This window comes from Rhodococcus sp. B50, from assembly GCF_013602415.1.
GTDB lineage: Bacteria > Actinomycetota > Actinomycetes > Mycobacteriales > Mycobacteriaceae > Rhodococcus.
The window spans coordinates 2,186,181-2,243,851 of sequence record NZ_WPAG02000002.1; the positions used below are offsets into that span (position 1 = coordinate 2,186,181).

Sequence of the window (57,671 nt, forward strand, 5' to 3'; positions counted from 1 at the left end):
GTGGCCACCATCCACTGGTGACGTCTCGCATAGGCGTGGGAGCGGTTGCGTCCCTTTAACTCTCGCGCGCTGAACCGAGGCTCGCCCCGCGTGTAGCGCGAGCGAACCTCGGTTCAGCGCGTCGAGTTGCGCCTGTTACAGTCTCCGCGCCGGTCCCGAGGGGGTCGAGATCAAGTCGAAGGGGGCACGTGAAATCTTTTCTGCTGCGCAGGGTGCTGCCGATAATTGGTGGGATAACGGCGCTGCTGCTACTTCCTCGGGTGTCCGCGCTTCTGGGTCCTGAGAATCCATCGGTACCGACCTTGGTACCGACGACATCCGCTCCATCCACACACACGGGCCCACGAACCTCTCCCCCGCCCTTGCCGGAGGGGTTCCCCTCGATGCTGCGTCCGCCGTCTCAGATGACCGTCGCTCCGGGCGAACCGCAACCGATCAGCACCAGGTACGGTCTCACGTACGACATTCCGCCGGACTGGACCAACGACTACCGCTCTATCGCCGGGTGGTCGAACAAGAACGACCGGGCGATCTTCGGGGCAATCGGGCATTTCGGCGAAGATTTCTGCTCGGCGATCGAAAGCGCTCAGCTGGCGATGTCGGGTGCTGCAGGTTCACGAGATCTCGACCTTCTTGCGGTCGCGTCGAAGGAGATTCGAGCTGTTGAGTGGATCTTCGACGACGACGCGGGCACACTACCGACGGTCGAGTACGCCGAACCTGTGTGGTTCGAGGTGGCCGGTCGTCCGGCCGTCCGACTCTCCGCCCACGTCACGGACATCCCGCAGGTCAGCGAGTGCGACCCCGAAGCCGCCTTATTCGACATTGTTGCGACACCTGGATACGCCACTGCGGAAACCATGGTGCTGATGGTCGAGATACACGAAGGCATCGACGGCGCATACGATGTCGGTGTCGCAGACGAGATCATTGGGACACTCCGGCCGACGTAAGCAACTTACCAAGGCCAGCACCACCTCGACCGACCTGCGAAATCCACGATCGGCAGCGTGCGGCCACGCACCACGCTCGACGAGTCCAATGGGGCCACCTGTTACAGTCTCCGCGCTGGTCTCGAGGGGGTCGAGATCGAGTCGAAGGGGGGCACGTGAAGTCGTTTCTGCTGCGTAAGGTGTTGCCGATAATCGGCGGGATAACAGCACTGCTGCTACTTCCTCGGGTGTCCTCGGTTCTCGGTCCCGAAGTCCCGTCAGTACCCACCTTGGTGCCGACCACCGCCGCGGCACCGGACCCCTCCACACCGCAGACCACGCGACCTCCCCTTCCGGAGGGTTTTCCCTCCATGTTGTTTCCCCCACCGAAGATCGACGTCGAGCCAGGGCAACCGCAACCGATCGACACCAGATACGGCCTCACCTATGAGATTCCGGCGGACTGGAAGAACGACCACGGCGCTAGCTCCGGATGGTCCGGTGAGGAAGGCCATGCCGTCTACGGCAGCATTGGTTCGTTCGGCTACGGGTCCTGTCCCGAAAAAGACGGAGGCTGGCTGGCGATGTCCGGCGTGGCGGGCTCGCGAGATATCGACCTCGAAACCGTTGCTACCGAGAGGATCCGAGACGTCGAGTGGATCTTCGACGACAACGCCGGCACGCGGCCGACAATCGAGTACGCCGCACCCGTATGGTTCGAGATCGCTGACCGCCCCGCCATTCGAATTTTCGCCCGTATCACTGATATTCCGGAGGTCAGTGGTTGCGAACCCGACGCCGCCCGGTTCGACATCGTTGCCACCCCGGGCTATGCGACGGCGCAAACCGTGGTGTTGATGGTGCAGGTCAACGAAGGCGCGTACGACGTCGATGTCGCCGACGACATCATCGCCACGCTCCGACCCACCTGATTCGATTCCAGAGGATGAAGTAGTGGTTTACGAGGAATTCAGAGCAGTTCCCAAGCAGGTAGCAGGTGTTGCGGTGCTTTTCGAAGGCATTGCAGACGACGCACTGGCTTCGGCGGACTATCTCCGTTCCGAATGCAGTGTTCAACAGGGATTGGGGGCAGGGGTACTTGCACTGCTGAGCGACCCGCTGGCAGCTACCGCGGATTTCATGTCGACGCGTTACGCAAATCCTTGCGCACAACGAGTGGTTCAACGCCCCGATCTGCTACGACTCTCTGACCGCATTCGTCCAACCCAACACATCGGCTGTGCAGTCGGTCCTCAGCGATGCAGCCGAACTGCTGCGCACGAATACCGGCAGTTCGTCACTGGAGGGATATCAGAACGGTCCGGAACGGGCCGCGCTCATCGCCACTGCCATTTACGAATCGCTGCGGTCCCGAGGGATCCGATACATCGATCCTCCTGCGTCATTCGAAGAAACCGGGCAGAAGGTTCGCACCACGGCTCAGGTTCTCGACCAGAGTTTCGGCACCTGCATCGATCTGGCGGTTACCTACGCCGCATGCCTCGAAGCAGCCGGACTCCGCCCTTTGCTCTGGCTCGTCACCGGTCATGCCTTCACCGGATTCTTGATCGACGATGCGTTGCTTCCGCTCCCGACGATCCTGGAGCCGAACGCTCTCGTCAATCTGGTCGAGTCCGGCAAAGCCGTCGCTGTGGATGCCGTCTACTACAACCAGACCGATGCCGGAGACTTCAAGGCGGCGATGAAGCGTGCTCGGGAGCACTTCGCGTCTCCCGACACCCTTTGTGGTGTTGTCGATGTCGTCGCTGCCAGAAAGAGCGGTATCCGTCCACTGCTTTCCGGCAACGACGTTGTGCCCACGACTCAACCCCGGCAAGCCGACCTTCACGACGTCGTCCTCTCGCTACCCGACGAACTGAAAGCCCGCGGCAATACCGACGATGGCGTCCTCGACACCACGGACCACGCGCCCGCGAGAGTTCGGAAGTGGAAGCGCGCTCTGCTCGATCTGAGCACTCGAAATCGCCTCTTGAACTTGAAGCCGTCCGAGCAGGTCATCGACCTCCATGTACCTCAGGACGGACTCCCGCTTCTCGACGACATCATTCACTCCGGCGACTCGATCACTCTCACTCCCAACGATGATCTGGCGTCGATCCACGAATTGCAGGGCGCGCGGCGAGCCTCGGAGATCGCATCCGATGTACTCCTGTCCTATCTCGCGGACGACCGTCGGCTGTACGGCGCGGTTTCGCGTGATCTGTACGCCAAGCGGTTCAAGGAACTCGCTCGCACGGCACGCACCATGCTCGAAGAGACGGGTAGCTCCAATCTCTATCTGACGCTCGGCGCACTCATTCACCGCACGTCGACCGGCGCGGAGGCTCGCGCTCCCCTCTTCTTGTTGCCCATCCGTATCGTCGGCGGCACCGGACGGAAGCCGTTCCAGATCACCGTCGACACGACCGAGGTCGCGACTCCCAACTATTGCCTCGTCGAGTGGCTTCGTCTCAAGCACAATGTGTCGATCGAAGCTCTCGAGTCCCCGAAGTTGGACGACAGCGGCCTCGACATCGTTCACGCTCTTCGCGGTATTCGAGCAGCTCTCGTAGAGAACAACATCGACCTGCGGGTCGACGAGGTTGCCACAGTTGCAATTTGTCAGTTCGGCACCTTCGGAATGTGGAAGGACCTCAACGAGCACTGGGATGTCCTCGAGCAGAGTCCGATCGTCCGGCACCTCACGCACCATGCCGGCGAGTCGTTCCGTGACCCTCAGGGTAATGAAAGCCTCGACAGGGTGGAGGTGGACGAGGCGTCCGTCCCGGTCCCCATCCCCGCGGACGGCTCGCAACTACGAGCAGTTGCGTTGGCTGCATCCGGACGCACGTTCGTCATCGAAGGCCCTCCCGGGACCGGCAAGTCCCAGACCATTACCAATCTCATCGCGCACGCGCTCGAACGCGGTAGGACCGTCCTGTTCGTGGCAGAGAAGCAGGCCGCACTCGACGTGGTCAAGAAGCGCCTATCGAAGGTCGGTCTGAGCAACTTTGCACTCGACTTGCACGGCAAGAGTCAGAGCCCGAGTGCAATTCGCGAACAGCTCAAAGCCGCGATCGACAACAACATCTACTACAACTCCCACAACTGGGACGCGAAGGTTGCCGAATTCAGGTCGAGGCTGGCGCCCCTCGCCGACTATCCCCACAAGATCCACAGCCGCAACGGCATCGACCATTCGTTGTGGCGTGCCTTCGAAGCGACGCTGGAGGTCGGCGACGGACCCGTCGCTCCGATCCCAACTTGGTACGTCGCGCGACCGACTCAGCCTTGGGCCACCATCCGAGACAACCTCGAGCTCTTCTCTCGTGCCGCCCATTCGTTGGAGATCCGCCCGGGCTCACCCTGGTCGCTTGCCGGGTCCGTGCCTCAGGGGGTCGAAGACCAGCACGTCTCCCTCGCTGTGATTCGCTTCGCGGATACAATCGATGCGGCTTTGGCGAATCCACGGACCCGCACAATGCTCGAACGAGTGCAAACGCCCGAGGACGTCATTGCGCTGCTCCCCCAGGCTCGTCGTCAGCTCGGCCGTCCGGTTCCCGACGCAGCGACGCTCGCTTGGATGCGTGGTCCGCAGTTCGCTGCTGCACGCGAAGCACTGTTCGTCGACATCAACCGCGCACATCAGAATTGCGCACCGGTGTTGCGGACCTTCATTCCGATGTTCCTGGAATCGGGCGACGTCGACTTCTTCATTGCCGAGGCGGAGGAGTGTGACAAGGGCCTTTTCGGCAAGAAGAAGAAGGCCGAGCAGTTCCAGCGAAGTCTCGCACCGTTTGCCAACCCGGACGCCGACCTCGCACCCCAGGCCGTGCTTCCGTTGCTGCGGATGATCCCCATGACCCGCGAACAGATCGCGCACCTCCGTACAACCGTCCGCGATCTCCTCGGGCCGTTCGCTCCGCCCGCCTGGAATCCGCTCGCTCCCACATGCACCGACGAGTTACGGCCGATCTTCCAATACATCGACGACACAATCCGTTTCGTCGACGAAATGCCAGGATTGTGGAAAGAGCTCGAAGCCGCCGGATTCCTGACGGATCATGAGATCCGCGTGCTCGATGAAGCGGGCGGCGCGTGGGTGAGCCTGCGTCCGCGCCTCGGAACCACCGATGCCGACGTAGCACGTTGGACGAATGGCGACCACTGGATCACTGCATGGCAGCGCGACAGCCGCGTCGTGCGAGAAGAGGCGCAGTACGGCGGTTCTCAGCGATTCTTCGCGTGGTCACGCATGTCCGCATATCTCGAACCGTTGCGTCGCGCCGAGCTGCACGACTTCGTCGAAGCCCTTCTCACCGGCCAGATTTCTGCGGCCGATGCGCCGGTCGCTTTCATTTGTGGCGCGGCACGTGCTTCGCTCGAGGAGCGGCGTCGGGCCACCGGGGTCATCAACTTCACCCCCGCCTTACGCGACGGCGAGATCTCGGACTTCACGCGTAGTGCAGACGCACTACGCGGCGAGCAGGTCAAAGCATTGCCGGCCTTGTTGCTGTCACGTCGTCCGTTCCAGGCCGGTGCGCTCCAGGGTGAGGTTGGCGAACTCCGTCGCGCGCTCGAACGCAAACGCGGCGGCGCATCCTTCCGTAACCTCATGGCACGGTATGCACACCACATCCTGGCGGCGACGCCCTGTGTCTTCGTCAGCCCGACGTCATTGGCTCAGTTCATCCCGCCGGGTTCGGCGACATTCGACCTGGTCGTGTTCGACGAGGCTTCTCAGGTGACTGTCGCCCAGGCCATCGGTGCTCTCGGCCGGGGCCGCGCAGCCGTCATCGTCGGCGACTCGCAGCAGATGCCTCCGTCGACGTTCGGCCAGGTCAGTGCGGTCGACGATGACGAAGCGGACGAGGACGGGACGATCGCACCGGAGGATCTCGAGAGCATTCTCACCGAGTGCGTCGAGTCCGGAGTTCCACGCCTGTGGTTGTCGTGGCATTACCGCAGCCAGGACGAGACGCTCTCAACTTCTCGAACCAGAAGTACTACGAAGGCCGCCTCGCCAGCCTTCCGTTGCCCGGAGGGGACGACACGGCGGGTGTCGAGTGGCGCCGCGTCGACGGTCACTTCAACCGTGAGAACCGCAAGGACGGGTACCGCACGAACCGCGTCGAGGCAGAAGCCATCGTCGAGGAGATCCGCACCCGGCTCGCCACCCCGCGCCTCGCCGGCCAGAGCATCGGCGTTGTCACCTTCAACCTCCAGCAGCGCGTCCTCGTTCAGGACCTCTTGGAGGCGTGCGACGACCCCCTCGTCCGCGAGCAGCTTCGTCCTGACAAGGAAGAGGGCATCTTCGTCAAGAACCTCGAGAACGTCCAGGGCGACGAGCGCGACGTCATCCTCTTCACAACGGCCTTCTCGAAGAAGCCGGGTGAGTCCCAGCTGCCCCTCCAATTCGGTCCTTTGAGCCGGGCGGGTGGCGAAAAGCGCTTCAATGTCGCCATCACGCGTGCACGCCGGAAGGTCGTGATCTTCACGTCCTTCGAACCGTCCGATATCGATCTGTCGCGCACGAAATCTGTGGGACTCGCGCATCTGCGTGGGTATCTGGAGATGGCAGCGCAGAGGGTGGCTCCCAACCCGTCGGTGACGACGAACGACAACGTCGATGCCGTCCAGCGAAGCATCCGCACGGCCCTCGCTGACCGCGGGTACGAAGTGACCACGAACTACGGCCTGTCCGAGTTCGTTCTCGACATCGTTGTGCGAGAGCCCGGTTCCGATCATTGGCAGGTCGCGGTGGTGCTGGACGGTCCGCGTTGGGCGGGCCGCCCGACCGTGTCCGACCGCGACCTCACCCCTCGATTGCCCGAAACTCTGATGCACTGGGGTTCGTCGGTTCGCGTGTGGCTTCCCGAGTGGATCGAGAATCCCGAAGCGGTGCTCGACCGTATCGATGCGGCTGTCGGCACAGCACGTGAGCGCCGGCGTCAGTACGAAGAACAGCTAGTGCCGCACCCGTGAACCTTTGCCCGTTCTGGCCGACACGCCGACCGGTTGCGGCGTGTCGGCCACGGGATCGGTCAGCCTGGTCGAGTGGCAGAACGAGTACGCGTGCGAGAGATCGATGACGACGAAGGCAGACGGCTGGTACGGATCATCCGCCGCGGCACCGGATCGGTGGTGACCTGGCGGCGCGCCCAGATGGTCCTGCTCTCGGCCCAGGGCATGCCGGTACCGAAGATCACCGAGGTCAGCTTCACCAGCGCCGACCGGGTCCGTGATGTCATCCACAACTTCAACGCCGACGGATTCGACTCGCTGTACCCGAAGTACGCCGGCGGCCGGCCGAAAAAGTTCACCCTGCCGGAGCGCCGGGAGATCAAGAAGATCGCCAAGTCCGCCCCCGCCGAGCACGATCTGCCGTTCTCGACCTGGAGTCTGACCAAACTCGCCGAGTTCCTGGTCGCCGAGGGGGTGGTCGACGACATCAGCCACGAGGGTCTGCGCGTGCTGCTCCGCGAGGAGGGTGTCTCCTTTCAAAAAGTGAAGACCTGGAAGAGATCTCGGGACCCCGATTACGCGGTGAAGAAGGCTCGGGTCGAACACCTGTATGCCATCGCCGATGGCGATGTCGTGTCCGATCCCGATGAGCCACAGGCGATCTTCTGTCTCGACGAGTTCGGTCCCTTGAATCTGCAGCCGCATCCGGGCCGGCAGTGGGCGCAGCGTGGCGGCAGGCACAAGGACCCGGACCGGGAGCCGCGGCGCCGGCGGCGGGCGACCTACACCCGTCCGAACGGGGTGCGGCATCTGTTCGCCGCGTACGACCTGGGCAAGGACAAGCTGTACGGGCACGTCAAGACGACGAAGAACCGCTCCACGTTCCTCGAGTTCTGCCGTTACCTGCGCACTCTTTACCCGGCGGAGGTTCGTATCGCGATCGTGTGCGACAACTTCTCGCCGCACCTGACCACGAGGAAGTGCCAACAGGTCGGTCTGTGGGCAGAGGCGAACAACGTCGAGATCGCGTACACCCCGACGAACAGTTCGTGGCTCAACCGGATCGAGGCGCAGTTCACCGCGCTGCGGTACTTCGCGCTCGATGGCACCGACCACGGCAGTCATCGGGAGCAAGCGTCGATGATCCGTCGCTACATCATCTGGCGCAACAAGCACGCCGAGGATCAACAGCTACGGGAGATCGTCGACAGGGCAAACGTTGCGTGATGCGGCACTAGCCAAGGAAGCGGAGGCACGCGCAATCGCGATCGCGGAGGCGGAAGCACGCACCCCGGAGGAGCTCGTCGTTGAGAACCTGGAGGTGTTGGCCGACCTCTCCTTCGCGAAGGATGAGTCCGAGCAGGTGCGCGTGCCCGACACGGCCCCGGAGGACCGGCACGAATTCGTCACCGGAGTCGCGACGACTACCACCCCCACGATCCACTTCGACGATGCTCCGGCGCCGTCTCCCGCCGAACGGGACTGGCATGGTCGCGGCATTGCCTACACCTGTGCGCCGACTACTCCGCTCGGGGAGCGCGACGACCTCGACCGTGTCCACTCCACGTCGGTACGGCAAATTATCACCGACGCCGTACGCGAGACGGTGGAAATCGAAGGACCCATCCTGCTGGAGCGGTTGGCCCGGGACGTCGCGAGACGATTCGGGTTCGACAGGGTGTCTGCAGTGCGGAGAGATTTCGTAATCGATTGTGTGCCTAATGATCTGATTGCAACGACTTCTCTCGGATCTTTCGTGTGGCCTCGCCAGATCGACAGGACCAATTGGCGCGGGTTCCGTACTACACCCGACGGGGTGACCCGCCCGGTCAGCGAAATCGCGCCCGAGGAAATCCTCAACGCGATGCACGCCACCTGCGAGGGCCGGGAACTGGACGTCGAAGCACTGATCCGGGAAACGCTGGCCATCTTCAACCAGCGGCGCCTTACGGGTCCCACCCGTGAGCGCCTGGAGGAGTGCCTCGATCTCGGTCTCAGGAGCGGGCGCTTGATTCAACTGGGGTCGGTGATCCGGTCCGGAATCTGACTGCGTCCGACATCACGCGTACTCGACATCGATCGTCCGGAACTGCGGCGTCCTCGTCGTGCGTCAAACACATTGGCTAACAGCGATGTCGAGGATTCTCCTTGCGCTGGTCATCGTTCGATGCCAAGATTCCAAGATCGTCACCGACCCGCGTGACGTCACAAGTGAAGAAGGCCCGCCAGGAGCGGCAACTCCCGACGGGCCGGATGTCCGACTATGCAGGAGTCGAACGTGGGCCAGAATACCCTGGCTGGCGGCGTGCGTCGTGGACCGCGCCTCGCCAGCAACTTCACCATCCTCAGCAATGCCGTCATCAACGACGAACGCTTGTCCTTCCGCGCCCGTGGCGTGCTCATCTGGTTGCTATCGAAGCCGGACGACTGGCGCACTCGATCCGACGCGATCGCCGGCCAGTCACCGAAGGAGGGTCGCGACGCCATCCGCTCCGCCCTCCGAGAGCTGGCTGAGCTGGGCTACTTGATCCGAGAGAAGATCCAGAACGAGCGCGGGCAGTGGATCACTATTCAAACGATTTACGAGGAACCACGTACCGACCCGGGGCCTGAAGAACCAACGTGCGGTAGCGCGGCCAACGGAGAACCAGGCGGTCTTTCAAGTATCGATACACTAAGAATGAAAACCAACCGCCCTCGTCAACTCCCGAACTCTATGCAGAGTCCCGAAGTTGCTCGTTTGGCGGCGGCATGCAAGCAATCTGGATTGTCGGCGACATTTGCCTACCTCCGGCCAGAGGCCGTGGCGACTATTGAAGCGCTCATAGCGGCGCACGACGTGCCAACGCTGGTCGCTGCAGCCAAGGCAGCGCATCGGCCGAGCGATCCAATGCGGTACGCGCACGCCTGGGTACCGATGTGGCAGGCGCTGCCTGTTCCTCGAGTACAACCCGCGAAATGCGGCGAATGTGACGAGTACGGATGGTTACCCGACGACGAGCGCGGGCGGGCGGTGCGGTGCCCATGCCACTCACGACAGGTCGCTTGATCGGCCATGGGCAGACCATTGACGAGATAGTGGGTCTCTTCGAGCAGCCCGCTAGTCAATGCTGACTGCAGCTCCAGCTTAGTCCGAGGCGACCAAAGGGGTCGATCGGCGTCATGTCTCCGATGGTGGCGACCCCCGCCAGTAGATACTGCCCTCCACATACCGCCGGAAGCACATGGTCGGCACTTGAGCATGTCTCATTTGGCGAGCTTCTTGAAGCAGGTCAACGCCGCAGCGAGTTGGAGAAAAGCAGCGAAGTACTCGCCCTGGCGTTCGTAGCGGATGGTCAGCCGGCGGTAGCCGCTCAGCCACGCCAGGGTGCGTTCGATCTTCCAGCGGTACCGGCCGAGGCGTTCGCTGCTGTCGACACCGCGGCGGGCGATGCGCGGGACGATCCCGCGGGCCCTCAACCACCGGCGGTGGACCGAATAGTCGTAACCCTTGTCCGTCCGCAACCGGCCGGGCCGGCGGCGACGCGGACCCCGACGCGATCGCACCGCCGGGATCGCGCTGACCATCGGCTGCAGCATCACACTGTCGTGGGTGTTCGCCGAGGTCACCGCGGTGACCAGCGGGATACCGTCGGCGTCGGAGAGAATGTGGATCTTCGAGCCGTTCTTGCCGCGATCGACCGGGCTGGGACCGGTCAAAGATCCCCTTTTTTCGCCCGCACGTGAGCGGCATCGAGGATTGCGGCAGACCAGTCCAGATCCCCGCCGGCGCCGAGCCGATCGAGGACCTGGCGGTGCAGCTCGTCGAATACTCCGGCTTTGACCCACGTGGTGAAGCGGCGGTGCGCAGTCGGGACGCTGACTCCGAACGACGGCGGCAGGTGCCGCCACGCACACCCGCTGGTGAGCACATAGACGATGGCAGTGAACACTGCACGATCATCGAGTGCTGCGCGGCCGCCGCCCTGCGGCCGCGCCCGGAACCCGGGTAACAGCGGTTCGACGATCTCCCACAACGTATCCGGTACCAACCGGGAAGACAACGCATCGACCACGACGGTGCATTATGCCGCACACAAGATTCAGGCCATACAAGACACGCTCTTACACGGTTCAACCCGGTCAAACCTGGTCAAATCCGGTCCTGTTGTCGTAGCATCGAGAAAGTCGGCCAACCGGGCCGAGGACCCGGAGGTGCCCTGTGTCTGAACCGTGGTTGTCCGCTGATGACATCGCCGTCCATCTGGGCGTCACCAAAGACACCGTGTACGCCTGGATTGCCGATAAGGCCATGCCCGCACACAAGATCGGCCGCCTGTGGAAGTTCCAGGCCAGCGAAGTCGATTCCTGGGTGCGAGGCGGCGGGGCGGCAACGAGCCCCGATTCGGCGGAGGGCTGACATGCGGATCATCGACAATGTCAACGAGTTGCTGGGAGATGACCTCAAAGCCGCGATCACCCCGGGATCGAAGGTGCGCATCGCGGCATCGACCTTTTCGATCTTCGCGTTCGAGGCGCTACGTAAGGAGCTCGAGCAGGTCTCCGAGCTGGAGTTCATCTTCACCTCCCCGTCCTTCGTAACGGAGAAGGTGACGGACAGGCTCCGCAAGGAGCGCCGCGAGTTCTTCATCCCGGGGGGACGCGCGGAGTCGAGCCTGTACGGCTCGGAGTTCGAGATCCGGTTGCGCAACAAGCTGACCCAGCGTGCCATCGCAAAGGAGTGCGCCGACTGGGTGCGTCGGAAGGTGACGTTCCGATCGAACTCCACCGGGAACCCCATGCAGCAGTTCGCGGTGGTCGACGACAGCGCCGCGTACATGCCACTGCAGGGTTTCACGACCGCGGATCTCGGCTACGAGCGAGGCAACGCGGTGTCGAACATGGTGCACCGAGTCGACGATGCCCCGATGACGACGCAGTACATCCATCTGTTCGACCAGATCTGGAACAACCCGGATCAGCTCGATGATGTCACCGATGCGGTCTACGACCACATCGCCAGCGTGTACGCCGAGAACTCCCCGGCCCGCATCTACTTTCTGATCCTCTACAACCTGTTCGCCGAATTCCTCGACGATATCAATGAGGACGTGCTGCCGAACGATCGCACCGGCTACCAGGACACGACGGTCTGGCAGAGTCTCTACAACTTCCAACGCGACGCCGCGACAGGAATCATCAACAAGCTGGAAACCTACAACGGCTGCATCCTCGCCGACAGCGTCGGTCTCGGCAAGACATTCACCGCCCTGGCGGTCATCAAGTACTACGAACTGCGCAACAAGTCCGTCCTCGTACTATGCCCGAAGAAGCTCGCCGAGAACTGGACGAACTACAACGCGAACCTGACCACCAACATCTTCGCTGCCGACCGGTTCAGCTACGACGTACTCGCCCACACCGACCTGTCCCGCACCCGAGGAGAGTCGCTGGGACTACGGTTGGATCGAATCAACTGGGGCAACTACGACCTGGTCGTCATCGACGAGTCGCACAACTTCCGCAACGCGGACTACGCGCAGGAGAAGGAGTCCCGCTACCAGCGACTCATGCGTCAGGTCATCCGCGAGGGCGTGAAAACCAAAGTACTGATGCTCTCGGCCACCCCGGTCAACAACCGGTTCAACGATCTGAAGAATCAACTTCAACTCGCGTACGAGGGCGAGTCGGACAACCTCGCCCAGCACCTGAACCTCTCGACCACAGTCGAGAAAGTCTTCAAAGACGCCCAGACGGTGTTCAACGAGTGGTCCAAGCTCGACCCTGCCGACCGCACCACCGACCGCATCCTCCAGATGCTCGACTTCGACTTCTTCGAACTGCTCGACGCCGTCACCATCGCCCGCTCCCGCAAGCACATCCAGGCGTTCTACGACACCACCGAGATCGGCGCATTCCCTGACCGGCTTCCCCCTAAGTCGATCCGCGAACCGCTCACCGACCTGCCCGACGTTCCCGGCTTCAACGACATCTTCGGGCAGCTCCAGGCTCTGACCCTCGCCGTCTACACCCCGCTGGCGTACGTGTTTCCCAGCCGGATCGGTAAGTACGAAGATCTCTACAATGTCGGCACTGCCGGCGGCACAGCCAATCTGGGCCAACGCGGACGTGAGCAGGGCCTCAAGCAGCTCATGACCGTCAACCTGCTCAAGCGGTTGGAGAGCTCGGTCGACGCCTTCCGACTTACCCTGGCAAAGATCGAAGGTGCCGTCGACCGGACCCTGAACCGTCTCGACACGCACACCAACTCCGCTCCCGCTCTCGGCGCAGGTCTGTCGGACTTCGATCTCGATGTGGATGACGAAGACGACGCGAACCTCGAAGCACTCACCTTCGGGGAAAAGATCAAGATCGACCTCGAGGACATCGACGTCGAGTCGTGGCGGAGGGACCTGTGGAACGACCGAGAAACCCTCCGCGCATTAGTGAACGAGATGCGCAAGGTCACTCCGGATCGTGACCTCAAACTTCAAGCGCTCAAGCGGCTCATCGAGGAGAAGGCCGCCCATCCGATCAACCCGGACAACCGCAAGGTCCTAGTGTTCTCCGCCTTCGCCGACACCGCGAACTACCTCTACCGCGAACTCGCACCCGCTCTGGCCGCTGTCGGGCTGGACACGGCCTTGATCACCGGGGGCGGCCACGCCGCGAAGACGACATTGGGCACCGGCTTCGACTTTCAACAGGTCATGTCGATGTTCTCCCCTCGTTCGAAGCAGCGCCACCTCACGATGCCGACCGAAACACGCGAGGTCGACGTGCTCATCGGCACCGACGTCATTAGTGAGGGCCAGAACCTGCAGGACTGCGACTACCTGATCAACTACGACATCCACTGGAATCCGGTGCGGATCGTGCAACGGTTCGGCCGCATCGACCGCATCGGTTCGATCAACACCCGGATCCAGCTGGTCAACTTCTGGCCCGACATCTCCCTCGACGAGTACATCAACCTCAAAGAGCGCGTCGAAAACCGGATGGTCATCGCCGACCTCGCCGGCACCGCCGACGACAACGTCCTCACCCTCGAAGACTCCGACGCTGCGTTCCGTAAGCAGCAACTGCGCAAACTCCAGGACGAGGTCATCGAACTCGAAGACGTCCGCACCGGCGTGTCCATCACCGATCTCGGACTCAACGACTTCCGCATGGACCTACTCGGATACCTCACCGAATACGGCGATCTTGCCGCTGCACCGAAAGGCCTGCACGCCGTCGTGCCGGCAGACCCGGACAAGGGACTCAAACCCGGTGTGATCTTCGCACTGCACAATATCAACGCCGACGAGTCGCAACTCACCGGACACAGCGGCAATCGCGGCAACCGACTGCACCCGCACTACCTGGTCTATCTCGACGAGCACGGCGATGTCATCGCAGACCACACCGAAGCCAAGCCCTTGCTCGACCTCATCCGCGCAGGCTGCCGACCCTACGATCAGCCCGTCACCGACGTGGTTCGTATCTTCAACGCCGCCACCGCCGAGGGCACGGACATGAGCCGGTACTCACAACTTCTCACCCAGGCCATCCACTCGATGATCGACGTCACCGAGGAACGCGACATCGACAGCCTGTTCACCGGCGGTCGCACGACCGCACTGACCCAGACGATCGCCGGGCTCGACGACTTCGAGCTGATCGCCTTCATCGCTGTCGTCGAGCCATATCAGGCAGGCGAGGGTCGATGAGTGAGCTGCTGTATCGGTGGCCGGACGCCGCGAAGTTCGGTCGGCGGGTACCCAAGGAGAAGTTCTACGAGCACGGCACCGTTTCGACTGCGGTACGCGAGAAGTTCATCGCCGAAGTGCAGCGCATCACCTGGGCATACAAGATTGCCGAAACTACGATCAATCTTGCCAGCAGCGCCGCCGTCCCTGAGATCCAAATCTTCGAGATCGACGCGAAGGGCACGGATGTTTCCGACCCGGTGTTGAGCGCGATCGACAAGGCGATCCCGTTCCCGATCATCTTTGAGATCAACCGTGGCGAGGGCGAGGCCCGAAGCACTCGAATGGTGGCCGCGCACAAACAACCAAGTTCCGGTGCGCCGAAGATCGGCGCCTATTACAGCACAGATTGGCAGCCGGCCCGGAGCGAACGCGAACGGCAGTCTCTTCCGACCGCAATCACTCTGCCCGCCCTCTACACTGCGATTCTCGCGCCCCTCACACCGGTGGCGGTACAGCCGGGTGAGGATGTGGCGGAGGTCGCAGCGAAACTGGAATCGGTGCGCAAGCTCGAACGCGAAATTGCCGTGCTGGAACGCAAACTCCGCACCGAACCCCAGTTCAACCGCAAGGTCGAATTGCGGCGCGCATTGAAGACGAAGCAAGCTGAACTGACCAATCTGGTCGAAAGGTAGGCAGAGCAAACCCGTGGAGAAGCTACGCATGACATCGCCCGACCTGACCGATGCCAACGTCGACAAGCTCGCTGAGTTGTTCCCCAATGTTGTCACCGAGGCGCTCGACGCCGAGGGCAACCCGAAGAGAGCCATCGACTTCGATCTTCTCCGCCAGGAGTTGTCGGACCATATTGTCGAGGGCCCGCAGGAGCGCTACCAGCTCGACTGGCCTGGCAAACGCGCCGCAGCCTTCGCCGCCAACGCACCTATCGCGAAAACTCTCCGGCCAGTGCGTGAGAAGTCCGTCGACTTCGACACGACCAAGAACCTCTTCATCGAGGGCGACAACCTGGAGGCTTTGAAGCTGCTCCAGGAGCCCTACCTCGGCAAAGTCAAGCTGATCTACATCGACCCCCCGTACAACACGGGGCGAGACTTCATTTACGACGACGACTTCGCCGAGTCGACCGCCGATTATCTTGTCCGCTCCGGACAAGTCAACGGGGAGGGCACAAGGCTCGTCACGAACACCGACGCCAACGGGCGTTTTCACTCCGATTGGCTCAGCATGATGTACCCACGCCTGAGACTCGCCCGCAATCTACTCGCGGACGACGGGGTCATCTTCGTGTCGATCGACGACAATGAGGTCGATAACCTCCGCGAAATCGCCTCGGAAATATTTGGCGCACAGAACTTCGTGGCGCAGATTATCTGGCAGAAGGTATTCTCACCTAAAAACTCGGCTAAGTGGTTTTCGGAGGACCACGATTATATTCTTGTCTACGCGCGCAATAAGGAGTCCTGGCTTCCAAACCCTCTGCCACGAACGGCGGAGATGGATGCGCGATACCAGAACCCAGATAACGATCCGCGTGGACCCTGGGCTTCATCGGACCTGGCAGCCCGAAACCGCTATGACGCAGGTCTGTACCCGATTAAGACCCCTTCAGGAAGGGTCATTGACGGTCCTCCACGAGGGCGGTACTGGACTATTTCTGAATCGAAATTCAAGGAATTTGACGCGGATGGGAGGATTTGGTGGGGAGACAACGGCAACAACATGCCCCGCCTAAAGCGCTTCCTATCCGAGATGACCGGCGGACGCACTCCCCAAACCCTGTGGACGTACTCCGAGGTGGGGCACACACAGGACGCGAAGAAAACACTACTAAAGTACGTTCCGTTCGAGCACACCGAGAACGTGCTGAACTCTGTGAAACCGGTCGAGCTGATTCAGCGAATCCTGCAGCTTGCAACTTCACCCGATTCCGAGGACATCGTTCTGGACTTTTTCGGCGGCAGCGGTACCACACCACACGCCGTGCTCGCACAGAACGCTGCGGACGACGGTAACCGTCGATTCATCGCTGTACAGATCCATGAGCCGCTCACCATTCCTGAACCGACGTTCGACTCCATCCTCGGCATGAGCCTTGAACGATTCCGGAACGTTGCAGCAGAACTTGCGGCAGGTTCGAAAGTTGTCGACGCTGGCTACCGGCTCATGCGAATCGACACCACGAACATGACCGATGTGCTGCGGTCGCCGGACGAAACCGATCAGCTCACCCTTGCGGAACTGGAAGGCAGCGTGAAGTCGGACCGTTCGGGAGAGGACCTGCTGTTCCAGGTCCTGCTCGACTGGGGTCTCGAACTGACCATGCCGATCGCCGTCGAGCAGATCGACGGACACGAGGTCTTTGTTGTTGAGGAGGGTGCGCTGATCGCATGCTTCGACTCAGAGATCAACCCGCGGCTTGTGCGTCTCATCGCCGAACGTGAACCTTTGCGCGCGGTGTTTCGGGATTCGGGTTTTGCTTCGGATGATGCGCGCATCAACGCGGAACAGGTCTTCCGAGAGGTATCCCCGACCACTGACGTGAAGGCGATCTGACAACGATGAAGCTTCAATTCAAGGTCCAGCAGTATCAGACCCATGCTGTCGACTCGGTAGTCGAGGTGTTCACCGGCCAGCCCAAGGATAATGGCGTCTCGTATCGGATCGATCCGGGTCGCCGCCGACGGACAGGTGAGGAGTCGTTGTACTCCGATTCGGGTTTGCGGAACGCCGAGCTCGCGCTGACCGGTGCCCAGCTGCTGGAGAACGTCCACAAGGTGCAGCGTTCTCGAAACCTTCCGCTGTCGACCAAGTTGGAGGACAGCAAGGCGGCACCAGGCGCACCGAATCTGGATGTCGAGATGGAGACGGGCACCGGGAAGACGTACGTATACATCAAGACGATCATGGAGTTGCACAAGCGGTACGGCTGGTCGAAGTACATCGTTGTCGTTCCGTCGATCGCGATTCGCGAGGGTGTGAAGAAGTCGTTCGAGGTGACCGCCGAGCACTTCCAACAGATGTACGGGACCAAACCACGCTCGTTCATCTATAATTCGGCCCAGCTGCACGAGGTGGAGCGGTTCAGCGCCGACGCCGGTGTGCAGGTGATGATCATCAACATCCAGGCGTTCAACTCGTCCGGCAAGGACAACCGACGCATCTACGACATGCTCGACGATTTCCAGTCCCGTCGGCCGATCGACGTGATCAAGGCCAATCGACCAATCGTGATCATCGACGAACCACAGAAAATCGGTGCGGACAAGTCACTCGCGTCTTTGTCCGAGTTCAACGCGTTGATGGTGCTGCGCTACTCGGCCACACACAAGGTCGAACACACCAAAGTCCACCGACTCGACGCCCTCGACGCCTACAACCAGAAGCTGGTCAAGAAGATCGCGGTCCGCGGCATCACCGTCAAAGGGTTGGCCGGCTCGACCGCCTACCTGTATCTCGATGCCATCGAGATCGCCAAGGGCGCCAAACCTCGTGCTCGCGTCGAGATCGAGGTGCAGACCAAGACCGCCATCAAACGTCAGGTCAAACGAGTCGACGTCGGCGCGAACCTGCATGACATTTCCGGTGGCATCGAGGCGTACAAGAGCTTGTTTATCACCGACATCGACGCCAACCGCGACGTGATCGAACTCAGTAACGGTGACGTCGTCGTCGCCGGTCAGCTCGCCGACCGTGACGTCACCGAGGAGACGAAGCGTCGCATCCAGATCCGTGAGGTGATCCGCGCTCACCTCGACAAGGAACGCGAGCTGCACGCGCAGGGCATCAAGGTGCTGTCGCTGTTCTTCATCGACGCGGTCGCGAAGTACCGCGACTACGAACGCGAGGACACTCTCGGCGACTACGCCCGCTGCTTCGAAGAAGAGTATGCGCTGATCCGCGACGAGTTACTCGGTGAACTCGCACTCGACGGTGCCACCGAGGCGTACCAGGAGTACCTGCGCCGCGATGGCGTCCGCGCCGTACACGAGGGCTATTTCTCGATCGACAAAAAGACCAAACGTCAGATCGACGGCAAGGTCAGCGGTCGGGGCGACGACAAGGGTGAGTCCACCGACACTGACGCTTACGACCTGATCCTCAAGAACAAGGAACGTCTGCTGTCGTTCGACGAACCGGTGCGGTTCCTTTTCTCGCACTCTGCGCTGCGTGAGGGTTGGGACAACCCCAACGTGTTCGTCATGGGCATGCTCAAGAAGAGCGACAACACTACCTCACGACGCCAGGAAATCGGCCGAGGCCTGCGCCTGGCGGTCGACCAGCACGGCGTACGCATGGACAACCCGGTCACCGTGCACGACATCAACGAGCTGACCGTCGTCACCGACGAGTCCTACACCAATTTCGTGATTGGACTGCAGCAGGAAATCGCACAATCGTTGTCGGCTCGCCCCAGCAAAGCAAGCGTCAAGTTCTTCACCGGCAAGACTATTCAAACCCCAGCCGGAGAGTCCGTCGTCGAGGAAGCACTTGCGCAGGCGCTGTACAAGTACCTCATCAAGAACGACTATCTCAACGACGACGACACAGTCTCCGAAACCTACAAGCAGGCCAAGGAAGCCGGCACACTCGCCGAACCCACCTCCGAGCTGCTGCGGCCGGTCATCGACTCCGTCTGGCCGCTCGTGGACGCACTGTATCTGGACGTCAAGGTCATCGGCGAGGACGGCCGCAAGCCGAAGAAAATCCCTCTCAACGAGGCCAACTTCGTGAAGAAGGAGTTCCAGGCGCTCTGGAACCGGATCAATCACAAGGCCGTCTACCAGGTGCAGTTCGATTCGAACGAGTTGATCCGCAAGTGCATTCAGGCACTCGACACACTCCTTAACGTCGCCGCGATGCAGTATGTCGTCGAGGCCGGGCAGCAGCGCAATGAACTCGAGGTCGATGACCTCACCCGTAGCACTGGATTCGACACATCGAACACGACGACACACACCGAGACTGCCAGCGCGGGATCGCAGGTGAAATACGACCTTCTCGGTGAGATCACCGAGAAGACACAGCTCACCCGCCGTACTGTGGCTGCCATCCTCGGAGGGGTCACGCCAGCGACATTTGCGAAGTTCCGGCTCAACCCGGAGCAGTTCATCACCGAGGTCGCCCGGCTCGTCAACGAGCAGAAGGCCACTGTGATCGTCGAGCACCTGACCTACGACACACTCGAAGATCGCTTCGATTCGGCGATCTTCACGGAAAACCAAACGAAGCAAGACTTCGCGCACGTCGGGAAGAAGCTTAAGAAGCACGTCTACGACTACGTGGTCACGGACTCCAAGATCGAACGCGACTTCGTGGACCGCATCGATACCAGTAGGGAGGTAGCGGTTTACGCGAAGCTACCCCGAGGCTTCTTTATTCCGACGCCGGTCGGAGATTACAATCCCGACTGGGCAATCGCCTTCACCGAAGGCAGCGTCAAACACATCTACTTCGTCGCCGAAACCAAAGGCTCATTGTCGAGCCTTCAACTCAAGGGAGCCGAGAAGGCGAAGATCGAGTGCGCGCGAAAGTTTTTTGCCTCGCTCAACATGAAAAACGGACAGGACGTCAAATACGATGTCGTCACCGATTACACCGAGCTGATGCAACTCGTGACCGCGTAGCTTATACGGGCCACCGATCTGCGGTCCAACCAACTTCTGCGGTTGGAAAGGAAATTTACGGCACCACCCGGTCGCGGGAGGACCGCTGTTCCTCGATGTCGCAATGCGGCGGCGGAGATCGGTAGGCACCGCGGCGAGGCAATCGCATACATCGGCCGTGGTACAGGGCGGGGTGCGCCCCGCCCGGGCCTCGCGCTGATAGCTTGGTGCGCCCACGCCCGTCGAGCAAGTCCAGCGGAGGACGACAAGGAGCGAATTATACATGCCGCATGGGAACGGACCGTCGATCACGCGTCAGCGCTGCGCATAGCAGGACTATTCGCAAACCAGCACTCCCCTGCGGATTTTGCGATCAATTGACTCTCGACGGTGTCATCGATTCCTGTCGTGTCGCAGGAACTCCTACCCGCATAAATCTGCGAGCAGGGCCTAAATGGCCGTGCGAGGGTGCTCCAGTCGGACTCCGTTGATGCACCCTTGTGCCGTATAGGCGTTCTGAGAGGGCGGCATCGGTTCGTATACAACGCTCGTTCCAATGACGCGATGCGCTAGCAGCTAATCCTTACCTGGCACCTGATGGCACGATGCGTCGTACATCGCGGGTAAAACGGCGTGGCCCTACGTGTCAACCCGACACGAAAATCTTGGTCCGATGCCAACCAAGATAGCGACGGTCAGGCCCATCCGCATTGCTCGGAAGAATCAATTTCTCTGCTAACGGAGGCTTCCCGAACGCTCGACGTAGTGGCTCGTCCTCTTCCAACGCACGTTCCAGGTCTTGTGCATAAGTGATAGAGAGGTCTTCGGCGACTGTGATCAATCCGGTGTCGAAAGCGACGTCGTGCGTGGGGCAGGCAGCCAGCCCGTTCAGGTGGTCGAGCCGTTCCTTGTTCGAACTGTCACGCCACGGCTTGATATGACTGGCCGTCAGCATTCTCGGCCGACGTCGACCACCGACGACGCTGCTCATCCCACAAAAAACGCACCGATTGTCGTGGTTGCTCATCACAGCTCTTGCGAAGCGGTGTTGTCCGATTCGCACCGTTGACGTGAGTACGCGCTGCGTTACTTCGATCGGGACGTCCGAGCGGTCACGAGCCCATTTCTCGATCGTCCCTTCCAACTCCGACTCGATCTCACTGGGAACGAGTTCCTCCTGACCTGCAAGCCAGAGAGTTCCTCCGTGCTCCAGCTCTAGGAAATCCGGCAACGAATCACGATCGATACCTTCCGTCCGAGCCGCTCGCAGAATTCGAAGATAGACATCCTGCAACAGCGCGCTGTCGGCACTCATTCGGGCCGAGACTTCGAGTTCATGTCGGCCACCATTGCTACGCGTCCCGTCGAGGTTCGCCATCTTTGCCAGGATGCTCGTCGGGGGCCGTTTGTACAGTTCTGCAAGTTTTTGCACCGGGAAGCCCGCACGATGCGCGCTGCCACTACCGAACCGGCTGTGGTCGACAAGCAGTGAGGCACACAGGCAGAGGACGACTTCGCTCGGCACGAAGTTCACCTGCCTCTGCCCTGGCGTTACCGGCTGCCTGGCCAGAACTGAGCGCCATTCCATGCGGAGCGATTGGTCCGACGGCTCCAGAAAGTCACTGAGGCTGTGCATGCCCCGGCGATTCACCACTGTCCTACCTCCACATCCACACGCTCGTCCGTCGCGCAAACAAGATCGATGTTCGGCGCGAAGCCGCACGCCCCGGGACCAAGAAAACTCAGTGGTCCCGCGGCGCTACCCCGATGAACGGACGATCCGATCGCGTGTCTGAGACGACTACCACAGTCCGCCTTCGAGCCTCCACGCCTTTGTCAGCAGACCAACCAGTTCTTCCTGACGCTCCTCGAGGATGTCGGCCGTCCACTTCTTCTGTTGCAGGACCTGAGTCGTGATCGCGAAGGATGCCACGCCGTACTTTGTCGTGAAGTACTGGGTCTTCTTGCGGTCGAAGTCGTAGTTCCCTGCCGAAGCATTCTTCGTCCGATTCAGCAGCACCAAGTTGCCGAGTCGGTGAGTCCAGAACTCGCGCTGTGCAGGAGTGAACCATTTCATCCAATCCGACCCGACCTTCGGATTCTGCGGGAGCACATGTTCGACCGAGATGCGCGGGTGGTCGTACGAGACTCCGGACGCATTCGACAACAACTCATCGAGCCGGAGAAGTACGTACTTCCGCACGGGAGCGACCTTGTAGATCTCGCCACGCAGGCGATCACCGGTTTCCTTGACCTCGTCGCCACTCAACTCGAACGCAGGCGAATCGAGACCGTGGCCGGCCGTAAGGTCTTTCAGCAACTGGATGTAGCGAGAGGCTCTGGGAGTCGCATACACGCGCCGGACGAGCATGCTTGCCGCGAGTCGCTCGAGGGAGCGGAAGAAGCTGTTGAGGAACTCCGGGTCATCACTCTTGTTTCTCAACGCCCACAGAGCAGGTGCACGCCAGTCGCTGTTGTCCACCTGGTCCAGTCGCTTCAGCCACCGGTTCACCTCCTCCGCACCCGACGAAGAGGTGTAGTTCTGATCCCGCAAGGTGCCATATGCCTCGGCGTACGGCACCACGACAGAGTCGACGAACTCCGCTCCCTTGCCGGGAATGTATGACGAGAGGACCGATTCCTCAAACTCCTTCAGCAACTCCTTCTTGGGACGTTCTTTGACGACAATCGTTCTGATATGCAGGAATAGATCAGCGAAGTCGTCTGTCCCCAGAGCCTCTTCAGCATCGTCCCACCGATCGGCATACTCGTCACGCCGGCTCTCGGCCACGTCGCCGACGACCCGCGCTTTGAAGATGTCCGCCGCCGACAGATCCAGACCACGAGAGTTCATGACGCTGAAAATCCTGTGTGCGCTCGCAAGGTCCGGAGTAGTGACCACCACGAGGAAGGTTCGGGCCGCAAGCATTTTCGTGAGTTGAAGCCGACGATCCTCGACCCATTCGGATATCGTTCCGAACAGTGCGCGACCATTTCCGTGGATGGCGCGCTGCGCGTCCGTCCTCAGATTTCCCGGCTTGACGTATTCAAGAAGCTTGATCCCGCCAGGCGACTGGACGTGCTCGGCGAAGAACTCGCGATCTCTGGCTCGAAGCGCCAATCGCGGTTTGCTTTCGAGGTCGAGCATCAGGCTTCCCTGCTCCTGAAGCATCGCATCGATTTGCTTTGCGAGTTCCGGGTTCGTCGTGGAGTCACGAAGCACCGCGAGCAGGATTGTCAAGGTCGTGAGACGTTGCTGGCCATCGATGACTTCTGCGCGCGCCGCATTCGGCGACTTGACCAGAACGATCGACCCGAGGAAGTACGGTTCGTCGCCGCCGCGATCCATTGCTTCCACAAGGTCCTCAAGTAGCTGGCCGGCCTGCTCGACCTGCCACGCATAAGGCCGCTGATACTCCGGAATATGGAAGTCGTAGTCGCCACAGAAGACCTTGTTGAGCGGCACTTCACGCGCCTCGAGCTGCTGCATGGCGTCCATCATGCAGCATGCGCTGCGGACTCAATGATGCAGCCCCCCAAGGCTACATAGATCAGCGGATCAGGCTCAGCACACAACAGCGATGGCGAGCTTTGCAAGATCCGCGACGAGGTACCCGGCGCCCGTCAAGCCAATTGCCGTTTGAAGATCGCAAGGTAGAGCTGACCCTTCACATTCCCCGTCAGATTGCCCATCAAAGGGATGTTCTGGTAACTGATCATTTCCCACCCCTGCGCTCCGAGACCGTTCAAGCGGTCGCTGAAGTTCTGCAGCGACTCTGCTTGCTTCTTCGGGTTCCACCGCTCGGTGACACTGATCGACTCGGTGAGATATTCCCACTTGACCAAAGGATGCACGTCTACTCCGTTGTTCTGGTATCCGAGCCGGGGTCGTCTCGGTCAGCGCGACCCCGGCTTATAGATTCGATGTCGAATCAGCAGGGATTCGGCTCGGTCAGCTTCACAACCGAGAGCACCGCGTCACCTTCACCGATCGGAACACCTACGCCCGGAGTCTGTCCGACCACGACCCAGTTCGCATCGAGTACCTGGTTCCGTCCCTTGCCGGTCGCATCGGTACTACGCGAGTAGAAGACGCCGAGCTCCTGAATAAGGTTCTGCGCGTCCTGAAGATTCATGCACACCACGTTCGGCATGGGAACCGTCGTCGGGACAGGCGCAGCCGACGACGTGGTGGTTCTCGGCGCAGCCACAGGAGCAGGAGGCAACTCGGTGGTGGAAGAACTCACGGGTGCTTTCGTCGTGGTCTCCGCCGACGTACGTGCCTGGGTCGTCGTAGACGGTTGAGACACCGATGATGTCACGGAAGTCGAGGCCGATTCTGTTGTGGACTCGGAATCCGAGCCGCAGGCCGACAGACCTGCCGCCAACCCCACAACCGTCAAGACGGTCCCTGCAGCACGAACAGAAGTACCGACGCTCCACGACATGATCTATCTCCTTCTGAAAACCGGCACTTCGAGCCGGACAATGGAGAATCGTCGCGAGTAACTCTGTCGTTACACGGGATTCGGGATCGAAACACCCTTGTCGACCGCGCATGCGTTCTGAAGCCAGCCGGCTATCGCACGCGCTGTCTCATACCCACACCCCACGCTGAGCAAGGATCCACCTCACTGGGTCCAAGCACCGGAACGGCGAAATGCCGTTGTGGTGCAGTCGATCCCCCACCGGCGACTCGCCGAGAGCGGAGACAGCGAAGAATCTGCTGTTCAGCGCTACACCGGTATGCGGCTGATCCACCGACATCACCATCGACTTCGCTTCCAACTTGTCCAGCAGACTCCGAACCTCCTCGTGAAGGAGTCGTCCGTCCATCTCGTTGTACGGCGCGTACTGCAGACTCGGGTCGCGGGAGAACGCTGCACCCGGTTGTCCCATGATCTCGCTCCAATCGCTGCCCTCCACGTTGTGGAGTGCTTGGAGCGCATCAAATTTGGAGAGCACGACGGCGAGGTTCGGTGTGGAGTTCCCGATGATCGAGAGAACTGTGCGCAGCACCGAACGCGGGTCACCGCCGACCCGTTCCTGCACCGGCACCAGGTCGTGCAGCTGCTGACGTACGGATTCGACCCGAAGCGGATCGAACATGAACACCACACCGTCGGCCTGCGCGAAGAATCGCATGTGCTGGACGTGGACGTTGTTCGGGTTCTCGAGGTCCTCCCCGGCCACGTCCCGCAGGATCAGGTACTGACGGCGTCCGTTCCATACCCCGAGCGAGAAGATCAGCGGCTCACGCTGATACTGGTTGCTCGTATGCGCGGCGGGAGTCGGTTCGAGGATGCCGCGTTCTTCGTACAGCGGCTTCTCGTACAGCTCGCGATACACCATCTCCGTCTCGGACGTCGCCGGCTCTACGACGCAGTTCAGTCGCTCCCCGAGCAGTTGGAGCGCCTTGACGAGAACCGCGATGTACACGGTCTTTCCGGTGGCACGCGCTCCGGCCATGGCGATACAGGTGGTCTGCGCACCCCGAAGTCCGACAGGGAGTCGGTAATGGCAGGTCGGGCATGCCTCTACAGCCGGCCCTCCGGCCTTCTCCTCAACCGTCTCGGCCTCGGGCCACCAGTCCGCCCCTGCTGCAGCCGGGCGGTCGAGGTAGACAACCTTCCCCGACCGGACAGGTGTCCCTTGATGAGCAGTGGCGATCTGGTCCGGCTCGACCTCGGCGGGCGCAGTAGGCAACCAAGCAGTCCGGTCGGCCGGCAGGTCGGTGAAGCACCGTGGGCATTTCGTCATCGGAGGGCACCTTCCGTGTGCGTGCCAGCGGCCAGTCCCGCCACGAGCGACTTCACGGTTCGGAACAGATCCTGCGGATCGTCCAGCCATCCGCGACTCGCGCGCGTCTCGGTCGCGGTCGATACGACCGTGCCGCCCGGTTCGAGCTCGTTCCGCGAGTCCTCTCCGGCCTGCAGGATGATGGGACGCCGGCGCACCCCCCCGACCGGCACCGCCGTGTGATCCGCCGGCACAGCGTCGGTCACCGTGAAGACAAGAGTGGATTCGGCGGGGTGCGACCGGTCGACGGTGGAGGACCGGAAACCGATACCCAGTCCGGCAGCGTCCAGCGCGCCCTGCACGGTGTCTGCAGCGCGACGTAGTTCCTCGATCGGCAGCGCCGTGACCTTGTGTCCGATCAGGTTCACGTGCAGTTCCTCCCGGCGTCCGACGACAGCAGCGATGCCAGTCAAAAGGTCGACGACGTCGCGTACAGTGCCGTTCTCGATGAGGGGAAGCATCGACATCGTGATGTCGATGTCGACCTCGACCCGAACCTGCCTGGACTCCGGCAATCGGTCCACACCCAGCACTCCTCGGGCGGCCGAGCGCGCTCGCGCACCGAGTTCGTTCAGCGGGACGTCCACTGCGGTCTTGCGCGCGCGGACGACGAGCCGATCATCGACCGGGGTGATGGTGGCAAGTTCGACATGGTGCAGTCCCGACACGTCCAGGGGCGTGAGCTCGGCCCGATCCGGGTCGACGGCATTCGTCGTGTCCACTGCGACGATCGCCTGAAGCACTGTGCCCTGCGGGAATCCCGAGTCGTTCCCAGGGGTGGCAACCACGACGACATCCCTGTCGATCCGCGGCAACACCACGAAGCCGGGCTTCGGATGCAGCGCCGATGATAGGTCCTGGCCGTCCGCGGTCGTCGCACGAACGACCACCGGAACGTCGAGCGCTGTGACGGTGACGGCCAGCGGTTGCCGAGGCAACTCCACCCGCCCTGCACCGTCGAGTACGTAACCCGGCATCAGATCGATCCTCTCGGTCCGGAAATCACACGTTCGGCGTCCGCCAGCCGCTGGTCGAACCACCACACGACGAAGGCTTCGTAGGCTTCGCACACCCGGCTAGCATCGCGGCGACCGCGAGCTCGCAGTTCGGCGTGGATCGTCGTCATCACAGCCCCGGGCCCACGGAACCACGACGCGGGCAGCAGACGCGTCACCACCTCGTCGAGCAGTCCCTGCCGGCCACCGTCGGACTCGATCACGAGCCGACTCAGCAACTCGGTCTGCGCCGACAGTCCGCCCTCTCTCGGTGCTCTGGGCGAACTGAACACCGCATGCGCGAGCAGCCACTCGATTCCGATGACACCGGATTCGACGAGTTCGACGATCGACTCGATTGCATATCTCGCTTCGGTCGCAACAGCGTCGACGAGTGCGTCCTGGTGTGTCGCCGGCAGGTCGAGTTCCGCCCACGGATCTCGATGCGGTCGTGCAAGTGCTCCCAGGAGAAACACGACAAGCCGCGCGAGCACGTCGCCCGGAAGGTCGGCTGCGTAGTGTCGGGCGTAATCGGTGAGTACCGGTAGTCCGTCCTGCTGCCAGGCACGATCGAATTCGGTCCCTCCGACGGTCGACCAACTCTCCTGCCAACGGATCGCGGCCCAACTCTCTGCAAGGGCATCGAGGTACCGATGCCCATGCCAGCGCCCCCTCAACTCCCCGCGACGTACTCGGATCAGGTGAGCGGCGACGGCTTCGACATCCGACGCCCATGCGTTGCACACGACAGCGTCCTGCAGATACCTCGGCGCAACCACCTGTGGGAACGTCTCGATTGCCTGACACCATTGAACGGCAGTCCATTGCTGGGCTGCGACCACCTCATCCAGGCTGTCGACACTCGCAGCGCCGTCTTCGAGTTCGAAGAAGGCACGCCACGACGCAACCGTCGCCAGATCGCTGCGAACACGTCCACCGCCGGCGGTGAGCCCGAAAACACCTTCGGCAACAAGGACACTCACCGGGGACGTCACGACGGAACTGTCCGCCACGAGCTCATCGAACGTCGGCCGCTCCCTCAGGCTGCTGGCGACCCATGCGAAGACCGAACGCTCCAAGCGGCGCCCCAGTGGTCGGGCGAGGAAGTCGGGATGCGTGACCACCGCCGGCTGCACGAAGTCGACACAGGTGGTCTCCCCCACCTCTCCGATCTCGGCGACCACCGCAGGTCCTGCCTTCGGATCGCACAGGACGGGCACGACCGCGAGTTCGAGAATCTCGAAAACGCGATCCTCACTGCGTGCGGTGAGAAGTCCTGCTCGCACCACCACATCGATCGTGCGTAGAGCTTCCACAGCGACGTCGAGGCGATCGCTTCCCGCGCCCACCTGGTGTCGGAGCCGGTCGATTGCGCGCTCTGCCGCGGTGACGAGATCCGGTGCGCGATCACAGTGATCGAAGAGTTCGCGGCGCACCGGGTCGGCACTCGCGATCCATCCGACCTCGTCGAATGCGCGATGCGCAAAGACCAAGGCGGCGAGAGTGTGCACCGCCGGTGCCAGGGTGTCGTCGCGTGACCAGCGATCGAGTGCTCGAGCCGCGTCCTCAGTGCTGTTGCCGAGGTTGTGTTCCACAATATTGGCGATCAGTGCCGCCCATTCCGTACCTGCGACAGTCTCCGGACTGTGTTCCAACAGAATCGTCGTCGCTTCGTCGAGAGCGTCGTGGAGTTCGTCGTCCGACACCACGGCCATCGCCAACGGCCACATCGGTGAGAGACCGTCGTCGCCTACTTCCGCTGCGATCGCGTCCTGACGGGCAAGCGCACGTCGTGCTGGGTCTTCCTCCACCAAGACCGTCTGGGCGAGCAGCGACCAGGGAGTCACCGGCACGAGATCGCCGTTGTCGACACAGTGCGGTTCGCCGTCGAGTTCACCGAGATCGGGCGACTCGTCTTCTCCGAAGACGACGCATCCGGGTGTATCTCCGGGCAGGTCGTCGAGCGGCACTGCGATCAGGTGTGCGCCGCACGCGACGGCGTCGTCCACTGCGTGTAGCCGATCGAACGTCGACCACCCGAACCGCCGGCTCGTGCCGGGCGACATGAAGTGCGAGACCGAGGCGATCCACAGCGCTGCTCTGTGCGGATTCCGGCAACCGAGAACGACCGGAGGTCCGCCTTCGAGCGCTCGTGCCACCGCATCCAGAAGAACACTGAAGACACCGACGCGCCATGTGTCCGGATCGAGCAGGAAATCCAACACGGCGTCGCGGGAGACGAGATCGCTCGGTTCCGGTTCGGTGGCACCGAGAGTTGCCGCGGCGACCTCGTCCGCACCGTAGGGCACGAGCCAACCCGACGAACCCCACCGCTCGATCGGACGACCATCGGTCGCCTCGCTACCGACACGATCGATGAGGCAATGCGCGAAGACATTTCCGGGTCGTCCCGACGCATCCGCACCGGCCGGAACCGTGTGCCAGTACATACCGGTACGACCCGCTCCGGGCGCGTACATCAACCGTCGTGGGCGATTGCGGAGCTCCTCCGCATTCGGGAAACGAGGAATCGGAGGGACCGCGTCGAATCGCGTCACGATCCCCGCTCGCAACCGTTCCTTCTCGTCCGCGTCGAGGTCGCCGGTGATGTTGTCGACCGTCGCGTAATTCCCCAGGGGTTTCCGTCACGGAATTCCCCATGTCCGGGTGTGCTGAGTCGAGGGTAGCCGGACCGGTGCCCGGGTTGGTTCAGTTCGCGGCCGCGGTGCGGTTTCCGGGGCGTTTGCGTGGCCGGTAGGACGGGCCGTCCATCAGGATCTGGTGGCTGGTGTTGATCAACCGATCGAGCAGGGACTCGGCCACGACCGGATTCGGGAACAGCGGATACCAGTCCTTCGGGGCCCTGTTGCTCGTCAGAACCAACGGCTTGCCGGCGATCGCCCGATCGGACACCAGATCGTAGAGATCATCGGACTGGGTGGTGGTGTGCTCGCGCATCGCGAAGTCATCGATGATCAACACCAGCGGCCGGGTGTACTCGCGCATCCGTTGACCGATGGTGCGGTCGGCGTGTCCACCGGCCAGATCGGCGAGCATCCGGGAACACTTGACGAACCGAACGTCCCCACCGCGGCGGGCCACGTGATGCCCAAGTGCCTGTGCCACATGTGTTTTGCCGACACCGACAGGCCCGTAGAGGATCACCGACTCGCCGGCGTCGAGCCACCGCAGGGCGGCGAGGTCCCGCAGCATCGCGGCCGGGAGTTTCGGGTTGGCGGTGAAATCGAAGTCCTCGAAGGTGGCCTGCTGCTCGAACTTGGCCCGGCGCACCCGCCGGGCCAAGGCGGCGGTTTCCCGGCGGGCGATCTCGTCCTCACAGAGCACCTGCAGGAACTCGAGGTGCCCGAGCTGCCCATCGCGGGTCTGCGCCAGGCGCGCATCGAGAGTGTCGAGCATGCCGGTCAGCTTCAATGTCTTCAGTGCAGCACGCAGGCTGGGATCGTGAATCGTCATGACAGAGTCCTCCTGAAAAGGGAAATAGGTAGTCGGTCAACAGACCTCACGCTGAACGTTCGGTGTCGAATGCAGCCGGCCCACGGAGCAACGCCGGCGCGGTGATCCCGGCATCGGCGATGTCCTGCCCGTCGTGTTCGGTGCCGGCAACGAGAATGCCCTTGATCGTGCGATAACGCGGATCACCGACCTCGAGGGCCCGGGCGCAGGCCGCATCGATGCGAGCATCGTCGTAACGCGACCGCAGTCGGACGATGCCTTGGATCGACCGCAGTCGATGGATCGCGTTGATCTGCGACAACTCGTCGACGATCGCGACCGCACCGGGCCCGATCTGCTCGGCCTGGGCCCGGCACCACACCACCGTCTGCAACGTGAACGCGGTCTTCTTCGGCGGATAATGCTCGGGATTCGTCGCCCGTCCCGACGGGCGACGCACATGAGTGGCCACGACCTGCTCGTCGTGGAAGATCTGCACCACATCGCCGCTGGTGCGCACCAGCAATCGTCGGCCGATCAGCTGCCACGGCGCCGAATACAACGCCTTGCCGGCCTTGACGTGGCAGTCCGGGGCGAGTTTGCCGGTGGAGTAGACCACCGGGGCGAACGGCCGCGGCGGCAACGGCGTCAAGGCGGTTTTCTCGACGGCGTCGAACACCGCTGCCGGTTGTGCGCCCTCGAGGCCGCGATGCTGGTGCCGGCCGTAGACATCGGTGCACCAGGTCAGCGCGGCGGCCTGCATCTGCGTCAGCGAGGTGAACTCGCGGCCTCGGAAGAACGAATCCCGGATATAGGGCATGGGCCGTTCGATGCGTGGTTTGTCCTTGGGTTTGCCGGCCCGGGCCGGATCGATGAGCACCTGATAGAAGTCGGCGAGTTCGGCATAGGCCCGGTTGATCTGCGGATCGTAGAGATCGGACCGATCCACTCCGGTTTTGAGGTTGTCGCACACCATCCGCGCCGGGACGCCACCGAAGAACTCGAACGCGGCCACATGCGAGGCGCACCAGGAGGTTTGATCCATCCGCAGCACCGGCTGGACGAACAGCATCCGTGAACAGGCCAGGATCATCGCGAACGCCCACACCGCCACCCGCCGGTCCGTGGCCGGATCGCGCCACATCCCGAGCTTGCCGTAGTCGACCTGACCCTCGTCGCCCGGCGGGACCGGACCACGGGGAAAGGTGGCTTTCGATGCTGCGACCCGATCGGCGAATCGTGTTGCGATATACCGCCGCACGGTCGATTCCGACACCGGAACACCGCGGTCGTCGCGCAGGCGTTGAGCGATCGTCGCCACGGTCACCGACTCGTCGAGTTGGCCCTCGATCCAGGTGTGGTGGGCGGCGATGGCCGGCCAGGTCACCGCTCGCGCTGTCGGGTCCACCACTTCCGGGAACCACGACGTGATCAACTCGCGCCACAGGTTCTCGTCGAATTTCTCACCGTCGCCCGGGGTCAACCCCGCCGCCACGGCTGGAGCCAGGTACTTGCGGATGGTTTTGCGGTCGAGTCCCAGGGCTGTCGAGATCTGCACCTGGGAGCGGCCGGCATGCCAGTGCCGGAACAGCTCTATCAGATCGGTCATCGTCCACGTTCTCCTTGCCACCGTCGGGCCCCTTCCCAGGCCCTAGAGATGGACCTTGGGAAGAAGCGAACCTGCAGCAGCACCCACACCCCGGCCGACACGCCCCAAAGGTGGGGAATTACGTGACGGCCGGGTGAGGAATTACGTGACGGGCCGACCCCTCAACCTGGGGAATTGCATGACCGCTGACAGTGATGTCCTTGACCTGCCAACCTCCAGCGGTCGCAGTACCCGGACGGTCGAAGGAGGTATAGGTGAGCTGGCCGAACCTCGGGCGTTCGGCGTCGTGGGCACTCACGTCACTCCAGCGGATCGTCGATCGGACGCCGGTCGATCAGACCGAGGTTGATCTGTTCCACCGGAGGGTCGAGCAACGCGATGGTGCGCGCCTGCTCGGGCCGCACATCCGCGAACACGCGCACGAATCCCTTTGCCTCGCCCACATCGACCAACCATGGCTGAGTCCACTCGCGCCGCAGGCCGTTCGGATGGAAGTTCCGCGCGCCCGACTGCGTACCGCTACTTCCGCCACGGACCTCCAGCGGTTGACCGTCGCGCGAACTCAACGGCAGCCGCCTGAGATTGTGCACGACGAGGAAGGGTGGTGCGGTGGACAATTCGATCTCCGACGCCAACCGGATGGCCAGGACCAGACCACCATCCGGAACGGGCCGGGGTTCGACCGCGTACTGGATGCGCAACAGTCCCGGATAGTCCACGGTGGACGGCTTCCCAATGATACGTTCGCCGGCCGTGTAGGCGATGGCGACGACATGCACGGCGCAACCCTGTTCGGGGAGCGGATCCCGCAGATGCAGCCCACCGTCCCGCTCGTATTGCGAACGGGAGATCTCCGCGACCGGTCGCTGCTCGATGGCATGTTCGGCAGGCACCTGCGCCGCGCTCACATAGACCGACACCGACGCTGCGCCCTCAGGCCACGGAAACGTCACCACCTGCTCGGTGCACCGCTCGACGATGCGAACACCTTCGAGCGCCGGGAGCGGTCGGGTCGCGATGACGGTACGACCCACCTGCACCTGCTCGTCAAGGACGGTCACCGGAGTGAAGTAGGCACGCACCCACCCCCGCGGCCACGACACGTTGGCCATGCTGTGGCGGCCCTGCGAATCGATGACGACAGGGTGCACGAGTCGCGCAGATATAGGAAGACCACCGGAGACGTCCAGGGCACTCGCCTCCAGGAGTTCCCGATCAATGCCCGCCTTCGGCGCGGTCTCCGTGCGGTACATGACGACGCTGCCGATGTCCGGCGGGGTCCATCCGAGGTCGAAATGGAGACCGTCCTCGTGCTCGTGAGTGGTGACCTGCAGATCGGTGACCGGTTCGAGTACAGCGGAGACGAGCACCTCGGCCTGCGCCGCCGGCGACAGGCGCGTCTGACCGTCCACCTCGATCTCGCAGATCGCGCGGTACAGGTAGCGGTGACCACGCAGTGCATCACGGTCGACGAATCCACCGAAGTTGGGTTGATCGGCAAGGATCCGGTAGCGCGGGTCGTTCGTGACGGGCGAGCGACCGTCGAGCGGGATGCGGAGAACCCGGACGCGGGAAACCCCCGGCCACACCGACCACTGGCCGATCACCGCACCGTCGTCCTCGATGACGACGAAATCCTGGACGGCACTGAGAGCGTGTCCTTCGGCGATGAGCACCGGCTGGCGTTGCGCGGCATCGCGCTCGTTGCTGCCGACGTGCGCCCACACCTGCAGATGACGCACCGCTGCTGCCGCAGGTTCGATATCGACGATCATCGAGCCACATGTGACGCCGACGAGTCGACCTGCCTCAGGCTTGTAGGCCCGATGGGTCTCCCCCGACACCACTCGATACAGCACCGTCGTTCCGGACCGCCCGGGCAGCGGTGTCCATTCGATGCGGTGCCCACCTCGCGGTTCAGCGGTGATCGTGAGCGGACCGACCTCGTACTCCGACTCGCCGTGCAGATACTCGCAGAAGTCCTCGGTTCCGAGGTCGACCAGGAATTCGCTGCCCGGAAGCGGCTCGACCGGCACGACCACCGGTTCCGGTTCGGGCTCCCGCGTCGAGAACGTCGTCTCGGACGGAGCTGTGTCGGGGCTCTGCGCGGTGGCCGAGGTGAGCGCTTCGACGAGACCCTCGACGAGTGGCTTCGCGTGGCGCGGGAGCATCGACTCGATTTCGGCGACGGTGCGCCGATTGGTCCGGACGATCTGCTGCAGATGCGTGTCCTTGATCAGTCCCGGCCGCAGTCGACCCTCGTCGATCTCGGTCTGCCGCCACTGCTGCAGCGCTTCGATGACACCTTCCGACACGGAAATCCTCGCTCTCAGAAGTTGATGCCGTCGACGGCAGGCGCGATGTACGACGTTCGACCCGACTTGTCGGCGGGCGATTCCTCGCGCTGCGCGGGACGCAGATCGATATCGGGGATCTCGTGGATCTTCTCGGTCCGGACATGCTTCGACGTCGGTCGGGCGAGATCCTCGGCGGAGACACCCTCGGTGAACTGGGTGGTGACCGCGACGAGGCCGCAACCGACCCGTGTCCGCGAGTAGAGCTCACCGGCCACCGCCGAGGCACCACGCATCGTCGCAGTGTCGGTGAACGCCGCGCGGTCGAGGAAGCCACCCTCGGTCGGCACCCCGACCCCGGCGAGGAAGCCGTCGATACCGGAGCGATGGACGGTGCCGTCGATGCGGTACTCGATGACGTCGAGAAGGTCACGAGCGAGTTCGGTGCGGGGACCGGTGAGTTCGCTCATCGCCCGCTGCCAGAGCACCGCCGCACCGGTGGACTGCACCCGGCCGCGGTAGAACATGAGCGACCATTCGTCGAGGGGAGAGCCCGAGCCGGCACCCGCCTTGGTGGTCAGCAGGCTCGGGTCGCGGGTGATGTCATGTGCTATCCCGCCGAGAGCCACACCGGCTCCTGCCGAGACCGTGTCCCACGGTTCGGTGAGCCATCCGACGGTGAACAGATCCTGCCGTAGCTGATCGGCAACACGCGCGATCTTGTCGTCGTCGGGGCTGCCGGATCCGATGGCACTGTGGCGCGGCAGACCCCAGTCGATCCGCCGGCGGGCAGTCAGGACGTGCTTCGGCACACCGAGGGGTCGGGCCAGGAAGGCCCCGAGCGCGCGACTCCACGACAGGTACTGCCGGTAGGCTCCGGTCAGAACCTCGATCTCACGCAGAGCCGCACGAAGATTCACTCGGTCGGCTTCGTTGCCGGCGGTGATGGCTTCCCTGCTTGCCAGCAGATCCTCGAGGTACTGCTGCGCCTTCTGGCAGATCAGCGTGACGGCGATGGCCCACCCGAGGACACACAGCGCGATGATCGGGCCGCCCGCCCACCAGGAGATGAACTCCTTCCACGCGAGGACACCCGACACAACACCGACCACGACCGCGATCAACGTTGCGATGCGCACGCGCCAGAACATTCGTCTCTGAACCTCGGCGCTCTCCTCTGCGGGGTCCCGCAGGGCTTCGACACCCTTGATCCGCTCGAGCAGAGTGCCCGCTTCGGTGATGTCCGCGCTGAGCCGGCTGGTGAGAATGGAGCCGAAGGACACCGCGAAGCTGTGGCGCCGCTCGGCGGCCCACGTCTGGATCGCTGCGCCGGTGCGGCGCGCGTCGAGACCGATCACCGAATCCTGTTCGAGACCACGCAGCGTGGTGCGGAGCTCCTCGACACCGAGGATGTCGGGGGCCTCGGCCACGTGCAGTTGTGTCGTGGCGGAGACGACGCCGGGGATGTCGGTGAAGTCGTCGTCAGGGCCTGGAACGATGTCCGCTGCCGACCGCAGGACGGCACGATGCGCACCCACCTGGATCGGGGGCAGGCCTGCCGATCGTTCACTGGCGTCGGCGAGTGTCAGCGCACCGCGGGCGTAGTCCCGCCACAGGGCCGACAGGTCGGGCGCCGCCACTTGCGGCGTGCCCTTCGCCTCGTCGAGCGCGGCGCCGAGCTGGCGCGAGGCCGATTCGTACTCGGTCCACGACACGCGTTGTCCGTCCGCGTCGACGCCGCCCACAAGGACCCGGTATGCACCGGGCGTCGATCCGAACAGTGCTCGTTGCGCGGCGGAGGCCACGGACGTGGAGGCTCGATGAATTGCCCGCGTGATGAGGATGGACGGAGCATTCTTCAGCACCGCGAGAAGAAAACGTCCGGTCATCCGCACCGCGTCCATGAAGGTGATGGTCCGGACGTCCCGCTTCGGAGGCGCGCTCTTTCGCGGGCTGATCAACAGATGACCGTGTTTGACCCACACAGCATGTGCCATCTGCCGCGTCGCTGCCGGCACATCGTCGGCGTAGAGCACCGCGGTGCCCGCGTCGCGCGGAAGCGGAAGTTGCCCGTCGAACTCCAGCAGTTCGGAATGCAACCGGTGTTCGGCATGCGACGTGTCGAGGCGGCGGTAGAACGACCGCACTACACGCATCGAATTGCCCGGTAGGACGGGAGCATCATCGAACGGGGTGTGCTCGATGTCCGTCCACAATCCGGTGATGCCGGCGATCACCGGTGCGGCCTGGCGGCCCACATCCACCGGATCGTGCGTTGCCGTCAGCGACTCGTGGCCCATACCCGGCCCACGAGAGTCCTCCGGTGCGACGAGCAGGTTGTGCCACCCGGCCAGAGCGGGGATCGCGGAAGCAGACTGCTCGTCGGCGGGGCGACGCAGCAGAACCCGCAGACGCACGCACCGCGCGCCTCCGGAGTTCGACGACAACAGCTCGGCGAGCATCGTCTCGGTGGCTAGACGTACCGGTACAACGCGCGGCCCACTCGGCACCAGAACGCACAGGCGAACCAGGTCGTAGTGACGTGAGGCCAAGACGTCCTGAAGGGTGACCGACCGGGAGATCCCTCGCTCGGTTTCCACCGCCGGGACCCGGGCTCCGGCGTCACCGATCTCGGAGTCGTCCACCCACACGAACGAACCCACGAGCTCCGCTGTCGAGAGATCGCGCAGGACGTCCCGAACGCCGGCGGCCGGACCGGCCGAGCCGACGAAGACCGTCAGAACGCTCTTGCTTTCCGCCGCCATCTCAGAACTGCCCCATGTCCGGGATCCGGAAGGTCTGCGACGAGGCGGTCGCGGTGCTCACGGTGGGAGCGACCGTGTCGACGTGCTCGGGCTGCTCGGCGCGAACCTTGCACTCCTCGACGAGCGCAATGAGTTCGCCTGTTGCCCAGTACACATCGGCGGCGATGTCGCGGTAGATCGGGGTCTGGGACGCCTGCTCGCGCACCGTGATGGTCGAGAACACGCCTCCGCCGGGCGCTCCCTCCCGACCCGGTGCCAGGTAGTGCTGGCCGGTCAGATCGCGGACCTTGGTCAGCCAGGCGATCGCGTTCTTCGCGCGCGCATCGATCGAGACACCCGCGCCGGTGTCGGCGACCTGGGACTGCCAACCGGTTCCCGTGTCGCCGGTGCGTAGCCAGTCGGTAAGCACGGCCTTGGCAGACACCTCGAGGATGCCGCTGGCCGGCTTCTCCGCCGACGCGTCGTAGATCCCTCGCAGTGCACGGTAGGGAGCCATCGACGACATGACGGGCGACTCGTGCGAGCGTGCCATCGCGATCAACACCGATTCCATGACGGCGGGAAGCCAGTCGTTGTTCGCGAGGAATCGTGCAGGTGGGGTGAGGAGCGGGTTCGGGAAGTCCACCCAACTCGACGTGGCACCGTCCCACACGCGGACCGGCTCGTCGTAGGGCTCGGAGGGCAGACGCAGCCGACCCGTCACCAGTCCGAGGAACCACCCGGCGGTCATCGCGCGCCGTTCGCTCTCGTGCATCGGCAACGATGCGGCGAGCGGACGCGCACGACGCCACTGCCAGAACGCTTCCTGCTGCGCGGGAGTGGAATCCGCCCACTGCTTCGCGGCCGGACCGAGCACGGAATCATATGCCAGCGGAGAGTAGTTCGGATACGAGCCGAAGATGTCGATGCGGGTGAGCTTGTCCTCCTCGGACAGCAACCGGACGAACTCCGACCGGGTCTCGTGATCGATCATCGGGCTCTTCTGCAACACCTGCGACAAAGCATCCGCCACAGGGAGATTGAGGAACGGGATCGACGTGAACTTGTAGCGGTACTCGATCTGCTGACCGGGATGCAGCGCCTCGAGGGCCTGCTGGTTCACACTCGCCAGCGGTCGAGCGAGAGAGAGCGCTTCGACGAACTTGGAGCGGAGACGCTCGCGACGCTCGTCGAGTGCGTACTCGGGCACCGAGATGTCCTCGATGTACTCACGCAGAGAGACTCGACAGAACCTGTCGAACGATTCTCCCGTCCTGGCCACGAACTGCCGTGCGCGTTCGAGCAGTTCGGCCGGTCGGACGTGCACGTCGAACCGCGCGGCGGAGGGCACGAGGGCTTCACGGGTACCGGGATCGAACGGGAAGGCACGGGTGCGCCACGCCGAGGTGCGTTCGAGCAGCGGGTGCTCCTCCCCCGGCGGCCGGCTGCCGTCGATTGTGGTCCAGATACCGGTGACCACGTCGGCGACCGCGCGATTGACGGCCTCCTCGAACGGCGGAGTGCCCAGACCGTCCGACGCCACTGCGAGCGGAAGGTCGGACCGATACTGGTCCATGAAATCGGCCGACGGAGTGAGCATCACTTCGTTGTTGGCCTCGGCGAAACGCTTGGGGACGCGATCGCTCTTGTCGGCCGGCCAGGCACCGTACTGGTCCGTGGCAAGGCGAGCGAGTCCGACGTCGCTCGCCGGCTTGCTCCGCGCCTTGCGCAGCGCCGTCTGAGACTCGTTGAGCGCGTCGAGCAGCGGCTTGAGGATCTCCGGCACGAGTGCGGCCGCGACCTCGGAGACCTTGCCGGACAACGACGCGTACAGCTGGCGGTAGACGTTGTTGCTGCAGCTGGAGATCACCCGCTCGAGGAGGTCGGCGTCGCTCTCGATGTTGCCCTTGAGCGCGGAGAGCATCTGCAGGGTGTCGGCGGACTGGACGGTGATGTCCTCGGGCGCGTGGCGCGAGAGTTCCTCGGCACCGGCCCGGATCTGGTCCTTCCCCAGGATCGACAGCCTGTTGACCACTGCCGTCGCGTAGGGCAGACCGAGATCGGCGACCGCCTTGGCCACCTGCTGCTCGATGCGCTGCGCCAGTCCTCGGTGCCACTGGAAGGCGTGACCGAGCGCGTGTTGCTCGGCCGAGGTCACCAGTGCCTGACGACGCGCCGCGAGTGCTCGTCGGACCTCGGGAACCCACTGCGACGCGCTCAGACCACTGCCCGAAGGGAGGTAGGCACGCAGCTCGGTTTCCACGATCTGACGTGCCATCCGCTGGGCTTCCGCCGACGGAAGAACGCTGTCGGTCAACCACGGTCCGACACCGACCTGCGCTCCGGCGGGATTGTTCTGCATGACCGGCAGACCCATGTTCGTCAGTAGTGTCTGCCACTGGCTGTCGAGGATCGCATTGACCTGGTCCTCGTCGGAGGCGACGCTGGCCGCGTTGCGGTGGCCGTCGAGCAGGCGATCCACGGTGCTGCGCGCCAGTCGCTGAGCGGAGTACTCGGCGTAACGGTCGCGTCCCATACTCAGGCTGGAGAACCCGTAGGTGCCCCACGGCAGGTTGTCCCACTGCCCGCCCCAGCCGATGTTCTCGCGTTGGCCGGACAGACCCGCGCCGTTGGTCAGGTCGTATTGCACGAACTGGCGGGTCGCGGCGCCACTCATCATCATGCCGGCGAGACCACGCGCGAGACCGCGATAGATCGCCTTCTGCGAGCCGTCACCGAAGGGCGCACCCTCGACGCCCACGCGGCGACCGACGGGGAACACTCGGGCGAAGGGCACCTTTTCGCCTTCACCGGCCTGCTGACCGAGGGCACGCAGGATCTCGACGTCGTGTTCACGTGCGGAGCCGAGCTGGCTGGCGACGATCTCGCCGAGCATCGCAAGCGCGTTCGCGCGCACACCGGTCGTCGCGCTGCGGCCGAGGCCGTCGAAGATGTCGGGCGCCACCATGAACACGCCCATCAGGCGCGGGTCGAGCTTGGGGATGAGGGTGAGCAGTCGGCAGATGTCCAGCGCCATCGATGCGCCGGCACCACCGGCCATCGACGAGACGACCAGGACGATCGGCGACTCCTCCTGCTCGAAGCTTCCCCCGCCGGGGATCTTCATGGCAGACATCTCGGTTGCCGTCTGCACCGTGAACAGCTGGTCCCATGCCTGCTGCAGCGTGTCGCGGATGCCGCCGGCCTTGCTCAAGGTGATCATGCGGCCGAGGGCCCGATACTGGCCGGCCCCCGAGCCGATCGGCACCGTCACCGCGGAAGGGTCACGGGGTGCCCAGGTCGCGATCTCGTGGAGGCTGTTCCGTGCGCCCAACTGGTTGCTCAGCGCGTTGTCGAGCACGGCATACGAGTCGCCCTGCGGACCGCTACCGAAGTAGTAGCCGCCCTGGTCGCGCACGTTGCCCAGACCGTCCGGGCCGGCTTCGGGGGCGGTGGGCACGTCGACGCTGACGAACTGCCAACCACCCGGGATCTTGTCGATGCCCACGGCAGCGAGATCGGACCGCAGCTGGTCCATCATGTACGCGAGGGTGACGGCACCGGATCCGCCGCAGCCAACTACCAGAAATCGCCTCATTGCGGTCCTTCCGAATCGAGATAGAGAGTTGTTGCGCGGCCGTCAGGAACCGGGCGGACGGAACGGGTCGAAGGGTTGTCCCGGCGGTGTTGATCCGGGACCGGTCGGCGGTTGACCCCCGAAGCCGGGACCACCGGTGAACGGCGGCGGAGCACCGAAGGTCGGAGCCGAAGGTGTCCCCGGTGCGGCGAACGGATCGAACGACGACGGAGCACCTGCCGTCGCCGGCTGAGGCGAAGTCGGGTTCTGCGGTGTGTTGCTGTCGGAACCCTGTGCGCGGGCCCGCAGATCGTCGATGATCCGCGGTGCTCGCCGACCTGCCTCGTCCACGAGTCCCCGCACGCGCTCGTTCGACGCATTGGCGCCGACGAGCAGGAGCAGGACCGCCTCGTCGACGGGTCCCTTCGGGTCGTGGAGCAGCACCCAGTTGTTGTGCACGGCGAGAGGCAGACGTGCCTGGCCGGTGCTGCGATCGGTAGCGGGAGTCGCACCCGAAGCGCCGAGCATCCCATCCGCACGGACGAGGACGTAACCGGCGCCGACGGGCGACATACCCATCTTGGCTTCGAGGCGAGCTCCGTCGACGTCGAGGTTTCGAGCCGGCTTGTCGAGGTTGCGGACGATCTCTCGCAGATCGTTGTCGTTGAGGGTGAACGGTCGACCGTCGCGTAACAACCCACCGTCGGACACTCGCACGAGGAAACTCTGCGACTTGAGGGTTTCGGCCGGGATGCGAGACGCCCACCACTTGAGCGCATACAGGATGGCGAAGGGGATTCCGACACCCAGGAGGAACACCGCCAGGAAGCCCAGCAAGAAGCGTGTGGTGTCGAGCGGCTTGAGCAGATCCGCCGTGAACGGAACGTCGACGGGCATCGCGCGATCGGGCTCGCCTTCAGGGGCGATCATCAGACGGACCGCACCGTTGAAGGCACCGTTGCCCGCTTCGGGGACAGCGAGTTCGAGGGGTAGCGTGCCGCTCGTTCCTTCCTCGATGGTGAGGCAGTTCTCCGGCGAAGCTGCTCCGCCGACAGTGAGTGCGGCATTGCCGACACCGTCCGGAATTGCGTCGACACGGACGGGCGAGGCAGGGTCGACCCACACGCACCCGGGCCCCTGGATCACGAGCTCGCCGGGGAAGGTACCGGAACCTTCCACTTGCCCGAAGTCGATCCGGCCGGGCACCGTCGGGTAGCCGATCGGCGGAGCAAGGTTCAGCGGCACGTCCACGTACTGCGGCGTGAGGTCGGTGCCGGGAGCGATCACGGAGCCCGACTCGTCGGTGGCGTCCGCGGTGGTCACTTCGAGGACGAGACGCAGTGTCGCCTCACCGGGCGCGACGTTCGTCAGGTCCAGCTCGATCGGTTCACCGATCGCGTCCTTGGACACCCCGGACGCCAACGTGTGATCCACCTGCGCCGCGTCGGTGAGCGACACGCCCAGATACGCGGATCCGAGAAGCTCGGACGGGTCGATCTCCTCACGGTCGGAGTCGACGATTCCCAGTCGGACCGCGGACGTGACCTCACCGGCGTGGATGGCGGTGACATCCTGACCGAGCAGCGCCGGGAACAGGTTTCCGGAGATATGGATGTTCGACTTGGAGCGGGCAGCCGGCTCGGACCCGTCGGGGTCGACGAACACGAGAGCCCACATGCCCTGCCACTCGCCGGCGGCGTTCTCCGGCTGCTCCATCGTGAACGACACCGAGCGATCGGAGAGCCAGCGGTAATCGACCGCGACGCCGTCGACCGACGAACCGGACTCTGCCGAGGTGTAGGCCATAGGGAGCTCTTCGCCACTCGGGCTGACGAGCGTCGGCACCAGACCTTCGGCATCGGCGAATCCGAGAACTGTGACGGAGCCGATCGAGTCGTCGAGCACGAAGCGGTGCTGGGCCTCCTCGCACACCTCGTAGGCGCAGACGCCCGTCTCGTTCTCGAGCGGAGCCTGACCGGGGCTGCTGAAGGCGTCGAAAGCGAACAGCAGGTCGTCGATGTTCTGTGCGAGGTAGAAGTCGCCTGGCGTGGGCTCCGTCCGCGCACCACACGCTTGACCGGCCACCGGCTCGCCTGTCGCGATGGAGCGCATCAGGTCGAAGTCGGCGGCCTGGGCGGTGCCGTTGGCGAGGCCCACCGCGAATGTCGCGATACCGGACGACCGCAGCTGGTCGGCGACGCCCGCGGGTCGGCAGATCGACTCGCGTGCCGCGCCGACGACCTGAGCGACGCCTTCGTCGGTGGACAGCGAGAGACCCGGCGCATAGGGCTTTTCCCCGTCACGAGCGGTGAAGTCGAGTTTGCCGTCGGAGAACCAGGCAATGGCCTGGCACGAAGTGGAACCTCCGGACGAGTGCTCCGCCAGTGCTCCTCGGGCGCCGTCGAGCGCGAGCCAGTAGTCGGTGTCGAGCCCGGACGTCCGTGAGCGGAACGCATCGACCTCGGATTGCAGTTCGCCCAGCGTTCCGGGCTCCAGGCGGGTCCACGGCGCATGCATCGTGAACTCGGAGGAGAAGCCCGCCACGGCGACATCGAGCGCGACACCTGCGGACGCACCGAAGGAAGCAAGCTGGCCGAGAAGATAATTCGCGGCTTCGACGCGGGCGGCATCGGGGTCCGACTGCTGCAGACTGCCCGATTCGTCGATCATCAGGAGCAGGTCGCCCTCGCGCTGCGACGCCAAGCAGCCACCGAAGTCGGCCACCGCCGTCTCACGGGGTTGGCCGGACGCCGTTGGCGCGATCAGCAGGCAGCCGAGGAGAACGATGATGACGGTTGCAAGCTTCTTCACAGTCGACCGAACCAATCCGCAATCTGCCATGCGCCGAGGAGCACTCCCGCCGCCGCGCATGCGACGGTTACCCAATAGATGACCTGTGCCGCTTTCGACGGCTGATAGACCGGAAGAGCACGTTGCTTCGTGTCCGCGATCATGTACGTGGCGAGAAGCAGAGCGGCGATGGGACCGGCGAGCGCCCAGCCTGCGAGACCGAAGCCCACGGAGCCGAGCGCCACGGCGATGATCGCCAGGGCTACGCCCACGACCGCTACCGCGCACGCCGCGACGACGCGCCCGACGGGGGTCTTGCCCTGCGAGAATCCGGACGAACGCACCGGTTGTTCGGAAGCGAACACATCGGTGGACGCGAACGCCGGCGACGACGCTCCGGGACCGAACGGGTCCGGATTGGAACCGAACGTCGGAACGCTCCCCCATGCAGGTCCGCTCGGGGTCGTCGATGGTGTGTCTATCCCGTCTCGCGAACTCGAGTACTCGCTGAAATCGAACGGGTCGGACGGTGACTGCACAGGCTTCTCTCGGGGGCTAGCTTCGGACCGATTCCTGAGCGAGTACATCCCGGCAGATATCGGCGTTATTGATCCTTCAATCGGGGGACACCCACAGCCCGTTACGAGTACTAATGGGATCGTTACCCCAACGTAATATCGAGCGCAGTTGGTCCCGTCGATGCAGAGGATTTGGTCCTTGCGGACACTGAGATCTCGACGATTCGACCCTTTTCCTCCCCATCCGACCGTCCATGCCATTCAGGCGGGACCGGTGGTTGATTTGTCCGGGTCGAGTGGCACACTGTGCCGACCACACGAAGGAGAGCTCATGGTCCTACCTCTGATTCCGGCTGCGCTGATCGCCATCGGCGCCGTGACGGGCGGCGGCGGTGTCGCACTCAGCGGCAAAGGCATCGCCGACCGCAAGAAGGCCGCGGACCAACTGCGCAGGGCCCACGAGCAGTACACCAAGCGCCGCGACGCGATCGTGGAGCGCGTCGGGAAGACCAACGCCCAACTCGAGACGCTGGGCGGTCAGCAGCAACAGGCGTTGACCGACGTCGTCATCCGCATGGCGGAGTTCTTGCGTCGACACGAGAAGCAGGTACGGGAGAACGAGCGGTTGCTGGCCGACGGTCTCCAAGCCGGCATCACACAGGTCGACGGACCGAACGGCCTCGATCTGAATCTGGGAGGCTGGCTCGGTGGCGCCATGGCATCGGTTGCGACCGGTGTCGGCACCGCATCCGCAGTATCGGCGGCCGCCACGAGCTTCGGTGTCGCAAGCACAGGGGCCGCCATATCCGGTCTCTCGGGAGCAGCCGCGCAGAGCGCCGCAATGGCATGGCTCGGCGGAGGCGCGCTGTCCGCCGGTGGTGGCGGTGTGGCACTCGGCGCGGCAGCGCTGAATGTGGTGACGATCGGCCCCGCTCTCCTTATCAGCGGATTCGTCATCAAGGGGCAAGGCCAGAAGGCACTCACCGAAGCAGCCGAGTTCCAAGCCAAGATCGACATTGCGAATGCCGAATTGGGCACCACCGACACTCTCCTGACCGCCGTCGACCACCGCATAGACGAATTGCGCTCCGTGCTCGGCGCACTGACCGTCAAAGCAGTCGCAGCCCTGGACGTACTCGAGTCCGAGCCCTTCGATGCGCGCGTACATGCGTCGCGCTTCCAGCAGGCAATCACGCTGTCGAAGGCCGTCCGGGACGTCGCCGCGACTCCCATTCTCGACGAACACGGCGAGCTCACCGAGAACAGCGCGAATCTGACCGTGCGGTACCGCCCGATGACCGAAGGAGACGACCGTGGCGCCGAACAAGGCTGACCGGAAAGTGCACGAGGGCGAGGTATTGGGCTCGGTGAAACGCAATATTGCTGCGGTCGACGGTTTCGCAGCGCTCTCGCAGCTGGTCACCGCCGCGCAGGAGTGCATCGAGATCCACGCTGTCGAACAAACGAAACGCACCCGTCTGCACACCTACGCAACCGCGGAAGTTCAGCGCATCAAGTCGGCCGAGTCCATCGTCAGGGACTACTTCGAGCAGTCCTTCGCCGAACGCCGCACAACCTTCGATGCCTTGTTCTCCCGACTGGATCAGGCACTGGAGCAAGAGAATTCACAAGTGATCAGCGAGGTCCTGCGAGGGATCGTCGACATCGCCAAGACCTCTCCCCTAGCCGACCTCGGTGATCTCGGACAGATTCGCGCGGCGCTCGATGATCCCGATCAGGTGTGGGATCTCTGAGCCGTCTCGTTGCCTCTCTCAGTCGACCATGACCGCAAAGCGACTCCAATCGGTGAATTCCCAATCCCATCGTCGACCTACCCGCTCAGGTGAGAGCTCAGGGCGAGGGGAGGACGATGACGGGTGAAGGTCTGGGGACGGGCCAGGCGCGCACCGACTTTGAAAAGATGAGTTCGTGGGTAGGCGGCGGAGCCTGAGATCCGAGCGTAAATTACCTGAGTCGCAGATATGCCCTACCGACATACCCCCATCGCGCGGAGGGTCGATAGACGGCGTACACGTTCCGTATTAGTTACTGTCGCACCGTGACCGCTCCCGCCACCCCCCTCGAAATCGACGAGTCGAGTGAAAACACCCGACGCCACCTCTCCGTCTTCGGCCTCGACTTCGTCGGCCTCGTCGTCGCCCTGCTCTTCTTCGCGTGGAGCCTGAGTCCCTCCCTCATCCCCCGCGAGTGGTATTTCCAGGGTCTGATCAGTGGCGTGACGGGCATCGTCGGTTACGGCATCGGTGTGCTCGTCGCCTTTCCCGCTCGGCGATGGATCGCTCCGCGTCTCACATGGTGGCGACGCCGCCATACGGTCCGCCGCATCGTCGAAGTGCTGGTCGCCCTCATCGCGGTGGGAACACTTCTGGGGAGCCTGCTCGCTGCGGCGGAATGGCAGAACGAGGTCCGCGCGCTCATGGGCATCGAGACCACGACGGGCTTCGCGTATCTCCGCACCGGTCTCGTGAGCGTCGCGATCTTCGCCGCGCTCCTCTACATTGCACGCGGATTGCGATGGGTCGGACGACGCTTCGCGGAGTTCCTCGCGACCCGCCTGCGTGTTCCGGTCGCCGCGGCCGGCGTTCTCGCACCGGTGATCCTCGTGCTCGCGGTGGTCGTGTTCGTCGATCAGGTGCTGCTCGCGAGCAGCTCTGTGGCGGCACGCATCGTGTTCGCCGACGACAACAACAGCACCGACCCAGGCGTGGAGCAGCCGCAGGTTCCCGAGCGGTCGGGCAGCCCGGCATCCCCGTCGTCGTGGGAGAGCCTCGGTCGTCAGGGACGCACGTTCGTCGCAGGCGGGATGGACGCCGAAGAGCTGACCGAACTGAACGGTGCTCCCGCGCTCGAACCCATACGGGTGTACGCGGGACTCGAAGCCGACGGCGCCCCCGACGAACAGGTGCAGTTGATCCTCGACGAACTCGACCGCACGAAGGCGTGGGAACGCGAGATCCTCGTCGTCGCCGGCACCACCGGCACCGGTTGGGTGAACCCGTTCGCCGCCGACTCGATCGAGATGATCTACAACGGCAACTCTGCAATCGCTGCGATCCAGTACTCCTTCCTGCCGAGCTGGATCTCCTTCCTCGTCGACGGTTCCGCCGCCAAGGCAGCCGGCGACGCACTGATCAACGGGGTTCACGAACGCTGGTCGCAACTGCCGGAGGAGCAGCGACCGAAGCTCGTGGTCTACGGCGAAAGCCTCGGCTCGCAGTCTGCCGAGGCGGCCTTCGACGACATCGACGACATGCGCAGGAAGATCGACGGCGCGCTCTTCGTCGGACCGCCGAATTCGAACCAGTTGTGGCGCAGCATCGTCGACCATCGCGACCCCGGCAGCCCTGAGGTCCTGCCCGTCTACGAGGACGGTGTCGCGGTGCGGTTCGCCTCCGACCTGCAGACGCTCGAGGATCAGCAGGGACCGTGGAACGACCCGCGGATTCTGTATCTGCAGCATGCGTCCGATCCGGTGGTGTGGTGGGGACCGGGACTGCTGTTCGAGCGACCCGACTGGCTCGCCGAACCTCCCGGTGCGGATCGCTCACCGTCGATGCGGTGGTACCCGATCGTCACCTTCGCTCAGGTCGCGGCCGACATCATGGTCGGCACGTCGCCACCCGTCGGTCACGGGCACAACTACGAGGACCTCATCCCCTACGGCTGGGCCGCGGTGACGTCACCTGAGGGGTGGACGCTCGCCGACACGCAGCGGATCGCTGAGGCCGTCGGACATTTGAACACCGCGGACGAGTAGTCGAACACGGCACGCTGCCCGAGGCTCTGATAGTTTCTCCCCTACGGCTTCGCATTCCGTCTCTTCGCCATGCCTTCCTGCGCACTGGTACCGACGAAAGTGACCGCCGATGACCACGACCCTCGATACACCGCCCGCACCTCCTGAGCCGTCCCCTTCGTTCTCGGCTCGGCTGAAGGACGGGATCCTGCGATGGTTGGGACGGTTCCATCCGGTCGGCCTCGCCGTCGCGCTGCTGTTCTACTGCTGGTCGCTGTCACCGTCACTGCTTCCCCGCCCCTGGTACCTGCAGGGCGTCGCGACCGGCATCAGCGTCATCACGGGCTACGGGATCGGCGTGCTCCTCGCCTGGATCGTCCGCAAGTGCGGCTTCGAGACGAACTGGTCGGCGACCGTCAAGAAGGTCGGTTGGTACCTGCTCGCGGTGGTCGCCGTCGTGGTGGTGCCGACCTTCCTCGTCCTCGGTTCGTGGTGGCAGGACATCAGCCGCGAACTCGTCGGGATGGAACCCGGCAGTAGCTGGGACTATCCCGGCGTCCTGCTCGTCTCCGTGGTCGTGGCGCTGCTCCTGCTCATCATCGGTCGCGGTCTGCGGCGCGTGGCGCAGTGGGTCACCGGCCTCGTCGTCCGCGTGTTGCCGAGGCCGTTGGCGCGGATCGTGAGTGTCGTGCTGGTCGGGTTGATCGTGTTCTGGGCGGTGGAAGGCCTGCTGACGGTGGAGATCGCGCGTATCGCCAACGGATCGGCGATGGCCGTGGACGAGGGCACCGCCGACGGAGTCGAGCAGCCGCAGGCGCCGGAACGATCCGGGTCGGACGCGTCGCTCGAACCGTGGGATTCGCTGGGCCGTGAGGGCCGCACGTTCGTCGCAGGCGGTCCGTCTCCGGAGGAGATCACCGCGGTGACCGGTGGACCCGCGATGATGCCCATCCGGGTCTACGCCGGTTACCGCTCCCTCGACAATCTCGACGGCTACACGGACTACGACGAGATGGAGGTGCTCGCGTCCCATGTCGTTGCCGAACTCGACCGCACAGGCGCCTTCGAGCGCGAGTACCTCGCCGTGGCTACGACGACAGGTCGTGGCTGGGTGAACCAGGACGTCGCCGCCGCCCTGGAATACCTCTCGGACGGCAACTCGGCCATCGCAGCCATGCAGTATTCGTTTCTCGCCAGTCCCCTGGCTTTCCTCGCCGACCGGGTCTCGCCCCGCAATGCAGGTCGCGCGTTGTTCGAGGCGGTGTACGCGAGATGGAGTGTCCTCGATCCGGAAACCCGGCCGAAGCTGCTCGTCTTCGGCGAATCACTGGGCTCGTACGGAGGTCAATCGGCCTTCGCCGGCGTGCAGGACATGATCACCCGAACCGACGGCGCGCTTTGGGTGGGCACACCGAATTTCACAGAGCAGTGGCGACGTATCACCGATTCGCGCGATCCGGGAAGTCGCGAAATTCTCCCGGTCATCTACGGCGGGCAGAACGTGCGATTCGCTGCGACACCCGACGACCTCACCGAACTCGACGGCCTGCGCGACTGGGAATCTCCCCGCATCGTGTACTGGCAGCATCCCAGCGATCCGATCGTGTGGTGGTCCTCCCAACTGGTCCGGCACCGCCCGGACTGGCTGCGCGAGGAGCGCGGCGCCGACATCGACAAGGGGATGTCGTGGATTCCGTTCGTGACGTTCTGGCAGGTCACGCTTGACATGGTGTTCGCCGCCGAAGTGCCCGGTGGCCACGGCCACGCCTACACGACCGAGGCCGGGTTCTTCTGGGCGGACATTCTCGGCATCGAGGACGAGGTGCGCGTGAAGGCGGTCTTCGACGCACTGTCGTCGGATGAGTGACGAGGAGAATTCACCCTCCCGCTTAGTCCGGCGAATCGAGTTTTCTCCAGGTTTCTCGCACCACCCCGTGATACAACCTCGATATCGCTTGTGAATCGACACAGGAATGCGAACCGGAGTACGTCGATTCACGGGGATCGATAATTCGTCGACGCGGATCTACCGCGGGAAGGTGTCGCATATGTGCACACGAGTTGTGTGGAACGGCCCGTCCGGTCGAGTGCTCGTGGGACGCAACATGGATTACCACCGCGAAACCGCCACCAATCTGTGGGCGCTCCCCCGGGGTATCACTCGCGACGACGGTGTCGGTGGACAACTCTCGTGGACGTCGAAGTACGGCAGTGTGGTCGCGGGTGCCTACGACATGATGACCGTCGACGGACTCAACGAGGCCGGCCTCGGTGGGCACATCCTGTGGCTCACCGAATCGGACTACGGCACCCACGACAAGAGCCGACCCGCGCTCAGCGTTGCGGTGTGGATGCAGTACTTCCTCGACAACTTCGCGACCGTCGCCGAGGCCGTCGACTGGATCGAGAAGACCGGCGTGCAGGTCGTTCCGCTGGGCGACCCGGCGACCGGTGAGGTACCCGCCGTGCATCTCGCACTCGACGACGCGACCGGCGACTCCGCGATCATCGAATACCTCGACGGCACACCGACGGTCTGGCACAGCCGCGACTACGCCGTCATGACGAACTCCCCCGCCTACGGCGAACAGCTGGAACTGCTGAAGAAGGTGAAGGGATTCGGCGGTGAGGCACCACTCCCCGGCACCGGTAATGCGTCCGACAGGTTCGCTCGCGCAGCGCATTACGTCGGCAGCCTTCCGGAACCGCAGAGCCAAGTGCAGGCGATCGCGGGCGTTCTCAGCGTGATCCGCAATGCCGCGCAGCCGTTCCGCGTACCCGAACCCGGAAAACCGTATGCTTCGCAGACGATCTGGCAGACGGTGGCCGACCTCGCCGAGAAGCGTTACGTGTTCGAATCGACGACGCGCCCCAACATCGTGTGGATCGACCTGAGCGATCTCGACCTCTCGGAAGGCGCACCGGCGGGCAAGCTCGACCTCCTGGGCGACACGGCACTCGAAGGTGGTCTCGCGGGCAATGTCAGCGGCCGATTCGAGAAGTCGGATCCGTTGACGTTCATCGCTATGCCGTCATAGATCTTTCTCTATCCGATGGCCACCGCGAACGCTGGGGCGGCCCAGTCGTTTCAGTAGTCGTCCATTCCCGCCATCAATCGCGTACCCGGATCGGCGATCTCACCGACGACCGTTGCATCCATCCGGCCCGGCGCGATCCCGCGACGTTCCAGCTCCTCCCACAGTCCTGACAGGGCGGCGACCGGGTCGAGGTAGTACTCAGATTCCCGGACCCGCCAGAACTTCCAGCCGCTGCGGTGCAGTTCGCGCTCCCGCTCCAGATCGGCGTTCTGCCGGTCGGGGCTCGTGTGCCACTGCTCGTCGTCGCAGGCGACGGCCAGCTTGCCTGCTGCCCCGGTCACGACGAGATCGATGAAGTGGCCGTTCACCTCGACCCGCGGGTTCACGTGATAGCCGCGAGTAGCGATGTCCAGGAAGACGTCCTGTTGGAAGAGTCTGTCGAATGCCTCGTGCCGCTCGTCGCGCATCACGCCGTCGGGCATCGGCTCGGCCGGGCGCGGGGACGTCGTCCGCATGTGGGCGAGCAGCGAGTACCGCAGGTCGGTGCGGCGCAGCGTGTCGATCGTCCTCGAGTGGAACAGCCACAGCTGGTCCTGGGCACGCGAGGCCGCCACGTTGAACCGCCGTTGGTATTCGGTCCGCGTCAACGCCGCGATGTTCTGTTCGGGCGCCACGACCATCGACAGGAACACCACGTTCCGTTCGTCGCCCTGGAAGTCCGGGGGCGTGCCGACGCGGAGCCTGCGTTCCTCCCACTGCTCCGGGGTGAGCCGGTCCAGCAGCTCGTTCTGGATGATGTCGACCTGCAGCTGCCCCTGCAGCACCACCACACCGAAGGTCTTGCCGTCGTAGGCGGGATCCTCGACGCACTTCACGAGCGTGTCGACCAGGGCATGTGCCTCGGCGTAGTTCGTCAGCGTCGAGTTCTGGCCGGTGACGGCCGCGTCCTCGACGAGCGTGGTGCGCAACGGCTGCAGACGATCGGAGCCGTACTGCCGCATGGGAACCAACGGATCGTCGGCGTAGAACTGGTCGCTCGACCACGCGATGATCTCCGGCATCGACCGGAAGTGCTCGCGCAACCGGACGATGCTGCCGAACCTCGACCGCAGCAACGAGAACAGGCTGGACCGCGGAGTGAAGCTGTCGCGCAGGTAGTTCGGGATGTCGGGCAGATACGAGTCGAGGCGGCTGAACACGCCGTCGAGCGCACCCAGCGACACCGCACTCGGTGCACACTGCTTGTCGTCGCCGACGATGATCACGCGCGGCGCCAACCACAGCAGGAACAGGCTGCTGATGTCGGTCTGGCTCGCTTCGTCGACGATCACGACGTCGAACGAATTCTGTTCGGGCGGAATCGAAGCCAGCACCTGTTGCAGCGGCATCACCCAGGCCGGCACCGCACCCTGTGCGACCTGCATGGCCTCACGCGCGGCCGCTCGATAACGTTCCGCGTAGCGCCCGGTTCCCTTACCGATACTCGCGACGTGATCGCGGTACGAATGGAGCGCCTGCACCTGCTCGGCGGTGGTGCGGTCGAGACACGCGCTCCACGCCTTCTCCTCGACGAGCTCGGTCGTGAGACGCGCGAGGTCCTTCTCGACGGCATCGAGTTCGCGTTCGAACTGCCCGTCGTCGTTTCGCTCCTGGAAGCGCCGCACCCATTCGTCTGCGCGTCGCCACGCCCACGCCTCCTCGACGTCTGCGAGGCGAACCGGCCACGCCAGGCTCAACGGATTCTCGGCGAGGGCCTGCGCGAGCGCGGGTGCAGCGGTGGTCAGGCGCGCGTGGAGGGAGACGAGTTCCAGCTCCTCGCGTTGCTCCCCCGCCGCTCGGTCCCACGCATCCAAGGCCGCATTGATGGCGTCGAAGTCGGCGTCGTGGAAGGCCCGTGCCAGCGCGCGTCCTTCGGGCGACGCTCCCCCGGAGATCTGGCTCCGCACGTACATGCCGATGGATTCGAGCCAGTTCTTGCTCGCTTCCGCGGTGCCCGCTGCGGCGATGGTCCGTGCCGACTCCGCAGTGGAGCGCGCCTGCTCGATGCTCGTGATCCGCGGCGCACCCGGATGGACCTCGCGCAGTGCCGATTCGACGTCGTGCACACGTGCCACCAGATTGTCGACGATGGCGCGGTCCCGGTCGAGGAATACGAGGGTGCCGACCGCACGACTGCGCGACTCGTCGAGCTCGATATCGATGCCGAGATCGCGGAGCACGACGCGCGCGACCCGGATCGCTTCGAGCGCACGAAGGTGCTCGGCGACGATGCGCGCGGTCTGGGCGGTGGTGGCCGCGACGCCGTCGACGGTCGCGAGTTCACCGAGTGCCTCGACGGCGGATTGCTCGTCGCTGCGCCGGAAGCGGGTGAAACCGCTGCGCCAGGTGTCGCCCGCCTCCAGCTTGCGCGCGAGAGCGTCGTACGCCTCGAAGGCCTGCCGTCCCGTCACGGCGGTCTCCACCGAGCCGGCACCGATGATCCGGTCGGCCTCCTGCGCGGCCTGCACGAGCTCAGCGAGTTCGGCGGTCTTCCCCCACAGATGCTGGGCCCGGCCCGACAGGACGTCATCGGCGACGCGCTGGATCCGCGCGTCGAGCCGGTCCGCGTCCTCGAGGGCACCCTGCAGCTGCTCGCACAGGTCGCGGATGCGGCCGAGTGCTTCGAGCGACGCACTCTCGAGAACCCGCAGCAGGCCCTGCGTCTCACCGTTGGTGGTGCCGCTCGATGCCTGGGAGACGGCGGCGCACGCGTACTGCAGTTCCCTCTGGGTGGGCAGGGACAGTTCGGGGAAGCGCTGCTGGCGACGGCGCGCGCGCTCGACGCTCGACCGTTGATGCAACGAGTGGAGCGTGACCAGCTCGTCGACGGTCAGCGGTGGGGTGTCGGTGAGCAGAGGCGCCGGCAACCACGCGTACTTGGCTTCGTGCGCGCGGACCCGCCGGACGATCGACGCGGCCGTCCCCTCGTAACCGGCGGCGACGTCGGCGTGGACCTCGGTTTCCTCCGCGCGCGCCTGCCGGATCTGTTCCATCAGCGTCGCGCGACGCTCCAGTGCGTCGTTGCGCTGCGTGGTGAGTTCATCGATGCGCTCCTGTGCGCGCCGCACGTTGAATTGCGCCTTGCGGATGGCGATTTCGCTGACGCTACGGGTGAGCTCTACCGTGCCGCCGTGCACCGGGTCGGTGACGGCCACGCAGAGTTCCTGCAGTTCGGACGGGAGCTTCTCGCGGAGTACACGCAGGGCTTGCGCCTTCTCACTGGTGACCAGCACGCGCTGGCCCCGTGCGAGCAACGCCGCCACGATGTTGGCGATGGTGTGGGTCTTGCCCGTGCCCGGTGGGCCTTCGACCACGACACCGCTGTCGCCGGCGAGCCGGTCGATGATGTCGCGCTGCTCTTCGTTCGCGGGCAGCGGCATCAACTGCTCGCCCGTGAACTCGCTCGACGGCGTGCCGATGCGGTCGAGCCATGCGACCCGGTCGGCCGGCTCGATGGCTTCGACGAGCTGCGCCAACCCGAGTGGCACCGGGTTCGACTCGTCGGCGGCGGCCTCGGTCATGCGGTTGTAGTACTCGATGAGCGAGTGGGCGCCGCGCTTGCGCAGCACGAGTACGGGCGACGGCGTCACGAAGGCATCGGACGACGATGCTTCGTCCGCACGCTCGACGACGTCGACAGGCACGGTGAGCGCACGCTCGGCCCAGCTCTTCGAGAACACGCGGGCGGCGGGGTCGAGGGGCGACGCGACCTGGGTGACGAGGGCGTCGTGCAGTTCGCGGACACTCGTCGGATCGAAGACCTCCAGCCCGGTGAGGAGCTGGACGTCCTCCAGCGCCGGCCCGGCGTTGGGGCTCAGCCGGACCACCAGGTCGCCGGAGTCGCCCTGTCGCTCGATGAGCGCGGCTTGCGTGATCAGGTGCGTGTGGACCCGCGCGCCCGCAACGCCCTCGGAGAGGTGCAGCAACCCGGACGCGACGACGAGCTCGAGCGATTCCGGCTGATCTTCGAGGTCGAGCATCGCTCGCTGCAGAAAGCTGTACAGATGCGAGGCGGCCTGACGCTCACGGTCGACGACCGCCCATGCCCGCCAATCCGTCAGCCAGGCGTCGAGACCGTCGATGCCGGTGGCCTGCGGGTCGAGTTCGGGCTCGACGGCGGAATCCGCGATGTCCCCGTGCACGTACTTCGCGAGCTCTGCGGGCGGACGCGGAGGTTCTTCGAGCTGAGCGCGACGCGCACGCAGGATGACGTCGCCCGAGGCGGCATGGGCTCGCAGACCGGCCCTGATGTTTCCTTCCTCGAGGGACATCACGGCACGGTGTTTGTCGACGACGCGGACGGGCGCGCTGCGGGCCTTGACGAGCTCGGCAAGGAAGGCGAGCAGACGTTGCACGCGATCCCTCAGCTGGGGTTCGCTCTCGCCTGACTCCACGCGCTCTCCACTCACCCTTGCGGACGTCCTTCCGCCCGTCCACGGGGACGGGTATGTCCACCTTAGAAGTCTTGATCGACATGCGCGTTTCCGGACCCGGACGACGCCGGCCGTCGTTTCCGTCGATCCTCGTCGTCGAGGCTCTGACCTGCGGTAACAGGATGAGCTGGAAGGGTCAGGGGATGGTGATGGTGCGCGAGGCCGTCGGCGCGTGGTTGGTCGCGCCGAGTTGGCGTGCCGTCTGCCGCGGCGGCACCCGATCCAGCGCCCAGCGTTCGACCAGCAGCGTGATCTTGGTCGGCATCTCGGTACGCAGGCGCCGGAACGACTCCTCCGGGTCGGTTCCCACCCACCCGAGCAGCACCCACCACGCCCACGCGACCGCGCCGGCGTTGGCGACGAAATCCGGGATGACCGGGATGCCGCGACCGGTGAGCACGGCTTCGGCGTCAGGAGTCGTCGCGGAGTTCGCGGCCTCGACCACGACCCGCCCGGCGACCCGCCCGACGTTCTCCGCCGTGATGGCGTAGGAGATGGCAGCGGGAACGAAGATGTGGGCAGGAATGCCGATCACCGCGTCGCGCGGAAGTTGCTCGACATTCGACGGAACGCAGGATCGGTCGATCTCCCCGTATTCGTCCCGCAGGTCGAGCAATAGCGGGATATCCAGCCCTTCACGGCAATACAGTGTTCCGGCGGCATCGGCGACGGCGGTCACGCGCATACCCGCTTCGTGCAGATACCAGGCGGCGCCACCACCCATCGTGCCGATTCCCTGGATCGCGACGGTGGTCTCGGCCGGCATCCATCGGAACGCGTTCGCGGTGGCGATGCAGGCCTGCGCAACGCCGTAACCACCGATCACGTCGCCCAGCAGGAAACCGCCGTCGACCGGCGCGTTCAGGGACATCCGCACCCGGTCCAGGGTGATCGCCGGATCCGCCGCGCGGCAGATCGCGGCATGGAACGACTGGTGCAGGCCAAGCCGCTCGAAGACCTCGTCGAGAAGATGCTGGGGAACACCCAGGTCCTCGGCCGTGACCCAATGCGCGTTCAGCCACGGACGCATCGCCTGGCAGAACCGCTGCAGCACGCCGACGGCACGGGGATCCTTCGGGTCGAAGTCGATCCCGCCCTTCGCGCCGCCCACCGGCAGGTCGAACACCGCGGTCTTGGCCGCCATTCCTCGCGCCAGATCCTCGACCTCCGACATCGTGCAGCCGGCCCGCATGCGTGTGCCGCCGGTCGCCATATCACCCACCAGGGTGTGGACGACGAGATAGCCGTGCGCACCCGTCACCGGGTCCGTCCAGATCAGGCGCATGAAAGGTTCGTCCTGGCGGGTGTCCACCGCGTCGACGCGTGCTGCCATCGTGGTCATGTGCGGTCCCCCGTTCGTCAGAGTCGTCGCTACGGCGATTCGGCCGGTGACGCCAGCGTGCCCGGGGGTAGCGCGGAGCGTCCAGTTACGAAACTCGAAGGTGAGAGTTCACGATTTCTACACAGCGCGATGTCGCAGCGGTTGCGAGCCTGTGTGCGTTACCTACGCTGACGACATGGAGCTGTCGCTGCGCCGGTTACGGATGCTTCGAGAACTGCATCGCCGTGGCACCGTGACGGCCGCCGCGCTCGCCCTGCACTACACCACCTCGGCGGTCTCGCAACAGCTCACCCAACTCGAACGGGATGTCGGCGCAAGGCTTTTCGAACGCCGGGGGCGTCGGGTCCAGTTGACCGAAGCCGGTGTACTGCTCGCCGAGCATGCCGAAGAGATCCTGCAGTCGGTGGAGCGCGCGACGACCGCACTCGAACGGACACGCGACGGTGTCACCGCGCGCCTCACAGCCGGCGTGTGGGCGTCCGTCGCGTCCACGCTGATACCCACTGCACTGGCGCTGCTGGCCGCCGAACACCCCGGCATCGAGGTCCGGACGCGAGAGCTCACACCCGAAGAGACCGCCGACGCCGTCCGCGACGGTTCCCTCGACTTCTCCTTCGTCATCGAATACTCCGGCTACCCGATGCTGTGGGATCCGGAGCTGACGAGGGTGGTGATCGCGGTCGAGCGACTGCACGCCGCGGTGCCACCCGGGACGGTGCCGGCAGGCACCATCGCACTCGCCGACCTCGCCGAGCACCCCTGGGTTCTCGCTGGGCCCCACTCTCATTTCGGTCGCGCGGTGAGCCTCGCGTGTCAGCGCGCGGGGTTCGAGCCCAGGATCAACCACGAAGTCGGTGAGCAGGCGACAGCACTGTCGATGGTCGCCGCGGGGCTGGGCGTCACCCTCGTCTCCGATCTCGGATTGACGTTGAGCCCACCCGGAGTCGAAGTGGTGGCGTTGACCGAACCGCTCATTCGCACGATCTCCATCGCCCATCGCGGGATCGCTGCGGAACGGCCCCCGCTGCGGCTGGTCATCGACGCCGTACGCACCGCCGCAGCGGAACGGGGGCTCGCGGCCCAGTAGCCACGA

The 57,671-nt window shown here is 64.1% G+C and carries 37 protein-coding genes and 1 pseudogene (1 of these 38 only partly in view); 20 read left to right on the forward strand and 18 right to left on the reverse strand.

Annotation, left to right across the window (positions count from 1 at the left end; all coding sequences use genetic code 11):
* The 3 genes from GON09_RS10385 to GON09_RS10395 all read left to right on the forward strand — a co-directional run.
* Nucleotides 1–21, forward strand: partial view of a DNA/RNA non-specific endonuclease gene (locus tag GON09_RS10385; protein WP_213931727.1) — the final stretch only. Its footprint begins 1,836 nt before the window's first position; the window shows 21 of its 1,857 coding nt (coding positions 1,837–1,857); its start codon lies off the left edge, out of view; it ends in the stop codon at nucleotides 19–21.
* 383 nt (nucleotides 22–404) lie between these two features.
* Nucleotides 405–953, forward strand: coding sequence for a hypothetical protein (locus GON09_RS10390; RefSeq protein WP_244865471.1), 549 nt, complete (start codon nucleotides 405–407; stop codon nucleotides 951–953).
* Between the two features lie 155 nt (nucleotides 954–1,108).
* The gene (locus GON09_RS10395; RefSeq protein WP_244865472.1) at nucleotides 1,109–1,864 is read left to right on the forward strand and encodes a hypothetical protein; all 756 of its coding nucleotides are present in this window, start codon (nucleotides 1,109–1,111) and stop codon (nucleotides 1,862–1,864) included.
* Between the two features lie 470 nt (nucleotides 1,865–2,334).
* Here the strand turns inward: GON09_RS10395 and GON09_RS28865 are convergent, their stop codons facing one another.
* A complete protein-coding gene (locus tag GON09_RS28865) occupies nucleotides 2,335–2,781 on the reverse strand; it encodes a hypothetical protein (protein ID WP_307854348.1) in 447 nt (148 codons plus the stop codon).
* Between GON09_RS28865 and GON09_RS28320 the strand changes: the two are divergent.
* The 5 genes and pseudogenes from GON09_RS28320 to GON09_RS10415 all read left to right on the forward strand — a co-directional run.
* A pseudogene (locus tag GON09_RS28320) lies at nucleotides 2,746–5,706 on the forward strand (DUF4011 domain-containing protein); the annotation flags it as partial. The gene GON09_RS28865 and the pseudogene GON09_RS28320 overlap by 36 nt on opposite strands.
* Before the next feature lie 179 nt (nucleotides 5,707–5,885).
* On the forward strand, nucleotides 5,886–6,917 hold the full coding sequence (locus tag GON09_RS28325) for an AAA domain-containing protein (RefSeq protein ID WP_307854349.1): 1,032 nt from the start codon (nucleotides 5,886–5,888) through the stop codon (nucleotides 6,915–6,917).
* 72 nt (nucleotides 6,918–6,989) lie between these two features.
* Nucleotides 6,990–8,123 (forward strand): IS630 family transposase, encoded by a 1,134-nt coding sequence (locus tag GON09_RS10405; protein WP_213931729.1) that lies wholly within the window; start codon nucleotides 6,990–6,992, stop codon nucleotides 8,121–8,123.
* Nucleotides 8,116–8,943, forward strand: a complete 828-nt coding sequence (locus GON09_RS10410; RefSeq protein ID WP_244865475.1) for a DUF3320 domain-containing protein — start codon at nucleotides 8,116–8,118, stop codon at nucleotides 8,941–8,943. The genes GON09_RS10405 and GON09_RS10410 overlap by 8 nt, the downstream gene beginning before the upstream one ends.
* Nucleotides 8,944–9,174: 231 nt before the next feature.
* The gene (locus GON09_RS10415; protein ID WP_213931730.1) at nucleotides 9,175–9,945 is read left to right on the forward strand and encodes a replication protein; all 771 of its coding nucleotides are present in this window, start codon (nucleotides 9,175–9,177) and stop codon (nucleotides 9,943–9,945) included.
* A 197-nt stretch (nucleotides 9,946–10,142) separates the two neighbouring features.
* Here the strand turns inward: GON09_RS10415 and GON09_RS10420 are convergent.
* Nucleotides 10,143–10,939, reverse strand: a protein-coding gene (locus tag GON09_RS10420) for an IS5 family transposase (protein WP_374195391.1) whose coding sequence is annotated in 2 segments (ribosomal slippage) — nucleotides 10,143–10,609 and nucleotides 10,609–10,939 — 798 coding nt in all. Because the reading frame shifts where the segments join, the coding sequence is not laid out codon by codon here.
* A gap of 158 nt (nucleotides 10,940–11,097) precedes the next feature.
* Here GON09_RS10420 and GON09_RS10425 point away from each other — a divergent pair.
* From GON09_RS10425 to GON09_RS10445, 5 genes are read left to right on the forward strand one after another with little or no spacing between them, the layout of a single operon-like run.
* The gene (locus tag GON09_RS10425) at nucleotides 11,098–11,295 is read left to right on the forward strand and encodes a helix-turn-helix domain-containing protein (protein WP_213931731.1); all 198 of its coding nucleotides are present in this window, start codon (nucleotides 11,098–11,100) and stop codon (nucleotides 11,293–11,295) included.
* Between the two features lies 1 nt (nucleotide 11,296).
* The gene (locus tag GON09_RS10430) at nucleotides 11,297–14,587 is read left to right on the forward strand and encodes a helicase-related protein (protein WP_213931732.1); all 3,291 of its coding nucleotides are present in this window, start codon (nucleotides 11,297–11,299) and stop codon (nucleotides 14,585–14,587) included.
* A complete protein-coding gene (locus GON09_RS10435) occupies nucleotides 14,584–15,261 on the forward strand; it encodes a DUF4391 domain-containing protein (RefSeq protein WP_213931733.1) in 678 nt (225 codons plus the stop codon). Before GON09_RS10430 ends, GON09_RS10435 begins: the two co-directional genes overlap by 4 nt.
* A 28-nt stretch (nucleotides 15,262–15,289) precedes the next feature.
* Nucleotides 15,290–17,140 carry a site-specific DNA-methyltransferase gene (locus GON09_RS10440; protein WP_213931734.1) on the forward strand — a complete coding sequence of 617 codons (1,851 nt, stop codon included), beginning with the start codon at nucleotides 15,290–15,292 and terminating at the stop codon, nucleotides 17,138–17,140.
* Between the two features lie 5 nt (nucleotides 17,141–17,145).
* Complete coding sequence (locus tag GON09_RS10445; RefSeq protein WP_213931735.1) at nucleotides 17,146–20,211, forward strand: type III restriction-modification system endonuclease; 3,066 nt, start codon at nucleotides 17,146–17,148, stop codon at nucleotides 20,209–20,211.
* 625 nt (nucleotides 20,212–20,836) lie between these two features.
* Here GON09_RS10445 and GON09_RS10450 read toward each other — a convergent pair.
* The 4 genes from GON09_RS10450 to GON09_RS28330 all read right to left on the reverse strand — a co-directional run bounded on the left by GON09_RS10450 (nucleotide 20,837) and on the right by GON09_RS28330 (nucleotide 24,326).
* Complete coding sequence (locus tag GON09_RS10450; protein ID WP_307854350.1) at nucleotides 20,837–21,715, reverse strand: HNH endonuclease; 879 nt, start codon at nucleotides 21,713–21,715, stop codon at nucleotides 20,837–20,839.
* A gap of 276 nt (nucleotides 21,716–21,991) precedes the next feature.
* Entirely contained in the window at nucleotides 21,992–23,680 is a 1,689-nt protein-coding gene (locus GON09_RS10455) for a DUF262 domain-containing protein (protein ID WP_213931736.1), read from the reverse strand.
* A gap of 134 nt (nucleotides 23,681–23,814) precedes the next feature.
* Nucleotides 23,815–24,045, reverse strand: a complete 231-nt coding sequence (locus tag GON09_RS10460) for a DUF4177 domain-containing protein (protein WP_183070676.1) — start codon at nucleotides 24,043–24,045, stop codon at nucleotides 23,815–23,817.
* Between the two features lie 77 nt (nucleotides 24,046–24,122).
* Nucleotides 24,123–24,326, reverse strand: coding sequence for a hypothetical protein (locus GON09_RS28330; RefSeq protein WP_060651576.1), 204 nt, complete (start codon nucleotides 24,324–24,326; stop codon nucleotides 24,123–24,125).
* Between GON09_RS28330 and GON09_RS28335 the strand changes: the two genes are divergently transcribed.
* Entirely contained in the window at nucleotides 24,325–24,495 is a 171-nt protein-coding gene (locus GON09_RS28335) for a hypothetical protein (protein ID WP_244865477.1), read from the forward strand. The genes GON09_RS28330 and GON09_RS28335 overlap by 2 nt on opposite strands.
* Nucleotides 24,496–24,786: 291 nt before the next feature.
* Here GON09_RS28335 and GON09_RS10470 read toward each other — a convergent pair whose 3' ends face one another.
* The 10 genes from GON09_RS10470 to GON09_RS28340 all read right to left on the reverse strand — a co-directional run bounded on the left by GON09_RS10470 (nucleotide 24,787) and on the right by GON09_RS28340 (nucleotide 43,816).
* Entirely contained in the window at nucleotides 24,787–25,950 is a 1,164-nt protein-coding gene (locus tag GON09_RS10470; RefSeq protein WP_213931738.1) for a TRAFAC clade GTPase domain-containing protein, read from the reverse strand.
* Nucleotides 25,947–26,966, reverse strand: a complete 1,020-nt coding sequence (locus GON09_RS10475) for a hypothetical protein (protein WP_213931739.1) — start codon at nucleotides 26,964–26,966, stop codon at nucleotides 25,947–25,949. Before GON09_RS10475 ends, GON09_RS10470 begins: the two co-directional genes overlap by 4 nt.
* A complete protein-coding gene (locus tag GON09_RS10480) occupies nucleotides 26,966–29,620 on the reverse strand; it encodes a GAP1-N2 domain-containing protein (protein ID WP_280521669.1) in 2,655 nt (884 codons plus the stop codon). Before GON09_RS10480 ends, GON09_RS10475 begins: the two co-directional genes overlap by 1 nt.
* Before the next feature lie 73 nt (nucleotides 29,621–29,693).
* Nucleotides 29,694–30,458, reverse strand: coding sequence for an IS21-like element helper ATPase IstB (istB, locus tag GON09_RS10485; RefSeq protein ID WP_064257733.1), 765 nt, complete (start codon nucleotides 30,456–30,458; stop codon nucleotides 29,694–29,696).
* 46 nt (nucleotides 30,459–30,504) lie between these two features.
* Nucleotides 30,505–32,046: an IS21 family transposase gene (gene istA, locus GON09_RS10490; RefSeq protein ID WP_213931741.1), complete on the reverse strand. Its 1,542-nt coding sequence runs from the start codon at nucleotides 32,044–32,046 to the stop codon at nucleotides 30,505–30,507.
* A 299-nt stretch (nucleotides 32,047–32,345) separates the two neighbouring features.
* Nucleotides 32,346–34,361 (reverse strand): hypothetical protein, encoded by a 2,016-nt coding sequence (locus GON09_RS10495; RefSeq protein WP_213931742.1) that lies wholly within the window; start codon nucleotides 34,359–34,361, stop codon nucleotides 32,346–32,348.
* Between the two features lie 14 nt (nucleotides 34,362–34,375).
* The gene (locus GON09_RS10500; protein WP_244865479.1) at nucleotides 34,376–37,105 is read right to left on the reverse strand and encodes a magnesium transporter; all 2,730 of its coding nucleotides are present in this window, start codon (nucleotides 37,103–37,105) and stop codon (nucleotides 34,376–34,378) included.
* A gap of 1 nt (nucleotide 37,106) precedes the next feature.
* Nucleotides 37,107–40,682 (reverse strand): tubulin-like doman-containing protein, encoded by a 3,576-nt coding sequence (locus GON09_RS10505; RefSeq protein WP_213931743.1) that lies wholly within the window; start codon nucleotides 40,680–40,682, stop codon nucleotides 37,107–37,109.
* Nucleotides 40,683–40,724: 42 nt separating this feature from the next.
* The gene (locus GON09_RS10510) at nucleotides 40,725–43,472 is read right to left on the reverse strand and encodes a vWA domain-containing protein (protein WP_213931744.1); all 2,748 of its coding nucleotides are present in this window, start codon (nucleotides 43,470–43,472) and stop codon (nucleotides 40,725–40,727) included.
* Nucleotides 43,469–43,816: a hypothetical protein gene (locus GON09_RS28340; RefSeq protein WP_153008379.1), complete on the reverse strand. Its 348-nt coding sequence runs from the start codon at nucleotides 43,814–43,816 to the stop codon at nucleotides 43,469–43,471. Before GON09_RS28340 ends, GON09_RS10510 begins: the two co-directional genes overlap by 4 nt.
* 484 nt (nucleotides 43,817–44,300) lie before the next feature.
* Between GON09_RS28340 and GON09_RS10520 the strand changes: the two genes are divergently transcribed.
* From GON09_RS10520 to GON09_RS10540, 5 genes are all read left to right on the forward strand, one after another.
* Complete coding sequence (locus GON09_RS10520) at nucleotides 44,301–45,302, forward strand: hypothetical protein (protein ID WP_213931746.1); 1,002 nt, start codon at nucleotides 44,301–44,303, stop codon at nucleotides 45,300–45,302.
* Nucleotides 45,283–45,723, forward strand: a complete 441-nt coding sequence (locus tag GON09_RS10525) for a hypothetical protein (protein ID WP_213931747.1) — start codon at nucleotides 45,283–45,285, stop codon at nucleotides 45,721–45,723. Before GON09_RS10520 ends, GON09_RS10525 begins: the two co-directional genes overlap by 20 nt.
* Nucleotides 45,724–46,028: 305 nt before the next feature.
* Nucleotides 46,029–47,747: an alpha/beta hydrolase gene (locus GON09_RS10530; protein WP_213931748.1), complete on the forward strand. Its 1,719-nt coding sequence runs from the start codon at nucleotides 46,029–46,031 to the stop codon at nucleotides 47,745–47,747.
* Nucleotides 47,748–47,856: 109 nt separating this feature from the next.
* Nucleotides 47,857–49,593, forward strand: coding sequence for an alpha/beta hydrolase (locus GON09_RS10535; protein ID WP_213931749.1), 1,737 nt, complete (start codon nucleotides 47,857–47,859; stop codon nucleotides 49,591–49,593).
* 181 nt (nucleotides 49,594–49,774) lie between these two features.
* Nucleotides 49,775–50,764: a linear amide C-N hydrolase gene (locus tag GON09_RS10540; RefSeq protein WP_213931750.1), complete on the forward strand. Its 990-nt coding sequence runs from the start codon at nucleotides 49,775–49,777 to the stop codon at nucleotides 50,762–50,764.
* Between the two features lie 50 nt (nucleotides 50,765–50,814).
* Here the strand turns inward: GON09_RS10540 and GON09_RS10545 are convergent, their stop codons facing one another.
* Nucleotides 50,815–55,158 carry an AAA domain-containing protein gene (locus GON09_RS10545; protein ID WP_213934397.1) on the reverse strand — a complete coding sequence of 1,448 codons (4,344 nt, stop codon included), beginning with the start codon at nucleotides 55,156–55,158 and terminating at the stop codon, nucleotides 50,815–50,817.
* 214 nt (nucleotides 55,159–55,372) lie between these two features.
* Nucleotides 55,373–56,578 carry a Glu/Leu/Phe/Val dehydrogenase dimerization domain-containing protein gene (locus tag GON09_RS10550; RefSeq protein WP_213931751.1) on the reverse strand — a complete coding sequence of 402 codons (1,206 nt, stop codon included), beginning with the start codon at nucleotides 56,576–56,578 and terminating at the stop codon, nucleotides 55,373–55,375.
* A gap of 175 nt (nucleotides 56,579–56,753) precedes the next feature.
* Between GON09_RS10550 and GON09_RS10555 the strand changes: the two genes are divergently transcribed.
* Nucleotides 56,754–57,665 (forward strand): LysR family transcriptional regulator, encoded by a 912-nt coding sequence (locus tag GON09_RS10555; protein WP_016934079.1) that lies wholly within the window; start codon nucleotides 56,754–56,756, stop codon nucleotides 57,663–57,665.
* Nucleotides 57,666–57,671: the final 6 nt, after the last annotated feature.

Bases quoted from the DNA above. Each gene is read 5' to 3' on its own strand.
- GON09_RS10390 (WP_244865471.1), top strand. From the start codon at position 405: ATGACCGTCGCTCCGGGCGAACCGCAACCGATCAGCACCAGGTACGGT.
- GON09_RS10430 (WP_213931732.1), top strand. From the start codon at position 11,297: ATGCGGATCATCGACAATGTCAACGAGTTGCTGGGAGATGACCTCAAA.
- GON09_RS10435 (WP_213931733.1), top strand. From the start codon at position 14,584: ATGAGTGAGCTGCTGTATCGGTGGCCGGACGCCGCGAAGTTCGGTCGG.
- GON09_RS10440 (WP_213931734.1), top strand. From the start codon at position 15,290: ATGACATCGCCCGACCTGACCGATGCCAACGTCGACAAGCTCGCTGAG.
- GON09_RS10445 (WP_213931735.1), top strand. From the start codon at position 17,146: ATGAAGCTTCAATTCAAGGTCCAGCAGTATCAGACCCATGCTGTCGAC.
- GON09_RS10455 (WP_213931736.1), bottom strand. From the start codon at position 23,680: ATGCAGCAGCTCGAGGCGCGTGAAGTGCCGCTCAACAAGGTCTTCTGT.
- GON09_RS28335 (WP_244865477.1), top strand. From the start codon at position 24,325: ATGCACACCACGTTCGGCATGGGAACCGTCGTCGGGACAGGCGCAGCC.
- GON09_RS28330 (WP_060651576.1), bottom strand. From the start codon at position 24,326: ATGAATCTTCAGGACGCGCAGAACCTTATTCAGGAGCTCGGCGTCTTC.
- GON09_RS10470 (WP_213931738.1), bottom strand. From the start codon at position 25,950: ATGACGAAATGCCCACGGTGCTTCACCGACCTGCCGGCCGACCGGACT.
- GON09_RS10475 (WP_213931739.1), bottom strand. From the start codon at position 26,966: ATGCCGGGTTACGTACTCGACGGTGCAGGGCGGGTGGAGTTGCCTCGG.
- istB (WP_064257733.1), bottom strand. From the start codon at position 30,458: ATGACGATTCACGATCCCAGCCTGCGTGCTGCACTGAAGACATTGAAG.
- istA (WP_213931741.1), bottom strand. From the start codon at position 32,046: ATGACCGATCTGATAGAGCTGTTCCGGCACTGGCATGCCGGCCGCTCC.
- GON09_RS10500 (WP_244865479.1), bottom strand. From the start codon at position 37,105: ATGGCGGCGGAAAGCAAGAGCGTTCTGACGGTCTTCGTCGGCTCGGCC.
- GON09_RS10505 (WP_213931743.1), bottom strand. From the start codon at position 40,682: ATGAGGCGATTTCTGGTAGTTGGCTGCGGCGGATCCGGTGCCGTCACC.
- GON09_RS10520 (WP_213931746.1), top strand. From the start codon at position 44,301: ATGGTCCTACCTCTGATTCCGGCTGCGCTGATCGCCATCGGCGCCGTG.
- GON09_RS10535 (WP_213931749.1), top strand. From the start codon at position 47,857: ATGACCACGACCCTCGATACACCGCCCGCACCTCCTGAGCCGTCCCCT.
- GON09_RS10540 (WP_213931750.1), top strand. From the start codon at position 49,775: ATGTGCACACGAGTTGTGTGGAACGGCCCGTCCGGTCGAGTGCTCGTG.
- GON09_RS10550 (WP_213931751.1), bottom strand. From the start codon at position 56,578: ATGACCACGATGGCAGCACGCGTCGACGCGGTGGACACCCGCCAGGAC.
- GON09_RS10555 (WP_016934079.1), top strand. From the start codon at position 56,754: ATGGAGCTGTCGCTGCGCCGGTTACGGATGCTTCGAGAACTGCATCGC.